Source organism: Demequina mangrovi (assembly GCF_000759715.1).
GTDB classification, from domain to species: domain Bacteria; phylum Actinomycetota; class Actinomycetes; order Actinomycetales; family Demequinaceae; genus Demequina; species Demequina mangrovi.
In genome coordinates, this window is sequence record NZ_BBLU01000010.1 from 1 (window position 1) to 56,551 (window position 56,551).

Genomic DNA, 56,551 nt, shown 5'->3' on the forward strand with positions numbered 1-56,551 from the left:
CCCGCGGGGACGCCGCGACGCGCGCCGCATCGGCGGCCCCGTCGCGCGCCGCCTGGGCGACCCAGCGCGCGCGGCGCTCCTCGGAGGCGAAGCGCGCCTCGGCGAGCCGGCGGACGCCGATGGTCCTCACGCCGACGTACCCCAGGGTCGCGTGGCGCATCGACGCGATCATCGCGTCGCGGTAGACGAGCGCGTTCCACCAGGTCGGCGAGTCCATCGTGGTGGTGAGGCGCGCGGTCTTGCCCGACCATAGCCGGGTGGGGGTGCGGTCCTCCTTGAGGTACGCGACCCCGCTGAGGAACGCGCGGTCGACGAAGGCCTTGAAGACGGCCGGGTACGTGCCCCACCACTGCGGGTAGAAGAACGCGAGATGGTCCGCGGCCTCGAGGTCGACGACCATCCCCGCGACCGCCTCGTCGAGGTGCCGCAGGTCGCCGCCCGGCGCGCGAAGATCGTCCGGGGCGGCGGGGTTCGGGTCGAAGTCGCGATCGGCGAGGTCGATGATGCGCACGTCCGCGTGGGCCGACGCGGCCTCGGCGTAGGCGCGGGCGAGGCGTGACGTGAGGGTGTCCGGAAGCGGGTGCCCGATGACGACGGCGATGGTGCTCATGGCTGCTCTCCTGGGGTGTCGGGGAGCCCGAGCACCCCGGCGAGGGTCTCGAGCTGGTGGCGCAGGGCTGATTCGTCGAGCTGCGGATGCAGCGTGAAGAGGTCGGAGAACTCCGCCTCGAGGCGCGCCCCTGCGGCCGCGATGAGCGCGTACGCCCGGGGCGTGGGGACGATGCGGAGCCGGCGCCCGTGGTGGGGGTCCGGCTCGGAGGTGAGGTAGCCGTCGCTCACGAGCGGCGGGATGCGCTTGCTGGCCGCGGCCTTCGACATCCCTGCGCCCCGGGCGAGCGACGTGACGTCCGCGCCCGGCATCGACGCCGCGACGGCGAGGAAGCCGAACGTCGCGAAGGTGACGCCGTGCTCGCGGCGCAGCAGCTCGTCGGCGTAGGTGTCCATCGCGACGATCACGCGGTGGAGGAGGAAGGAGGTCGGTTCGCTCACGCCCTCATGTCAACACGTTGACATTCCTGTGTCAACTGGTTGACAACCTTTGTGCGTCCGGGCCTGCGCGGCGCCGTGACAGACTTGTGCGCATGACCGACCTTGACCTCGGTGGCATGAGCCTCGAGGAGGCCGAGCGCGAGATCTACGCGCACATCGTCTCCCGCAACCCCGAGCACGACTTCGAGCCCACCCTCGACCGCGTCCGCGAGGCCTGCGACCTCCTGGGCAGCCCGCAGGACGCCTACAAGGTGATCCACCTCACGGGTACCAACGGCAAGACCTCGACCGCGCGCATGACCGAGTCGCTGGTGCGCGAGCACGGGCTGCGCACCGGGCTGTTCACGTCGCCGCACCTCACCACGGTGCGCGAGCGCATCCAGATCGACGGCGAGCCCATCGCGCTCGAGGACTTCGTGCGCCTGTGGCTGGAGGTCGCCCCGATCATCCACCTGGTCGATGCGCGCGCGACCGCGGCAGGCGGACCCCGCATGAGCTTCTTCGAGGTGCTCGTGGTGCTCGCGTTCGCCGCCTTCGCGGACGCGCCCGTCGACGTCGCCGTCATCGAGGTCGGCATGGGAGGCGTGTGGGACGCGACCAACGTCGCGACCGGCGAGGTCGCGGTCGTCACGCCCGTGGGCCTCGATCACCAGGAGTGGCTGGGCGACTCGCTCGCGGACATCGCGGCCGAGAAGTCCGGGATCATCAAGGACGGCGCCGCGGTCGTGATGGCCGCGCAGTCCGAGTCGGTCGAGCCGGTGCTCGACGCGGCGATCGAGGAGCGCGGCGCACGGGCCTACCGGGAGGGCGAGGCGCTCGAGGTGATGGAGCGGCAGCCGGGCGTCGGGGGACAGCTGGCGACCCTGCGCACCGCGGCCGCGACCTACACCGACATCTTCATCCCGCTCTACGGGCCCTACCAGGCGCACAACGCGCTGCTCGCGCTCGCGGCGACCGAGCTGCTGCTGGCCGCGGGGGGAGAGCCGGCATCGCTCGCGGGCGAGACCGTCGAGGCGGCCTTCGCCCAGGTGAGCTCGCCCGGGCGCCTCGAGGCGGTCCGCACGGCGCCGCTCATCCTCGTCGACGCCGCGCACAACCCCCACGGCATCGAGGCGTTGGTCTCCGCGCTCGACGAGTCCTTCGCGTTCGAGACGCTCGTCGGCGTGGTGGGGATCCTCAAGGACAAGGACGCCGACGGCATCCTCGCGGCGCTCGAGCCCGCGCTCGCGCACGTGGTCCTCACCGCATCGTCCTCGCCGCGGGCCGTGCCCGTGGAGGAGCTCGAGCCGCTCGCGAACGAGATCTTCGGCGAGGACCGCATCACCGTCGCCGAGTCCCTGCCCGACGCGATCGACGCCGCGGTGCAGCGCTCCGAGCGCGACAGCGACCTGGGCGCGGGGGTCCTCGTGGTCGGCTCGATCACGCTCGTCGCGGAGGCGCGCGTGCTCACCGGCGCGGACCGCCGCAAGGGCCAGGGGAAGGCTCGATGAGCGCGCGACCGCAGCGCTCCGCGCGGCTGATCTTCTGCCAGGCCGTGCTCGCGCTCGAGGCGTTCGCGGCGCTGTTCGCGACCCTCGTGCTGTGGGGCCTGAGCCGCGCCGACGAGATCGACGTGCCCGGCGCCGTCGTGTGGGGCGGCGGGCTCGGGCTCATGGTGCTGCTCGGCTACGCGGCGGGGCAGCAGCGCAAGCGGTGGGGCCTCGCGCTCGGCTGGGCGCTGCAGGTGCCGATGATCGTGGGCGGCCTCATCGAGCCGATGATCGCCATCATCGGCGTCGCCTTCCTCGCGACCTGGATCACGGGCGTCCGGCTGGGCGGACGCATCGATCGCGAACGCGCGGAGCGCGATGCCGCGGCTGCCGCGGCGGAGGCGGCGGGCGAGACGGCGTGAGCGGCTTCCTCTGGCGCATGAGCGGCGCGCTGGCCGCCGGCGTGCTCGGGCTCACCCTGATCTTCTGGCAGCTCGAGCATGCGCAGCTCCACGCCTTCGCGGGGCTCGGACGTCCGTCGCCCGCGGTCTACGCGCTGCTGTTCGCGGGGCTGCTGCTGCTCAACTTCTCGGTGTTCTACGCGCTCACCCGGTGGGCGCGCTTCGTGCGGGAGCACCCCGACACCCGCCAGCTGCCGCCGTGGTTCCTCATCGCGATCATCGTGATCTCCGGAGGAGTGCTGGTCACCGGCATCGCGGTGCACGCGGGGTACCTGCGCTCGCTCGACCCGCTGCCGATGACCATCAGCCAGGGCTTCGTGGCCTTCGAGGCGGCGTTCGCGTCGCTCGCTCTCGTGCCGCTGGTGCTGCTCGCGGTGCGGTGGTCCGGCGGATACCGCCGCTAGACCACCACCACCGACGTGACCTCGTAGCCCTCGAGCACGTCGCGGCCCGGCAGCTCGCCGATCTCGATGAGGAAGCTGAAGCGCACGGATGCGGCGCCGCCGCGCTCGAGCATCTCCGCGACCGCGCGGGCGGTGCCGCCGGTCGCGAGCACGTCGTCGATCACCAGCACGTGCTGTCCCTCGACCGAGCTCGCGCTCACCGCGAGATCGCGCGCGCCGTACTCGATCTCCGCGGTGGACTCGAGCAGATCGTCGCCGGGCATCTTGCCCTTCTTGCGCACCATCGCCATGCCGACGTCCAGCGTCTGCGCGACCACCGGGGCGAAGATGAACCCGCGCGCGTCCACGCCCGCGACCACGTCGACCTGCGCGCCGCTGGGCGGCATGAGCTGCACGCACGCCTCGCGGAAGCGCTCGGGGCTCGCGAGGATGGGCGCGATGTCGTAGAAGAGGATCCCCTCGATGGGGAAGTCGGGATACGTGTCGAAGTCGTCGATCGTGATCACGGGTCCATCCTGTCACGCTGGATCGGGCGGACCGTGTCGCTTTCCCGAGGCGTCCCGCTAGGCTCCCCACCATGACGGAACGCACCCTCATCCTGGTGAAGCCCGACGGCGTGAAGCGCGCCCTGTCCGGGGAGGTCCTCCGGCGGGTCGAGGCGAAGGGCTACACGCTCGTCGCGGTCGAGCTGCGCCAGGCCACCCCGGAGCTGCTCGCGGAGCATTACGCCGAGCACGTGGGCAAGCCGTTCTACGACCCGCTGGTGGAGTTCATGCTCTCGGGTCCCGTGCTCGCCGTCGTCGCCGAGGGCGAGCGCGTGATCGAGGGCTTCCGGTCGCTCGCGGGCGCCACGGACCCGACCACCGCGGCGCCGGGCACCATCCGCGGCGATCTCGCCCGCCAGTGGGACCTCCCGGTGATCCACAACATCGTCCACGGCTCGGACGCTCCGGAGTCCGCCGAGCGCGAGATCGGCATCTGGTTCCCCGGCCTCTGAGCCCGATCCCGGACCCCCGCTCGCGCCTCGGCTGAGCGGGGGAGACGTTCCCCTACACTCGCACCCATGCATCTCAAGACGCTGACGCTGCGCGGCTTCAAGAGCTTCGCGTCGGCGACCACCCTGGAGTTCGAGCCCGGCGTCACCTGCGTCGTCGGCCCGAACGGCTCGGGCAAGTCCAACGTGGTGGACGCGCTCGCCTGGGTGATGGGTGAGCAGGGCGCCAAGACCCTGCGCGGCGGGCAGATGGCGGACGTCATCTTCGCCGGCACGTCCGGCCGCGCACCGCTGGGCCGCGCCGAGGTGTCGCTCACCATCGACAACTCCGACGGCGCTCTGCCGATCGACTACACCGAGGTGACGATCAGCCGCACGCTGTTCCGCAGCGGCGGCTCCGAGTACGCGATCAACGGCTCCGCGTGCCGCCTGCTCGACATCCAGGACCTGCTGTCCGACTCGGGTCTCGGTCGAGAGATGCACGTGATCGTGGGCCAGGGCCAGCTCGACGCGGTGCTCCGCGCGACCCCCGAGGACCGCCGCCACTTCATCGAGGAGGCCGCCGGCATCCTCAAGCACCGCCGCCGCAAGGACAAGGCGCTGCGCAAGCTCGACTCGATGCAGGCCAACCTCACGCGCGTGCAGGACCTCACAGGTGAGATCCGCCGCCAGCTGGGCCCGCTGGGCAAGCAGGCCGAGGTCGCGCGGCAGGCGCAGCGCATCCAGATCGACGTCCGCGACGCGCGCTCGCGCCTGCTCGCGGACGACATCGCGACGCTCACCGAGTCGATGTCGAAGGACAAGGCGGACGAGACCGCGCTGCTCGAACGGCGCGCGACGGTCGAGAAGGCGCTCGCCGAGGCGCGCGACCAGCTCGCCGAGCTCGAGCGTCAGGCCGCCGAGGCCGCGCCGGCGCTGACCAAGGCCAACGACGTCTACTACCGCCTCGGCGCGATCCGGGAGCGGCTGCGCAACCTCCACACCCTCGCCGAGGAGCGCGTGCGCATGCTCGGCAGCACGCAGAGCGAGGCGCCGCCGACCGACCTCGTCGACCTCGACGAGCAGGTCGAGCGCGCCAAGGCCGCCCGCGCCGAGCTCGAGGCCGAGGTCGCCGCCGCGGACGAGGCGCTCGAGGCCGCGATCGAGGCGCGCAAGGACGCCGAGGACACCGCGTTCCAGTCGGACCGTCACCACGCGAACCTGCTGCGCTCGGTCGCCGACCGGCGCGAGGGCGTCGCCCGCCTCGCGGGCCAGGTGGCGGCCAAGCGTTCGCGCGTCGAGTCGGCGGAGGCCGAGATCGGCCGTCTGCAGGAGCAGCTCGCCTCCGCGGAGAAGCGCGCGCACGATGCGAACGCCGAGTTCCAGAGCGTCGAGACCTCGGTCGCGACCGTCGAGGGCGGCGAGGATGATCTCGACGCGCTTCACGAGGCCGCGACCGGCGCGTGGGAGCAGGCCAAGGCCGCCGTGGCGGAGCTCAAGGACGCCGTGCACCATGCGATGCGCGAGCGGGACACGTGGGCCGCGCGCGGCGAGGCGCTCGAGCTGTCGCTGGTCCGCAAGGACGGCGCCGGGGCGCTGCTCGCGAGCGGCACCCGTGCGGTGCAGGGCTCGGTCGCCTCGCTGATCGACGTGGCAGGCGACGCCGAGGACGCGATCGCCGCGGCGCTCGGCCCCCTCGCGGACGCGCTCGCCGTCGCGACCGTGGACGACGCGGTGGACGCGATCCGCTGGCTGCGCGACGAGGACGCCGGCCGCGCCCGCTTCCTCGTGGCGGACCCCGACGCGGTCGCCCAGAACCCCGCGGTCGAGCTGCCCGCAGGCGCCGCGTGGGCGACCGACCTGGTGTCGGGCCCGGCGGGCCTGGTCGAGACGGTCCGCGCGCTGGTCGCCGGAGTCGCCGTGGTCGACGACCTCGCCGCCGCCCGCGCGCTGGTCGCGACGCACGGGCATGTCACGGCCGTGACGCGACGCGGCGACGTGCTGGGCGGGCGCTCGGCCTCGGGAGGCGCGGGAGACGCGCCGAGCATCATCCACGTGCAGGCCGCCTACGACGACGCGCGCGACAAGCGCGACGCCGCGGCCGCCGAGGTGACGCGCGCCGAGGAGCGCCTGCGTGCCGCCGAGGAGACGGAGGCGGAGACGCGAGGTGCGCATGAGCGCACGCTCGCCCGCCTCAGCGAGGCCGACGCGAAGGCCGCCGCGGTCGCGGAGCAGCTGGGGCGCCTGGGCGCCGAGGCCCGCGCCGCGAAGGCCGAGGTCGAGCGGTACACCGAGCAGCTGACGCAGGGGCGCGACCGTCTGACCGCCGACGAGGACGAGCTCGCGAGCCTCACCGAGCGCCTGGCCGCGGCCCAGGCCGAGCCCGAGCAGTTCGAGGCGGACACGCGCGAGGCGCAGGAGCGTCGCGACGCGGACGAGCTGCGCGCCCGCGAGTCGCGTGCCCACGAGACGGAGGCGCGGCTCGCGCTGCGCACGTCGGAGGAGCGGGCGCGCGCGCTCGCCTCGCGTGCCGAGAGCCTCGAGCGCGCCGCGGTCGCCGAGCGCGAGGCTCGCGCCCGCGCGGAGGCCGCCGCCGCGCGGCGCGAGGTCCAGGCGCAGGCCGCACGCGAGGTGATCGCGGGTAGCCGCGACGCGCTCGCGCTCATCGACGTGTCGGTGCAGCGCGCGGACGACAACCGCGCCGCGGTGGAGGCTCAACGGGCCGAGCGCACCGGCACGCTCGCGCAGGTGCGCCGCTCGGTCGACGAGCTGTCGACCGAGCACGCGCGCCTCACGGACGACGCGCACCGCGACGAGGTCGCGCGCGCCGAGCAGAACGTGCGCCTCGAGCAGCTCCGCCAGCGCGCGGTCGACGAGCTCGGCGTGGACCCCGACCGCCTGGTCGAGGAGTTCGGCCCCCACCTGGGCGTGCCGGTCGTCGACACCGACGCGGATCCCGAGGCCGAGCCGGAGACGGTGCCGTACGTGCGGGAGCAGCAGGAGACTCGCCTGCGCAAGGCCGAGCGTGCGATGAACCAGCTGGGCCGCGTCAACCCGCTCGCGCTCGAGGAGTTCGCGGCGCTCGAGGAGCGCCACAAGTTCCTCACGGACCAGCTCGCGGACATCAAGCGCTCGCGCGAGGACCTCCTCACCATCGTCAAGGAGATCGACGAGCGCGTCGAGGTGATCTTCGCGGAGGCCTTCGCGGACACCGCGGCGCAGTTCGACCGCGTGTTCCCGCGCCTGTTCCCCGGCGGCGAGGGCAGGCTCGTGCTCACCGACCCGGCGAACATGCTCACCACCGGCATCGAGGTCGAGGCGCGCCCCGCGGGCAAGAAGGTCAAGCGCCTGTCGCTGCTGTCCGGTGGCGAGCGCTCGCTCACCGCGGTCGCGCTGCTCGTGTCGATCTTCAAGGCCCGCCCCAGCCCGTTCTACGTCATGGACGAGGTCGAGGCCGCGCTCGACGACGTCAACCTCGGGCGCCTGCTCGAGATCTTCCGGGAGCTGCAGGAGGACTCGCAGCTCATCGTCATCACGCACCAGAAGCGCACCATGGAGATCGCGGACGCGCTCTACGGCGTGACGATGCGCGGCGACGGCGTCACCACGGTCATCAGCCAGCGGCTCAAGGACGAGGCCGCCGTCTGACGCCCCTGCTATCCCGGCGTCGTGCGGCGCCCGGGACTTTTCGGCGCGCTCGTGCGTTATCCCTGCGGGTCGACGCGCTCCATTCGTGGGACTTGTCCGATCTGTGAGGATGGGGCACCATGCTGGGGCTGCAAGGTCCAGCGGAACGAGGAGCGAGATGTTCAGTCAGATGGTGGGGACCCTCGTGGTCGGCGCGATCATCGCGCTCGTCGTGTTCGTCGCGGCCTTCGCCGCCGAGGGCCGCGGGCGCCGGGTCGTGCGCCTCGTGCTCGGCGAGGAGGAGCGCCGCTCCGTCCGCGAGCACCTCTACGACGACCTCGACCGCCCCGCCTCCACGCTGGACGTGGTGGGCGAGCTGGGCCGCGAGACCGCGTCCATCCCCGTCGTGCAGCCGCGGGCCCGCCACCGCCACTGAGAGCCTCGCGCCCGCCGAAGCGGAGCGCCGCCCCGCGCCGCACCGGCGCCCGTGACGACCTGAGAGACTGTGCCCGTGGACGTTGCATGGATCCCTGGTGACAATGACCTGATCGTGGCCCTGGTCACGAGCCTCGTGGTGCTGGGCGGCGTGGGTGCCGCGCTCGCCGGCAAGGTGCGCAAGGCGCCCCCGCGTGAGGCGCCTCCCCGTGCGGACGATGCGCCGGTGGCCGCCCCGGAGGCGCCCGCCGCGCCCGTCGAGGAGCAGGCGCCCGCGGTCGAGTCGCCCGAGGCGGTCGACCATCGCTTCGGACGCCTGCGGCGGCGCGTCGGCACCGGCCTCGGGCAGTCGCTGCTCGCGATCTTCCGCCGCGGCAGCCTGTCCCAGGACGACTGGGACGAGCTCGAGGAGACGCTGCTCATGGCGGACGTCGGCGCGGCCGCGACCGACGAGCTGATGGCGGACCTCAAGGCCCGCGTCAAGGCGGATCCCGACGGCGACCCGCGCACGCTCCTGCGCGCGGCGCTGCTCGACGTGGTCGACCCGAGCCTCGACCGCGGCCTCGCCCTCGGCGAGGCGGGCGACGGCGCCCTGCACTCCGCGATCGTCGTGGGCGTCAACGGCGTCGGCAAGACGACCACCGTGGGCAAGCTCGCGCGCGTGCTGGTGGCGGAGGAGCGGAGCGTGGTGCTCGGCGCGGCCGACACGTTCCGCGCAGCGGCCGCCGACCAGCTCGAGACCTGGGGCTCCCGCGTGGGCGTGCCGGTGGTGCGCTCGCACGTCGACGGCGCGGATCCGGCCTCGGTCGCCTTCGAGGCCGCGGACCGCGCGCGCTCCGAGCAGGCCGAGGTGCTGCTCGTCGACACCGCCGGACGCCTCCAGAACAAGCAGGGCCTCATGGACGAGCTCGGCAAGATCGTGCGCGTGGTGTCGAAGGTGAGCCCGCCGTCCGAGGTGCTGCTCGTGCTCGACGCCACCACCGGGCAGAACGGGCTCACCCAGGCCCGCGTCTTCGGCCAGGTCGCGCCGCTCACCGGCATCGTGCTCACCAAGCTCGACGGCACCGCCAAGGGCGGCATCGTCCTCGCGGTCCAGCGCGAGCTGGGCGTGCCCGTGAAGTTCGTCGGGCTGGGCGAGGGCGCGGACGACCTCGCGCCGTTCGACGCCGCGGGCTTCGTGGACTCCCTGCTGGGGGAGTAGCGCGCTCCGGTGCCACGAGCGGCACCCGTGCGCCCGGCGCACGCCGCTCCAACGTGCCTGCCACCAGCGCTTTCCGATTCGCCCCACCTCGCAACGCACCTTTTACTTTCACCAAGCGGTTGTAACCATTCGGAAACACGCGGGTCGTTCAGGGGTAACAGATCTACGGAAGTCTCGTCCGTGACTAGCCGGAGGGTTAGCGAAAAGGAGAGACAACCAATGGAAGACGCAATGGCATATGCCGACGGAGTAGGGGCCCTGGGTTGGCTCCTCGTGTCGGCTTCGCTGGTGCTGCTGATGACGCCCGCACTGGCGTTCTTCTACGGCGGCATGTCGCGCAGCAAGTCCGTCCTGAACATGATGATGATGAGCTTCGGCGCCCTCGGCGTCGGCATGCTCGCGTGGGTCCTGTTCGGCTACTCGATCTCGGCCGGCCCCACCGTCAACAACCTGTTCGGTGAGCCGTTCTCGAACTTCGGCATGATCGACGTGCTGAACAACTACGCCGAGGACCCCACGTCGGTCATCTCGGCCGGCTTCGGCGCCACCTTCGCGATCATCACCGTCGCGCTGATCTCGGGCTCGGTCGCGGACCGCATGAAGTTCGGCTCCTGGCTGCTCTTCGCCTTCATCTGGGTCGTGCTCGTGTACGCGCCCGTCTCGCACTGGGTGTGGGGCACCGGCACCAACGGTGAGGGCTTCGACGCTCTCCTCGGCGGCGGCGGCCCGCTCTTCGCGGACCTCCCCGGCCCGTACGACTTCGCCGGCGGTACCGTCGTCCACATCAACGCCGGTGTCGCGGGCCTCGTGCTCGCCCTCCTGCTCGGCATCCGCAAGGGCTTCGGCAAGGAGCCCATGCGTCCGCACAACCTGCCGTTCGTCATGCTCGGCGCCGCGCTCCTGTGGTTCGGCTGGTTCGGCTTCAACGCCGGTTCGGCCTTCGCCGCCGACGGCTACGCCGCCCTCGCGTGGGTCAACACCACCACCGCCACCGCGGTCGCGATGCTCGGCTGGCTGCTCGCGGAGAAGATCCGCGACGGCAAGGCCACCTCGCTCGGTGCCGCCTCCGGTGTGGTCGCCGGTCTGGTCGCCATCACCCCGTCGTGCGCCTCCGTGGACACCTGGGGCGCGATCGTCATCGGCTTCGTCGCCGGTGTCCTCTCGGCTCTCGCGGTCGGCCTCAAGTACAAGCTCGGCTACGACGACTCGCTCGACGTCGTGGGCGTCCACCTGGTCTCCGGTCTCTGGGGCACCCTGGCCATCGGCCTGGTCGCCTCGGGCACCATCAACGGCGACGCGGGTCTGTTCTACGGCGGCGGCATCACGCTGCTCGGCGTCCAGGCTGCTGCCGCGGCGATCACCATCGTCTACTCGGCGATCGCTACGCTGATCATCGGACTGCTCATCAAGTACACGCTCGGTCTGCGTGTGAGCGAGGATGTCGAGGTGTCGGGTATCGACCTCGCCGTCCACGGTGAGACCGCCTACGAGGAGGCTAAGTAACCATGAAGCTGGTCACCGCAATCATCCAGCCCCACCGCGTCGACGAGGTCCGTGCGGCCCTCGAGGCCGCGGGCGTCAAGGGCGTCACGGTCTCCGAGGCCGCCGGGTACGGCCGCCAGAAGGGTCACACCGAGGTCTACCGCGGTGCTGAGTACACCGTCGACCTGGTGCCGAAGACGCGTCTCGAGGTCCTCGTGGACGACGCCGACGCCGCGACCGTGACCGAGGCCATCGTCTCGGCCGCGCAGACCGGCAAGATCGGTGACGGAAAGGTCTGGGTCGTCCCCGTCGACGACGTGGCCCGTGTCCGTACCGGCGAGCACGGCGCGGACGCCCTGTAAGGGGAACCGCATCACGCATGGGTAGCCACGACGGCTCCCGCGCTGAGGTCCCGCACCCCGCTGGGGTGCGGGACCTCAAGCGTCTGAGGAGAGAACGCGCGGAGATGCTGGCCGCGAGCGCGCTGAGCGGTCGCGAGCGCCGCCAGGCCATGAGCGACCTGGTGTTCGCGCATCTCAAGGAGCACTGGGACGAGCACAGCGGCGGTCTGCGCGACGGCGTCGCGTTCGGCGCCGTGGGATCGATCGGCCGCGGGGACGCGGGTCCGGCCTCGGACCTCGATCTGGTGATCCTGCACGACGGCTCGAGCCACGGGAAGGACGAGATCGCGGATCTCGCGCAGCGGCTCTGGTACCCGATCTGGGACGCCGGCCTCGAGCTCGACTACTCGACGCGCACCCTCACGGAGTGCCGTCAGGTCGCGTCGAAGGACCTCGCGGCCGCCGCAGGTCTGCTCGACCTGCACCTCATCGCGGGCGACGAGCAGCTGCTGGTCCAGGCCCGCACGCACATCTACCAGGACTGGCGCGCTGCCGCGCGGAAGCGCCTGCCTGACCTTCTCGCCGCCTCGCGCGCCCGCGCCGAGCGCCACGGCGAGCTCGCGTACCTCATCGAGCCGCACCTCAAGGAGGCCCGCGGGGGCCTGCGCGACTACGTCAGCCTCACCGCGCTGTCCGCGACCTGGCTCACCGACCGCCCGCACGGCGCTGTCGACGCGGCGGGCGACCTGCTGCTCGACGTGCGCGACGCGCTGCAGCTCGAGACGGGTCGCTCCGTCAACGTGCTCGGCAGGCACGTCGCGCCCGAGGTGGCCGACCGCCTCGGCTACGACGATCCCGACGATCTCCTCGCGGCCCTCGCGGAGGCGGGCCGCACCGTCGCGTACGCGCTCGACACCACCGAGCGCGGAGCGCGCCGGTCGCTCGAGCGCTCCGGCGTCGGGTCGCGCGCCTTCCTCGCGCGCCGCCGCGCCGCCGCGCCCCGCCACGTCAAGGTGGCCGAGGGCCTCATCGACGTCGACGGCGAGCTCGCGCTCGCGCCGGGGCATCGCGCCGAGGACGATGCGCTGCTGCCGCTCCGCGCGGCCGCCACCGCCGCCTCGACGGGCCTCACCTTCACCCCGACCCTGCTCGACGCGCTCCAGCGCTGCCCGGACCTGCCAGTGCCGTGGCCCGAGGAGGCCCGCGGTCACCTGCGCGACCTGCTCCGCTCGAGCGCGCACCTGCTGCAGGTGTGGGAGGCCATCGACCTGCACGGCCAGGCGGTGCGCTGGATCCCGCAGTGGGAGGGCGTGCGCAACCGCCCCCAACGGAGCCCCATCCACGTCTACACCGTCGACCGGCACATGCTCGAGGCGGTGACCATCGCCTCGAAGCACCGGCGCGGCGCCCCGCGCTCGGACCTGCTGCTGCTCGCGGCGCTGCTGCACGACATCGGCAAGCGCGCGGGCGCGACGGACCACTCGGTCGACGGCGCCGCGCTCATCCCCGCGATCGCGGCCCGCATGGGGCTGTCGGCGGAGACCGCGCACGATCTCGAGCTGCTGGTGCGCGAGCATCTCACCCTCGCCGGCCTCGCGACCACGCGCGACCCGGAGGACCCCGCGACGGTCGCGGCGCTGCTCGACGCGGTCGAGCATCGTGCCGATCTGCTCGAGATCCTCCGTCATCTCACCGAGGCCGATGCGCGCGCCGCGGGACCCAAGGTGTGGACGTCCTGGCGCGCCTCGCTCATCGACACGCTGACGGCGCGGGCGAGGGCCGCGCTGGCCTCCGGAGGGGCGCCCGCGGACCGGTAGAATCGGGCGCATTCTGCGAAGGGATATCCGTGTTCGCCAACCTCTCCGACCGCCTCACCGAGACGTTCCGCAACCTGCGGGGCAAGGGCCGCCTCACCGAGGCGGACATCGACGGCACCATCCGTGAGATCCGTCGGGCGCTGCTCGACGCCGACGTCGCGGTCCCCGTGGTCCGCACCTTCACCGGCAACATCCGGGAGCGCGCGCTCGGCGCGGAGGTCTCGGGTGCGCTGAACCCGGGCCAGCAGGTCGTGAAGATCGTCAACGAGGAGCTCGTGGCGATCCTGGGCGGCGAGGCCCGCCAGCTGCGCTTCGCCAAGAACGGCCCGACCGTCATCATGCTCGCGGGTCTCCAGGGTGCCGGTAAGACCACCCTCGCCGGCAAGCTCGCGCACCACCTCAAGCAGCAGGGCCACACGCCGCTGCTGGTCGCCGCGGACCTCCAGCGCCCCAACGCCGTCACGCAGCTCAAGGTGGTCGGCGAGCGCGCAGGCGTCCCGGTCTTCGCCCCCGAGGCGGGCGTCACGCGCGAGGACGAGCGTCCGCGCGGCAACCCGGTCAAGGTCGCGAAGAAGGGCCTCAAGGAGGCCGAGCAGCGTCAGCACAGCGTCGTCATCGTCGACACCGCGGGCCGTCTGGGCATCGACCAGGAGCTGATGAAGCAGGCCTCCGACATCCGCAAGGCGGTCGAGCCCGACGAGGTCCTCTTCGTCATCGACGCGATGATCGGTCAGGACGCCGTGGCGACGGCCACCGCGTTCCAGGAGGGCGTCGACTTCACCGGCGTGGTGCTCACCAAGCTCGACGGCGACGCGCGCGGCGGTGCCGCGCTGTCGGTGGCCGAGGTCACCGGACGTCCCATCATGTTCGCGTCCACGGGCGAGAAGCTCGACGACTTCGAGGTGTTCCACCCCGACCGCATGGCGTCGCGCATCCTCGACATGGGCGACATCCTCACGCTCATCGAGCAGGCCGAGCGCACGTTCGACCAGGCCGAGGCCGAGCGCATGGCCGAGAAGGTCACCAAGGGCGAGGACTTCACGCTCGCGGACTTCCTCAGCCAGATGCAGCAGCTCAAGAACATGGGCTCGATGAAGAAGATGCTGACGATGCTCCCGGGCATGGGTCAGATCCGCGACCAGATCGAGAACTTCGACGAGCGGGAGCTGGTGCGCACCGAGGCGATCATCCAGTCGATGACGCCCGCCGAGCGCGACAACCCCAAGATCCTCAACGGCTCGCGCCGCTCGCGCATCGCGGCCGGCTCGGGCATGCAGGTGTCCGACGTCAACTCGCTGGTCAAGCGGTTCGAGCAGGCGCAGCAGATGATGCGCGCGATGTCGCGCGGCGGCGGCATGCCCGGGATGCCGGGGATGCCCGGCGCGGGCGGCGCCCCCGGCGCGTTCGGCGGCCTGCCCGGCGGCAAGAAGTCCAAGGGCAAGCAGGCGCCGCAGCGCAAGGTCAAGGGCAAGTCCGGCAACCCCGCCAAGCGTGCGCAGCAGGAGGCCGAGGCCCGCAACCGGACCACGTCGGCACCGGCCGCGGCGCCGGGCTCGGCCTTCGGGCTCGGCCAGCCCGCGCCAGAGGAGGTCGACATCTCGTCGCTCGGCGGGGACCTCGGCAAGTACCTGGGGCGCTGAATGGCGCTCCACCTCACGGGCCCGGTGGTCGTCGGCGATGACGACGTCCGCGATGAGGCCTGGGTGGTGGAGGGTCGGATCACGTTCGAGCGGCCCTCGCAGGCGGTCAAGCATGAGCTCGACGGCGTCGCCGTGCCCGGGCTCGTCGACGTCCACTGCCACGTGGGCCTCGACAGCGGGGGAGCGGTCGACGCGGACCTCGCGCTCAAGCAGGCGCTCGTCGACCGCGACGCGGGCACGCTGCTCATCCGCGACGCGGGCTCGCCGTCGGACACACGCTTCCTCGACGAGCTGGCGACGGCGCCGCGCGTCATCCGTGCGGGACGCTTCATCGCGCGTCCGATGCGCTACCTGCGTCACTATGCGCGCGAGATCGAGGTCGCGGACCTCCCGCGCGTCATGGCGGAGGAGGCGCGCGCCGGCGACGGCTGGGTGAAGATCATCGCCGACTGGATCGACCGCGAGGCAGGCGACCTCACGCCGCTGTGGCCCGCGGACGTGCTGGCCGAGGGCATCGCCGCGGCGCACGAGGCCGGCGCGCGCGTCACCGCGCACACCTTCGCGACCGAGACGATCGACGCGCTGCTCGACGGCGGCATCGACTGCATCGAGCACGGCACGGGCATGACCGCGGACCACATGGCGGAGGCGGCCGCGCGCGGGATCCCCGTGGTGCCGACGCTGCTCCAGGTCGCGAACTTCGAGGGCTACGCCGCGCAGGGCGAGGCCCGCTTCCCGGCGTACGCCGCGCGCATGCGGCCGATGCACGAACGTCGCCTCGCGCACGCGCTCGCGCTCCACGAGGCCGGCGTCCCGCTGCTCGTGGGCACCGACGCGGGCGGCACCATCGGCCACGGCGCCCTCCCCGCGGAGGCCGCGCTGCTGGTCGCCGCGGGCATCCCCGCGAGCGAGGTCGTCGCGATGGCGTCCTGGCGCGCGCGACGCTTCCTCGGGGTCCCCGGGATCGAGGAGGGCGCCCCGGCGGACGTCGTGGTCTACGCGCAGGATCCGCGCGAGGACATCGCGGCGCTCGGCGCCCCGCGCCACGTGGTGCTGCGCGGCGCCGTCGTCTGACTCTCAGCGAACTCCGAGGATCGACCCCGGCGGCTCCCAGGTTCGAGGAGTCGTATGGGGAGCATGAAGCGCTCGTCAGGCATCATCGTCACCGGGATCTCCGCCACGCTCCTCTCCGCGGGCGCGGTCATGGGCACGGGCTTCCTCGAGCCCGACGCCTCGACCGCGGACACCGCCGCGGCCGCCGAGCCCGACACCGCGGCGTCGACCGGGTCGACCGGGTCGACCGCGAGCGAGACCGCCGCCCCGGACACGGCCGACTCGTCGACCGCGCTCGACACGCCCGCGGAGGAGCAGACCGACACGTCGACGGACTCCTCGACCGACGCGGCGGCCCCCTCCGAGACCGCCACCGCCGAGGCGACCGACACGGGCGTCTACGACGGCGAGGCGATCAGCTCGCGCTACGGCGTCTTCCAGGCCGAGATCACGGTCGAGGGCGGCACCATCACCGCGATCGACTGGCTCCAGTCGGGCGAGTCGGACCACCATTCGCAGCAGATCAACGACTACGCGATGCCGGTCCTCGAGGACGCGATCCTCGAGGCGCAGAGCGTCGACGTCGGCTACGTCTCGGGGGCGAGCTTCACGTCCGAGGCCGTCGAGGACGCGATCTACAGCGCGATGCAGGTCGCGGGGCTCGCATGACCGCCCTCGCGTCGCACCAGGCGGCACCGCGCAGGGTCGCCGCTCCCCGGGTCGCCGCGCGCGCGGACCGTGCCGCGAGGGACCACGGGCGGCGCGACGCGCTCGAGGCCTCGGCGTGGCTCGCCGGGGTGCTCGGGGTGTCGCTCATGCTCGCCTCCGGCTCGGTCGACGTCACCTCGATGCCGGGCCTGCTCGTGACCCTCGGCCGCGTCGCCGGGATCGCCGCCTCCACGATGATCATGACGCAGCTCATCCTCATCGCGCGCATCCCGCCGGTCGAGCGGGTCGTCGGCCACGACCGGGCCGCCCGCATCCACGGCCAGCTGGGCAGGCTCGGGTTCGTGGTGATCCTCGCGCACATCGTGCTCATCGTCGCCGGCTACGCGATGCCCACGCAGACGGGGATCCTCGCGCAGGCGTGGGACCTCGCGATCGGCTGGGGCGGGCCCATGTTCATGGCGTGGGCCGGCTTCCTCGTGCTCGTCGCCGTGGTGCTCACCTCGTACGCCATCGTGCGGCGGCGGTGGCGCTACGAGAGCTGGCACGCGGTCCATCTCTTCAGCTACCTCGCCATCGGGCTCACCATCCCGCACCAGCTCACGGACGGGGAGACCTTCGCGCCGATGGGCGCCGCGTGGTGGTACTGGGTGGTGCTGTGGTCGGTCGCGGTCGGAGGGCTGCTGATCTACCGCGTGGCGCGCCCGCTGCTCCGCTTCTGGCGTCACGACATCCGCGTCACCGCGGTCGGCACCCTCGAGGACGGCTCGACCGTCATCGCGATGCACGGCAGGCACCTCCGGCGCCTCGGGACGAAGGGCGGGCAGTTCATGCTGTTCCGCTTCCTCCAGGCCGACATGTGGGGCCAGGCCCACCCCTATTCACTGTCGCGCACCGTGCGCGACAGCTGGATGCGCATCACCGTCAAGCCGCTCGGCGACGGCTCCTCGGCGCTGCGGGATCTCCGGCCCGGCACGCGGGTCATGGTCGAGGGGCCTCTCGGCACGTTCACCGACGAGGCGCGTTCCGGGGACCACCTCGTGCTCGCCGGCGCGGGCGTCGGCATCACTCCGGTCCTCGCGCTGCTGGAGGACGCCGACATCGGTCCGGGGGAGTGCACGGTCATCGTGCGCGCCCGCACCGACGCCGACATCCCGCACCTGGACGAGCTCCTGTCGCTGTCGGCGGCGCGCGGCGCGCGGCTCTACGTCCTGACCGGCCGTCGCGGCGGCAGCTGGACGCCTGCGGACACCCCGGTCGACCTCGCGGACCTCGTGCCCGGGATCGCGACGGCCGACGTGTTCGCGTGCGGGCCCGAGGCCTGGGTCGCCGAGCTCATGGACGATGCGGCGCAGGCCGGGGTCCCGGAGGAGCGCAGGCATCTGGAGGAGTTCGCCTGGTAGCACGTGCCATGCGCAGGCGCGCCGCGGGCCGCCTCCCGAGGACTCGCGGGAGCATCTCGCCGCACTCGCGCGACGCCTCGGCGTGGCGAAGCGCTCAGCGGTCGTGTCGCGACCTTCAGGGAATCCTCAGGAATCGCGAAGCCGAGGCCGAGCCCCCAGCACGTACGATGCACATGCGCGACCCGGGACGCCTCCCGGGCCGCCCGCATCGCAGTCCCACCGTCCCCAGTCCCCGGAGGCCATGTGAGCACGCTCGAGGTGTACGCACGGCGCGCTCGGGCGCGCGGATGGTGGCGAGACGGGCTCGAGGCGTCGATCTACCTGGTCGCCGCGGTCGGGGTCGCGTTCTTCATCGCGTCGGGAGGGCTTCTCACCACGGCGCCCCGCGACTACGCCTACGGGATGGGACGCGTCGCCGGCATCGTCGCCGCGGTGCTGGTCCTCACGCAGATCACGCTGATCTCGCGCGCGCCCTTCGTCGAGCGCGCCTTCGGGCACGACCGCGCCGCCGCGGTGCACACCCGGATCGGCAAGGTGGCGTTCATCCTCATGCTGGTGCACGTCGCGCTCATCGTCGTGGTGTCCGCGCAGTACGACGGCCGCTCGGTCCTCGCGCAGACCGCCGCGTTCTGGGACCTCGGCTGGTTCATGGTCGCGGCGCAGGCCGGGCTCGGGCTCTTCACCATCGTCGTCGCGACGTCGCTGGTCGCGGTGCGGTCCCGGTGGCGGTACGAGCGCTGGCACCTGGTCCATCTGCTCGTGTACCTGGCGATCGCCGCCGTGGTGCCGCACCAGTTCCTCGAGGGCTCGACCTTCCGCGGCGCGGGCGCCGCCTGGTGGTTCTGGCTCGCGCTGTACACGGTGGCGATCGGCTCGTTCGTGATCTTCCGCCTGGTGCGTCCGCTCGTAATGATGGCGCGGCACGACCTCCGCGTCGCGGCCGTCGAGCCCGAGCCTGACGGCTCCACGAGCATCGTGATGACCGGGCGCGACCTCGACCGCCTGGGCGCGCGTCCAGGCCAGTTCATGCTGTGGCGCTTCCTCGACCGCGAGCGGTGGACGCAGGCCCACCCGTGGTCGCTCTCCCGCGCACCGCGCCCGGACTCGCTTCGGATCACCGTGAAGCCGTCGGGCGACGCGTCGACGCGGCTGGCCCACGTCGCCGTCGGCACCCGCGTGCTCGCGGAGGGGCCGCTCGGGATCTTCTCGGAGGTGTCGCGCACCGCTCCCGCCGCGGTGCTGCTCGCCTCGGGCATCGGGGTGACGCCCATCCGCGCGATGCTCGAGGAGGTCGACGGCCCGTGCACCGTGGTGCTGCGGGTGCGCTCGCGGGCCGAGGCGCCCCTGCTCGACGAGGTCGCGGCGCTCGCGCACGAGCGCGGGGCCGAGCTCGTGGTGGTCGAGGGACCGCGTGGGGCAGGATGGGGCACCGCCGCGGGCGAGACCCTCGCCTCGCTGGTGCCGGAGGTCGCCGAGCGCGACGTCTACGTGTGCGGCCCGCTCGCGTGGGCCGACGCGGTCGAGGCGGACGCGCGCGCGGCGGGCGTGCCGGGGCACGCGATCCATCGTGAGAGATTCGGTTGGTGAAGGAGAACGGATGAGGACGACGACGAGGACCGCGGGAACGCTCGCGTTCGCGGGCGCGGCGGGCACGCTGCTGGCCGGATGCGGCGGCGACGCGGAGGCCGAGGCCCCCGACGTCGCGATCGCGGCCAACTACGTCGACGGCACCTACGACGGCGCCCGCGTGGAGAACGAGAAGGGCGGCTTCCAGGCGCAGGTGACCATCGAGAACGGGGTCATCGCCTCCGTCGCGGCGATCGAGGCGGGGACCCAGGACGCGCAGTCGGTGCAGATCAACGCCACCGCGATCCCCGAGCTCGCGGAGCGTGTGGTCGAGGCCCAGAGCGCCGACGTCGACGCGGTCTCCGGCGCGTCGTTCACCTCGCCCGGCTTCCTCGCGTCGATCGAGGACGCGCTCGAGCAGGCGACGGCGTAGACGATGCGCACCTCCCGGGCAGCGATGGTCGCCGGCGGCTGCGCCGCGATCGTCGGCGCGGGCTGGGCGGCGTCCCCCAAGGAGCTGCCCTCGCTCGATCTGGTGGCGCCCAGCAGCCCCGAGTCGTCCGCCGGCGCGGAGGCGTCTCCGAGCGCGTCCGCGAGCGTCGGTTCGAGCCCGTCACCCAGCCCCTCCGCGACGGAGGCGCTCGACGACGACCACGACGACGACCACGAGGACGAGGTCGAGATCGAGGACGAGCACGAGGACGGCGACGATGACGACGGCGATGACGCTCCCGTCGTCGCCGCGCCGACCGAGACGGCGGCGGCCGAGCCCGACCCGGTGGTGACCAGCGCGCCCGCCGAGCCGGCGCAGCCCGCCTCGCAGTCCGTCGACGGTCCGGTGGTGACCAACGCCCGCGGCGAGTTCCAGGCCCGCATCACCGTCGAGGGCGGCACCGTCACCGACGTGCAGGCGATCCGCGCGGGCACGCAGGACGCGCAGTCGGTGCAGATCAACGCGCGCGCGATCCCGATCCTGCGCGAGGAGGTCCTCGCCGCGCAGTCGTGGGACGTCGCGGCCGTCAGCGGCGCGTCGTTCACGTCGCCCGGCTTCCTCGAGTCGGTGCGCGGCGCGTTCGCGAGCGCGGGCCTGTGACGACGGAGACGTTCCGCACCACCGTGCAGGCGATGGCGATGCCGTTCGTCGTCGAGCTCGACGAGCCGGACCCGGTCGAGGCCGAGCCCGCCGTCGCGGCCTTCCACGCCGACCTCGTCTGGGCGGACGAGGTGTTCTCGCTGTGGAAGGACGACTCCTACCTCAGCGCGTACCTGCGCGGCGAGATCACGCTCGACGAGGCGCCCCACGAGCTCCGCGAGGTGCTCGAGGCGTGCGAGTGGTACCGGGGCGTCACCGCCGGAGGGTTCGACGCGCGCCGCGCCGACGGCACGCTCGACCCGACCGGGATCGTCAAGGGCTGGGCCGTGGCGCGCGCGAGCGTCCGGCTGCGGGCGGCCCGCGCGAGCGGCTGGATGATCGGCGCGTCGGGCGACATCCTCGTCGGCGGCGACCGTACGCGACGCATCGGCATCGCCGACCCGCGCGTGACGGGGGACCCGGCCGGCACCCCCGTGATCGACGTGGTCGAGCTCGGCGGACAGTTCACCGCGCTCGCGACCTCCGGCGGCGCGCAGGTGGTCGACCACATCTGGGACCCCGTGACCGGCGAGGTCGCGCGGCACTACATGCAGGTCTCGGTGGCGGGCCGCGACCTGGTCGAGTGCGACGCGTTCGCGACCGCGATCGCCGGCGGCGGACCGCGCATCGTCCCCGCCGCATTCGAGCGGGGGCTCGAGGTGCTGCTCGTCACCGGCGGCCGCTACGACGGCGCGTACGATGCGAAGACGTCCCCCGGTTGGCCGAGCGTGCGGTGACGCGCGCGCGGCGATTGGCCGCGCATCGTCGGTTCTGGCACAATGGGTCGCTGGCGAGCGCGGCCCTCTACCCGTGCCCGTCGATTCGTCTTGCCAGCGAGCGAACCCGTGATTCCCCGGGGGCTGCCCGTCGGCTCACACCGAATTCAGAAGGAGACAGCCATGGCTGTGAAGATCCGCCTCAAGCGCTTCGGCAAGAAGCGCGCCCCGTTCTACCGCGTCGTCGTCATGGACTCGCGCACCAAGCGCGACGGCCGTGCGATCGAGGAGATCGGCAAGTACCACCCCACCGAGGAGCCCTCGGTCATCGAGATCGACTCGGAGCGCGCGCAGTACTGGCTCTCCGTGGGCGCGCAGCCCTCGGAGCAGGTCACCGCGCTGCTCAAGCTCACCGGCGACTGGGCCACCTTCAAGGGTGAGAAGGGCGTCAGCACCGTCAAGGGTGCCGCCGCCAAGGCCGACGCCGCTGACGCCATCAAGGCTCACGCGGACGCCGCGGAGAAGGCCAAGGCCGACGCCGCCGCCAAGAAGGAGGCCGCCAAGGCTGAGGAGGCCGCCGAGGCCCCCGCCGCCGACGAGGCCGCCGAGGCTCCCGCCGAGGAGAACTGACGATGGTCCTCGACGCTCTCGAGTTCCTGGTGCGCAGCATCGTCCGCAACCCGGACGACGTGCGCGTGACGGAGCGCTCCGGGCGTCGCGGCACCACCATCAACGTGGTGGTGCACCCCGACGACCTCCCGCGGGTCATCGGCCGACGCGGTCGTACCGCGACGGCGATCCGCACCGTCGTCGAGGCCATCTCGCGCGATGACGTCCGCGTCAACATCGTGGACGTCGCCTGATCTCAGGCTGAGCGCACGCAAGGGCGCCCCTTCCTACCGGAGGGGGCGCCCTTGTCGTCTCCGGACGATGCGGCGGCTCAGTCGCGCGCGGCGCGGAAGAACGCGGAGGCCCGGCGCGTGGTGAGCAGCCCGATCACCGCGACCGCGACGATCATCTCGACCACGGCGTGCCACGCCGCCGTGCCGACCACGTCCACGAGCACCAGCACGGCGCCCACGATCCGCAGCACCATCATCCCGACCACGACCGCGCGGGCGAAGCGCGAGCCCGCCATGAGGCCCGCCGCGACGGCCGCCGTGAGCACCCCGAGCACCATGAGCGCGATCCCGTACCACGCGAGGCGGTCGATCTCCGCGATCGCCCCCGCGTCCTCGGGGTGGTAGTACAGCCACAGCGTCCACGCCCCGACGGCGAGGTCGAGCAGGGCGGTGAGCCAGGCGATCACCGCGACCAGCGTCACGGAACCGGGGCGTTCGACGGTCATGGGGCCTCCTTCATCCGTGCGGGAGAGCCCGCTGACTCATGATCGCCGGAAGTAGGCGAACGCGCTCGGCGTGGACAGCGCGACGATGATGAGCACCGAGCCGAGGATCTGACCGACCACCTGCCAGCGGACCAGCTCCCCGAGCACGGAGGTCGCGTAGACCGCGCCGGCGATCCTGCCGACCATGAGGAGCATGACCAGCACCCGGGAGAGCTGAGAGCCGGCCGCGACTCCGAGCGCGAAGGCGGCGGCGAGCAGACCCGCCGCGAGCAGCGCGAAGCCGTAGCCGCGAAGCTCGGTATCGGTGAGCGCGAGGTCCACGCCCGACATGTGGAGGCTCAGCCAGACGAAGGCGCCGCCGGTGACCAGGTCCGTCACCGCGGCGACCCAGGTGAGGATCACCACGAACGTGACGCCCGCCGGACGTCGTTTGGTCTCCGTCATCGCGCCTCCTCCCTGGTCGACGGGACCACGCTAGCGTGCGGCGGGCGGGCCGCGGCGGTGAAAGTACCCTGGTGTCATGAGATTGACCGTCGCCCGCATCGGCCGCGCCCACGGGCTCAAGGGGGAGGTGTCCGTCGAGCTGCGCACGGACATCCCCGAGGACAGGCTCGTTCCCGGCGAGGTGTTCGACACCGAGCCCGCGTCGGCGGGCCCTCTCACCGTCGGGCGCGTGCGCGTCCAGGCGGGACGCTGGTACGTCCAGTTCGAGGAGCTCAGGAACCGGGACGCGGCCGAGGCCGCGCGCGGCGTGGAGCTCACCATCGACGGTGAGGAGTCCGACGAGGACGACGCCTGGTACGTCCACCAGCTGGTCGGGCTCGCCGTGGTCCGCCCCGACGGCTCCGCCGTCGGCGAGGTGGTCGACCTGGTGACCATGCCCGCGCAGGACCTGCTCGTGGTGAAGCAGCCCGGCGGCCACCGCGCGATGATCCCCTTCGTCGAGGAGTTCGTGCCCGAGGTCGACATCGACGCGGGGCGGGTCGTGGTGACCCCTCCGTACGGGCTGCTCGCGGGCGAGGAGCCCGAGGTCACGGGGGAGACGTCCGCATGAGGATGCGCATCGACGTCGTCACGATCTTCCCGGAGTTCTTCGGGGTGCTCGACGTGTCGCTGCTGGGCAAGGCCCGGCAGGCCGAGCTGGTCGAGACGCACGTCCACGACCTCCGCGACTACGCGGCCTTCAGGGCCGACGGCACCGCGGACGTGCACCGCACGGTGGACGATGCGCCCTTCGGCGGCGGCGCCGGCATGGTGATGAAGCCCGACGTGTGGGGCAAGGCCCTCGACGACGTCCTCAAGCCGACGGGAGTGCTGGTGGTCCCGTCGCCCGCCGGCGTGCCGTTCACGCAGGCACTCGCGCAGGAGCTCTCCGCCGCGCCGCAGCTGGTCTTCGCGTGCGGGCGCTACGAGGGCATCGACGCGCGCGTGGCGGAGCACTACGCGAACGACGGCTACCGCGTGGTCGAGGCGAGCCTCGGCGACTACGTGCTCAACGGGGGAGAGGTGGCCGCGGTCGCGATGATCGAGGCGATCACGCGGCTCATCCCGGGCTTCATGGGCAACGCCCAGTCGATCGTCGAGGAGTCGCACTCGGACGGCCTGCTCGAGTACCCGAGCTACACGCGCCCGGCCTCGTGGCGCGGCCTCGACGTGCCCGACGTGCTGCTGAGCGGCCACCACGCGAAGATCGCCGAGTGGCGCCACGAGCAGCAGCTGTCGCGCACGCGCGAGCGTCGGCCGGACCTGCTGCCGCCGGAGTGACGGCGCGCCTGGCCCCCACCGGGCACGGTGTGGCAGAATAGATCCTCGGTGCGCGCGGGGACACGACCTGCCACAGGGGGTCCGGCCCACGACGTGACGCATCGTCCACTATCGATCGCCGCAAGGCGGATACCGCGTGTGACCTGTGGCATGTGCGAGGAGAGACAGTCATGCAGAAGCTTGACAACGTGGTCGCGGATCAGCTCCGCGACGACGTCCCGGCGTTCCGCGCCGGTGACACCGTGAAGGTCCACGTCAAGGTCATCGAGGGCAACCGCTCGCGTATCCAGGTGTTCCAGGGCATCGTGATCGCGCGCCAGGGCCAGGGTGTCGGCGAGACCTTCACCGTCCGCAAGATCTCGTTCGGCGTCGGCGTCGAGCGCACCTTCCCCGTCCACGCCCCCACGATCGAGAAGATCGAGGTCGAGCGTCGTGGTGACGTGCGCCGCGCGAAGCTGTACTACCTGCGCGGCCTGCGCGGCAAGGCGGCTCGCATCCGCGAGAAGCGCGAGAACTAAGATCGCGACCAGCGCTGACGTGCCGGCGGAGGGCAAGCCCTCCGCCGGCCGTCGTGCATGGGGCTGGGCGAAGGAGCTGGTCCTCGTCATCGTCAGCGCGCTGCTGCTGTCGCTGGTGATCAAGACCTTCTTCTTCCAGTCCTTCTACATCCCCTCGGAGTCGATGGAGCCGACCCTCATCAAGGGCGACCGGATCCTCGTCACCAAGTGGCGGCCCGACCCGCTGGCGCTGCGCCGCGGCGACGTGGTCGTCTTCAAGGACCCCGCCAACTGGCTCGGACGCGCGACCGTCGACGAGTCGGGCCTGCACCGCGTGGCCAAGGACGTGCTCACGTGGACCGGGCTCCTGCCGGAGGACGCGGGCGAGCACCTGGTCAAGCGCGTCGTCGGGCTGCCCGGCGACGTGGTCGAGTGCACCGACCCCGACGGCCAGGTGACCGTCAACGGCGAGGCGCTCGACGAGGAGTACATCGCCGAGGGCTCCCGCGCGTGCGGCACCGAGTTCCGCGTCGAGGTCCCCGAGGACTACATCTGGGTCATGGGCGACAACCGCGACGACAGCGCCGACTCGCGCGCGCACATGGGTGATCCGGGCGGCGGCACCGTGCCCATGGACAACATCGTCGGCACCACCTTCGCGGTCGTGTGGCCGTTCGACCGATTCGGCGGCGTCGGGAACCCGTGGGGCGACGACGCCCCCTCGACCGACGACTGACATGACGGTCTCCCTCACCCACGAGGCCGCGCTCTGGGACGCCGGCTTCGCCGCGGTCGCCGGCATCGACGAGGTCGGGCGCGGCGCGCTCGCCGGTCCCGTCTCCGTGGGCGTCGCGGTCGTGACCCGCTGCGACACCTGGCCCGACGGGCTCACCGACTCGAAGCTGCTGAGCGCCGCCCGGCGCGAGGCCCTCATCGGCCCGCTCCGCGAGTTCGGCATCGGCCGCGCCGTGGGCCACGCGACGGCACCGGAGATCGACGAGGTCGGCATCGTCGCCGCGCTGCGCCTCGCCGCGCGCCGCGCGCTCGACTCCCTTCCCGTGGCCGTCGACGCCGTGCTGCTCGACGGCACGCACGACTGGCTCACCCCGCCGCCGCCGGACCTCTTCGCGGATCACGCCGAGGACTGGGCCGCACCCCCGGTGACGATGGTGGTGAAGGGCGACCGCGCCTGCGCCTCGATCGCGGCGGCCTCGGTGCTCGCGAAGGTCGAGCGCGACGCGCTGATGGCGGCCGCGCACCAGGAGCACCCCGAGTACGGGTGGGAGGGCAACAAGGGCTACGGCGCCGCCGCGCATCTCGACGCGCTGCGCGAGCACGGACCGTCGCCGCTCCACCGCGTCTCGTGGAAGCTTCCGTTCCGCGCCTGACGCCCCGAGCCGCGCCGATCCGGCGGGGGAGTCGCGCATCGGCGCCCGTTCGCGCCATCATTGACGGGTGAGCCACGAAGACCTCGAGAACTATGAGACCGAAGCCGAGCTCGCCCTCTACCGCGAGTACCGGGACGTCGTCGGACTGTTCCAGTACGTCGTGGAGACGGAGCGCCGCTTCTACCTGTGCAACAAGGTCGATCTCCAGGTCAAAGCCTCCGGCGGTGACATCTACTTCGAGGTCACCATGGCCGACGCGTGGGTGTGGGACGTCTACCGCAGCGCGCGCCTGGTGAAGAACGTGCGCGTCGTGACGTTCAAGGACGTCAACATCGAGGAGCTCGCGCGCGACGACGACCTCCCGGACATCCGTCAGCTCCGCGGCCGCTGAGGCCGGGCAGACGTGGCGCCCCCGTGGCGTGACGGGGCGGCTTGCTCTCTGCAAATCTGCACTTGACGCAAAAGTGCAGTGACTGCAATAATCGTGCCGTGACCACCTCGACCCCTGACGCCCCGGCCCCCGGTCTGCGCGAGCGCAACCGTGTCCGCCGGACGCGCCGCGTCGAGCGTGCCGCGCTCTCGCTCGCGCTCGAGCATGGCGTCGAGAACGTGACCGTGGACATGATCTGCGAGGCGAGCGACATCTCGCCGCGCACGTACTTCAACTACTTCGGCACCAAGGAGGGCGCGCTGCTCGGCCAGCCCGCCCCGTCGCCGGACGAGTCGCTCGTCGGCGGCTTCCTCGAGGGGGACGGCCCCATCGCCGAGGACCTCATGGTCCTCATGGCGCGCACCTTCCTCGCCTCGTCGCCGGACCGCGAGGTCTTCGCGATGCGCCGCCGCCTGTTCGCGAGGGAGCCTGAGCTCCACGCGCTGCAGGTCACCCGCATGGCGCACAAGCGTCAGGCGACCGCGGAGCTCGTGATGCGGCGCCTCGCCGAGCGATGCCCCGATCTCGACGCCGACGCCGCGCGCGACCACGCGCAGCTGGTGATGAGCGTCGCGATGGGCGCGTTCCCCGTCGTCAGCCTCCAGTGGGCCGAGGCCTCGGGCGCCGACTCCGACATCGAGACCTACATCCACGCCGCGATCGCCCAGATCCGGCGCATCGTCACCCCCTGACGCGCGATCCGCGTCACCGGGTCCTGTGCGAAAGAAGGACCATGACCTCCACCACGCCTGCGCGCGCCCGAACGGCGCCCGCCACCGACCGCAGGGGCATCCTGCTGGTCTTCGTCGGACTCATGACGGCCATGCTGCTGTCCGCGCTCGACCAGACCATCTTCTCCACCGCGCTCCCGACCATCGTGGGCGACCTCGACGGCGTCGACCACATGCTGTGGGTCACCACCGCGTACATCCTGGCGGCCACGATCACGATGCCCGTCTACGGCAAGGTGGGCGACCTCATCGGGCGCAAGCCGCTGTTCATGATCGCGATCGGCCTGTTCATGCTCGGCTCCGTGGTGGGCGCGATGTCCACCGGGATGACCGAGCTCATCGTCGGCCGCGCGATCCAGGGCCTCGGCGGCGGCGGGCTGATGATCCTCTCGCAGGCCGTGATCGCCGACATCGTGCCGGCGCGTGAGCGCGGCAAGTACATGGGCCTCATGGGCGGCGTGTTCGCGCTCGCCTCGGTGATCGGGCCGCTGCTCGGCGGCTGGTTCACGGAGTCGATCGGCTGGCAGTGGTGCATGTGGATCAACATCCCGCTCGGGCTTGTCGCCATGGCGTCCGTCGCGATCTTCCTCCAGCCCACGCCGCGCGACCGCGCCAAGCCGCGCCTCGACATCGCGGGCATGGTCCTCATCGCGATCGCCTCCGCCTCGCTCGTGCTGCTCACCTCGTGGGGCGGCGGCACCTACGAGTGGACCTCGCCGATGATCCTCGGCCTCATCGCGCTCACGGTCGTCGCGGGTGCCGCGTTCGTCGCGGTAGAGCTGCGCGCCGCCGAGCCGATCATGCCGATGACGCTGTTCAAGGAGCGCAACTTCACGCTCACCACCGCGGCCGGCCTGCTCACCGGCATCGCGATGTTCGGCACGCTCGCCTACATGCCCACCTACCTCCAGATGGTGGCGCAGGTGGATGCGACCACGGCCGGCCTGCTCATGATCCCGATGATGGGCGCGATGCTGCCCACGTCGATCATCGTGGGCCGCGCGGTGTCGCGCACCGGCCGCTACAAGGTCTACCCGCTCGTGGGCGCGGCGGTGATCGCCGTCGGCATGTTCCTGCTGTCGACCATGTCGTACACCCAGCCGGTGTGGGTGACCTGCGTCTACCTCGCGGTCTTCGGCATGGGCCTGGGCTTCGCGATGCAGACGCTCGTGCTCATCGTGCAGAACACCTTCCCGCTGACGATGGTCGGCACCGCGACCGCGGCCAACAACTACTTCCGCCAGATCGGCGCCTCGCTCGGGGCCGCGGTGGTGGGCTCGATCTTCACGAACAACCTCATCGCGCTCCTCACCGAGCGCGCCCCCGGCGGCGCGTCCGGTCTGGGCGGGGCGAACAGCCTCACCCCGGAGGCCGTGCAGCAGCTCCCGCAGCAGGCGCAGGACGTCATCGTGAGCTCGTACAACGACGCGCTCACGCCGGTGTTCCTCTACATCGTGCCGCTCGCGCTCCTCGCGCTCGTGCTTCTCGCGTTCGTCAAGGAGGTGCCGCTGCGCACCACGCTCGAGCGTGACGCCGCGGAGCCGGGCCTCGATGCCGATGGCGCCATGCCTCTCGTGGCCGACGCCGTCGGGCGCGATGCGGCGGGCGCCGAGGACCGCGACCGCCGGGAGCCCTCGCTGGTCTGAGGGCGCTCGTCACGGGTGACGCCGCGGGGGCGGGGAGGGGAGACCCTCCCCGCCCCCGCGCATTTCCGCGCGTACCGGGACGAAGGGTCGTCATGCCTGGTTGATCGGTGCACTTGACGCAAACTTGCAGAGACTGCAATGATGCGTCTCGTGCACGATGCGCCGCCGCGCCGTGCCGAGTCCCCACCGACGCGCCGCGCGCGTCCCAGCCCTCGAGGAGGACCCTCTCGATGACGACCACGCTCGACGCCGGTACGGAGGCACCCGCCTCGTCGCGCAGCGGGGTGATCCCCGTCTTCATCGGCCTCATGACGGCCATGCTGCTGGCCTCGCTGAGCCAGACCATCTTCGCGACCGCGCTGCCCACCATCGTGGGGGAGCTCGACGGTGTCGATCACATGCTGTGGGTCACCACGGCGTACATCCTCGCGTCGACCATCATGATCCCCGTCTACGGCAAGCTGGGCGACCTCATCGGCCGCAAGGGCCTGTTCATCTCCGCCATCGCGATCTTCATCGCCGGCTCCATCGTCGGCGGCCTCGCCGGGACCATGCCGATGCTCATCGCCGCACGCGCGATCCAGGGCCTCGGCGGCGGCGGGCTCATGATCCTCGCGCAGGCGATCATCGCCGACATCGTGCCGGCGCGCGAGCGCGGCAAGTACATGGGGATCATGGGCGCGGCCTTCGCCGTCTCGTCGGTGGCCGGGCCGCTGCTGGGCGGCTGGTTCACCGAAGGAATCGGCTGGCGCTGGGGCCTGTGGATCAACATCCCGCTCGGCGCGCTCGCGATCGTCATGGCGGCGGCGTTCCTCCACCCGGCGCCGCAGGAGCGCGCGAAGCCGCGGCTCGACATCGCCGGGATGGCGCTGCTCGCGATCGCGTCGACCGCGATCGTGCTGGTGACGTCGTTCGGTGGACGCACCTACGACTGGGGCTCGGTGCAGATCATCGGGCTCGTCGTGATCGCGGTGGCCGCCGCGGTCGCGTTCGTGCTCGTCGAGCGGCGTGCGGCCGAGCCCGTCATGCCGCTGCACCTCTTCGGCTCGCGCACCTTCAACCTCACGACGGTCGCGGGCATGCTCACGGGCGTCGGGCTGTTCGGCGTCATCGGCTACATGCCGACGTACCTCCAGATGGTCGCGTCGGTCGATGCGACCGAGGCGGGCCTGCTCACCGCGCCGATGATGCTGACGATGCTCGTGACCTCCACCGTGACCGGCTTCATCGTCTCCCGCACGGGGCGCTACAAGTGGTACCCGGTGATCGGCTCCGTCATCATCGCGGGCGCGCTCTACCTGCTGTCGAGCCTCGAGTTCGACACGGCGCTGTGGGTGACCGTCTCGTACCTCGCGCTGCTCGGCCTCGGCCTGGGCCTGTCGATGCAGACCATCGTGCTCATGGTGCAGAACGCGTTCCCGCTGCGCATCGTCGGCACCGCGACCGCGGCGAACAACTACTTCCGCCAGGTGGGCGCCTCGCTCGGCACCGCCGTGGTGGGGTCGATGTTCACCACGCGGCTGCTCGATCTGCTCGAGGAGCGGCTCCCCGCCGGTGCGCTCGCATCGGGCGGCGGCACCAACGCGCTGACCCCGGCGTCCGTCGCCGAGCTTCCGGACCAGGTCCACGACGTCATCGTCGGCGCGTACAACGACGCGCTCACGCCGGCCTTCCTCGTGATGATGCCGCTCGCGATCGTCGGCGCCGTGCTGCTGCTTTTCGTCAAGGAGATCCCGCTGCGCACCACGCTCGCGAAGGACGCGGTCGCCGAGTCCGCCGAGATCGACGGCGAGACCGCGGTCTACCTCGAGCCGCACGCGGACGATGCGGCGGAGGCCCAGGCGCCGACCGGCGCGCCCGTGCGCGGCTAGCGGCGGATTGGCTGGGGGCGGGGAGGAGCTAACCTTCCCGCCCTTCGTCGTGTCCGGGCCATGCTCACCGGGGCCGATCCGGTGACCCCGGCCCGTTGCCGACCCGGTGCCGTCCACAGGCGGGCGTGCCTGCGCGCTCGCGGCTTCCTTCGTCGACCACCGTGATCCGCGGAGGTGGCGCATGGCGGTCAAGGACGCGGTGGGCAGGTACGGCGAGGATCTGGTGGCGCGAACCCTCGCCGAGGACGGTTGGGAGGTGCTCGCACGCAACTGGCGATGCGGGCTCGGCGAGGTGGACATCGTCGCGCGCGACGGCGCGGAGGTCGTCTTCGTCGAGGTGAAGACGCGTCGCTCGGAGGCCTTCGGCGGAGCGCTGGCGGCGGTGACGCGCGGCAAGCTGGCGAGGCTGAGGCTGCTCGCCGGCGAGTGGGTCGCCACGCATGACGAGCCGCGACGGGGGATCCGGATCGACGTGGTGGGGGTCACGCTCCCGCGCGCCGGCCGGGCCGCGATCGAGCACCTCAGGGGCGTGGGGTGATCGGGCGCTGCCGGTCCGTGGTGCTCACCGGGCTCACGGGGCACGTGGTCGACGTCGAGGCGCATGTGGCGAGCGGGCTGCCCGCGTTCAGCATCGTGGGGCTTCCCGATGCCTCGCTCGCCGAGGCCAAGGATCGCGTGCGGGCGGCCGTCGCCTCCTCCGGCGTCGACTGGCCCCGTCACCGCATCACCGTCAACCTCTCACCGGCCTCGCTGCCCAAGTCCGGCCCGGCCACGGATCTCGCGATCGCCGTCGCGGTGCTCGCGGCGGCCGGCACGGTCGACGCCGCGCGGGCGCGCGACCTCGTCCTGCTCGGGGAGCTCGGGCTCGACGGACGGGTGCGGCCGGTGCGGGGCGTGCTGCCCGCGGTCGCCGCGGCGGTGGGTGCGGGGGCCGCCCGCATCGTCGTGCCGGCGGGCAACCATGCCGAGGCGGCCCTGGTCGCGGGCGCGCGCGTCGACGGGGCGGTCGCGCTCGCGACCGTCCTCGCCGCTCTCGGGGCGGATGCGGTGCCCGAGTCGATGGTGCCCGTGCCGGCTCCCGTGATCCGCGCCGCTGCCGCCGATCCTCCCGACCTGTCCGACGTGCGGGGCCAGCCCGGCGCCCGTCGCGCGCTCGAGGTCGCGGCCGCGGGCGGGCACCACGTGCTCATGATCGGCCCGCCGGGGGCGGGGAAGACGATGCTCGCCGAGCGGCTGCCGGGGATCCTGCCCGACCTCGCGGACGACGAGGCGGTCCGCGTCACCGCGGTCCACTCGCTCGTGGGGGCCTTCGACCCCGCCGCGGGGCTCATGCGTCGCCCGCCCTTCGAGGCGCCTCACCACACCGCCTCGTCCGCGGCGATCGTCGGCGGAGGCTCGGGCCTCGCGCGACCGGGTGCGGTCTCCCTCGCGCACGGGGGCGTGCTCTTCCTCGACGAGGCGCCGGAGTTCTCGACCCGGGTGCTCGACACGCTGCGTCAGCCGCTCGAGCGCGGGGAGATCGTGCTGCATCGCGCCCACGGCGCGACCCGCTACCCCGCGCGCTTCCAGCTGGTGCTCGCGGCGAACCCGTGCCCGTGCGGCATGTTCGCGGGGACGGGGGAGGGCTGCACCTGCGCGTCGATGGTGCGGCGGCGCTACCTCGGACGGCTGTCGGGGCCGTTGCTCGACCGGGTCGACATCCGGGCGGAGGTCGGCGCGGCCGCCCGGTCCGATGCGCCGGGGGAGTCGACCGCGGCGGTCGCCGCGCGGGTCGCGACGGCGCGCGAGTCCGCACGGGAGCGGCTGCGTCCCCACGGCTGGAGCGTGGGCGCGGAGGCGTCGGGGCCGTGGCTGCGGCGCGTCACGTCGCGCGCGGCATGCGACGGGCTGTGGCGCGCGGTCGAGAGGGGAGCCCTCACGGCCCGCGGCTTCGACCGCGCTCTGCGCCTCGCGTGGACCCTGAGCGATCTCGACGGGGCGACCTCGCCCGGCGTCACGCACGTCGCCGAAGCGCTCGCGCTCCGCGCCGGAGCCGGCGCATGACCGGGGAGGCCGACGCGGCCGTCGCCTGGAGCGCGATCGCCGAGCCCGGAGACGTGCAGGCCGCGTGGCTCGTCGCGATGCTCGGCCACGCCGGGGCTCTCGCGTGGGTGACGCACGCACGCGACGACCGAGGTGCCGCGCTGGCGGCGCTCACCGCGGAGCCGTGGCGGATCGAGAAGGTCATGGCCGCGCACGGACGATGGGCGCCGCGCCTCGTCGGATCGCGGCCCGAGGCGCTGCGAGAGCGGGCGGCACGGGTCGGCGCCAGGGTGCTCGCCCGCGGCGAGCCCGGCTGGCCCTCGGCGCTCGCGGGTGTCCCGCTCGGCGAGCCGCATGCCCTGTGGATCCGTGGGGACGTCGACCTCGACGCAGCCTGGGGCGGATCGATCGCGATCGTCGGTGCGCGTGCCGCCACCGCCTACGGCGAGCACATCGCGGCGGAGATCGCCGCGATCGCGGCCGACCGCGGCTTCGCGGTGATCAGCGGGGGAGCCTTCGGCATCGATGCGGCCGCTCACCGAGGAGCGCTCGCGGCGGGCGGTGAGACCCTCGCGGTGCTCGCGGGCGGGGTCGATCACCTCTACCCGGCGGGCAACTCCATGCTGCTCGCCCGGGTGATCGACGCCGGCGCCGTGGTGAGCGAGGTCCCGCCGGGCTTCGCCCCGCATCGCAGCCGCTTCCTCACCCGCAACCGCCTCATCGCCGCCGCGCGTGCGACGGTGGTGGTCGAGGCGGGGGTGCGCTCCGGGGCGCTCAGCACCGCGCGGCATGCCGGGGAGATGGCGCGTCCGGTCGGCGCCGTGCCGGGGCCGCTCACCTCGGCGTCGTCGGCCGGCTGTCATCGGCTGGTGCGGGACGGTGAGGCGACGCTTCTCGCGCGCCCGGCGGACGCGCTCGAGCTCGCCCTCCCGATCGGCCAGGAGGCGGAGCCCGAGGTCGCGCCCGGCGGACCCGACTTCGGGTCGGCGCACGAACGGCAGGCCTACGGCGCGATCCCGCCGCGCGGCGCCCCCGCGGACGCCGTCGGGCTGGCCGCCGGGCTCGCGCCGAAGGAGCTCGCGGCGGCGCTCAGGGGCCTGCGAGGGAGGGGGCTCGCGCGTGTCTCGCGCGGCATCTGGACCCGGGTGGCGGAGGGCGATCGGCCTGATAAAAAGGACAATCTCCTACAAACACGGAGTGAATCCTGAGGTTGGTGTGACAAATGTTACTGGAGGTATTGATTTGACAGATGTGGCGGTGCCATGGTGGCCGCATGGTCACCACCGACACCACCGCGAGCAACCTGCTCGCCGCCTTCCAGGGGCACCTGCGCGACGAGCGCGGCCTCTCGGGCAACACGGTGCGCGCATACGTCGGTGACCTCGCCCACCTGGGCACGCATCTCGGGGCCTCCGCGGGTGAGCTCGACGACGCCCTGCGCGGCGTCTCGCTCGCCGATCTGCGCACGTGGCTCGCCACGATGGCGGCGGAGGGCCTGAGCCGCACGACGCTCGCGCGTCGGGGGGCCGCGGTGCGCGCCTTCTACGGCTGGGCCGCGGACACGGGCCGGATCGAGCCGAACCCCGCGATCCGGCTCGCCTCGGCGCGGCCGGCCTCGACGCTTCCGACCGTGCTCTCCGCCACGGACATCACGAGCCTGCTCGACGTCGCCCGCACCCGGGCCGACGACGGCGACCCGATCCACCTGCGCGACTGGGCGGCCGTGGAGCTGCTCTACGCGACGGGCATGCGCGTCGGCGAGCTCGCGGGCGTGGACCTCGGCGACCTCGACCTCGACGAGCGCCTCGTGCGCGTGGTCGGCAAGGGCGACAAGGAGCGCATGGTCCCCTTCGGCGTACCGGCCGCGACCGCCGCGACGGAGTGGCTCGAGCGCGGCCGCCCCGGTCTGGTGAGCGGGGAGACCGGCGCGGCGCTGCTGCTCGGCCGCCGCGGCCAGCGCGTCGACCAGCGCCAGATCCGTGAGGCCGTCCACGAGCTCTGCCGGCTCGCGGGCGTCGAGGAGATCGCTCCTCACGCGCTGCGCCACACCGCCGCGACCCACCTGCTCACCGGGGGATCCGACCTGCGCAGCGTGCAGGAGGTCCTCGGCCACGCGAGCCTCGCGACCACCCAGCGGTACACCCATGTTTCAGCCGAGCGGCTCCGCGCCGCCTATCACCTCGCACATCCGCGCGCCTAGAGGGGGACGCCGACATGACCGAGCTCAACACCGTGCTGTCAGAGACCGAGCCTGAGGTGCCCGTGGCGATGCCCGCGGCCACCGCCGAGTGGTGGGACATGCTCGCGGCGGGAGGCGAGGACCGCGCCGTGGCGCGCGACGCGCTCATCACGCACCACGCCCCGCTGGTCACCCATGTGGCGACGCGCATGATCGGCAAGCTGCCCGACACCGTCGAGCTCGCCGACCTCGTCTCGTACGGGATGTTCGGACTCATCGACGCGGTCGAGCGCTTCGAGCCCGCGCGCGGCTTCAAGTTCGAGACCTACGCCTCGACCCGCATCCGCGGGGCGATCATCGACGAGCTGCGCGCCGCCGACTGGGTGCCGCGCTCGGTGCGGACCAAGGCGCGCACGGTCGAGCACGCGGTGCGCTCGCTCGAGCAGGAGCTGCTCCGCCCGGTGACCGACGAGGACGTCGCGACCCACCTCGGCTGGGCGACCGCGGAGGTCCGCACGGTCCGCGCGCAGGTCGCGCTGTCGCACTTCGCGGCGCTCGACGGCATGCCGTCCGAGCCCGACACGCAGCCCATCCCGACCCTCGGCTCCGCCGCGATGGAGCACGCGTCCTCCCGGATGGAGGCACGGGAGGCGCAGACGCTCCTCGCCGCGGCGGTCCAGGGCGTCCGCGATCGCGAGCAGGAGGTGCTGCGCCTCTACTACTACGAGAACCTCACGCTCGCGCAGATCGGCGAGATCCTCGGAGTCACCGAGTCCCGCGTCTCCCAGATCCACTCCGCCGCCGTGAAGAAGCTGCGCGAGTCCCTGGTGCGGACGGGCGCCTTCTCCTAAGGCGCCGGGAGCAGCACCACGGGGCCGAACCCTTCGAGAAGGTCGAGGGGATCGGCGTAGCGTCCGTCGACCCGCACGCCCCAGTGCAGGCAGACCTGCGGCGCACAGTGCCCCGCGACGGACGCGACCGTGCCGACGGGATCGCCCCGCGACACGGCGGTGCCGACCGCCGGCGGATCGGCCACCGGCTCGAACGAGGACACCGTGCCGTCGCCGTGGTCCACCGTCACCACCACGCGGTCGACCACCGGACCTGCGAACATCACGACGCCGCCGGCCGGCGCGCGGACCGGGTCGCCGACAGCCGCGCGGAGGTCGATCCCGCGATGCCCGGCGGCCCATGGCTGCGCGGGCGCCGCGAACAGGCGCACCGCGCGCATCGGCTCGAGCGGCGCGATCATCGCGCCGGGGGAGCCCTCCGCCGTGAGCCCACCGAGCAGCGTCCACGCCATGACCAGCGTCGCGATCGCGGCTCGGCTCCCCATGGGACAATGCTGGGGTCATCGCGCCCGCGCAGAGGAGCCCCGCGCGCACGCCTCGGGACCTCCCTGGCAGGCGGCGCGCCCGTGGACATCGCGCGGTCGCCGGTCCCGGCCCCGATCCGGTACTCTTGAACCCGCATCCGGCATGCCCGGATGACGTCGCGCGTCATTCGCCTCCCGTCGGAGGCGCCGGAAGGGCGAGGTCCGAGCAATCGGTGCCCGACCGCGTTGGCGCCAGGGATGTGAGCCGCCCGGCCCGCATCGTCAACCGCAACAGGCGCCCGCGAGGGCGCCGCAGAACAGAAGCACGCGCCGCGCGCGTGCGAAAGGAAGTGCCATGGCCGTCGTGACCATGCGCCAGCTGCTCGACTCGGGTGTCCACTTCGGTCACCAGACCAGCCGCTGGAACCCCAAGATGAAGCGCTTCATCTTCACCGAGCGCAACGGGATCTACATCATCGATCTGCAGCAGTCGCTCGCGAAGATCGACGCCGCCTACTCGTTCGTGCGCGACACCGTGCAGCACGGTGGCACCGTGCTCTTCGTCGGCACCAAGCGCCAGGCGCAGGAGCAGATCGCCGAGCAGGCCAAGCGCGTGGGCATGCCCTACGTCAACGAGCGCTGGCTGGGCGGCATGCTCACCAACTTCCAGACGGTGAGCAAGCGCGTCGCGCGCCTCAAGGAGCTCGAGGAGATCGACTTCGACGACGTCGCCGGCTCGGGCCGCACCAAGAAGGAGCTGCTCAACCTCCGTCGCGAGAAGGACAAGCTCGACAAGACCCTCGGCGGCATCCGCGACATGGGCAAGGTCCCCTCGGTCGTGTGGATCGTCGACACCAACAAGGAGCACCTCGCGGTCGACGAGGCGAAGAAGCTCGGCGTCCCCGTCGTCGGCATCCTCGACTCGAACTGCGACCCCGACGAGGTCTCGTACGGCATCCCCGGCAACGACGACGCGATCCGTTCCGTCGGCCTGCTCACCCGCGTGATCGCTGACGCGGTCGCCGAGGGCATCCGCCTGCGTCACTCGGGCGGCACGACCGGTGCCGAGGACGAGGCGAAGGCCGAGGAGCCCCTCGCCGAGTGGGAGCAGGAGCTGCTCGACGGCGCGAAGGACGAGGCCAAGGACGAGGCGAAGGCCGAGGAGCCCACCGCTGAGACCACCCCCGCCGCCGAGGCCGCCGAGGCCCCGGCCGCGGACAAGTAAGCGACTAGTCAAAGGACGCAACACCATGGCGAACTACACCGTTGCTGACATCCAGGCGCTCCGTGAGCGCACGGGTGCCGGCATGCTCGACGTCAAGAAGGCGCTCGACGAGGCGGACGGCGACCTCGACAAGGCCGTCGACATCCTCCGCGTCAAGGGCCTCAAGGGTGTGACCAAGCGTGAGGGCCGCGCGGCCTCCGAGGGTCTCGTCCTCGCGTCGATCCAGGACGTGGACGGCGGCCAGGCGGGCACGCTGCTCGAGCTCAACTCCGAGACCGACTTCGTGGCGAAGAACGAGAAGTTCATCGCCCTCGCGGCGAAGGTCCTCGAGGCGGTCGTCGCGGCCGGCGCGTCGAACGCCGACGAGGCGCTCGCCGCCGAGCTCGACGGCAAGACCGTCAAGGAGATCGTCGACGAGAACGCCGGCGTGCTGGGCGAGAAGATCGTCCTGCGTCGCGTGGCGCGCGTCGAGGCCCCGGTCGTGACCGAGTACCTCCACCGCACCAACAAGGACCTCCCGGCTCAGGTCGGCGTCCTCGTGGGCACCGACGAGAAGGCCGCCTCGGTGGCCAAGGACGTCGCGATGCACACCGCCGCGTACTCGCCCGCGTACCTCACCCGTGAGGACGCCCCCGAGGAGACCGTCGCCAACGAGCGTCGCGTCGCCGAGGAGGTCTCGCGTGCGGAGGGTAAGCCCGAGGCTGCGCTCCCGAAGATCATCGAGGGCCGCCTCAACGGCTGGTTCAAGGAGAACGTGCTGGTCGACCAGGCGTTCGCCAAGGACCCCAAGACGACCGTCGGCAAGGTCGTCGCGGAGACGGGCGGCGCTCTGGTCGCCTTCGCCCGCTTCCGTGTGGGAGCCTAAGGCTTAGCCTTTCCCCACCACCCATATATGAGCAAGGCGCGGCGCGCCGTCAGGAGGAATCCGTGTCCGAGACCAGCGATCTGATCCCGGGCACGGAGGCCCCGGCGGCGCGCCGCGTGCTTCTCAAGCTCTCCGGCGAGATGTTCGGCGGAGGCCAGCTGGGCCTCGACCCCGACGTCGTCAGCCGCGTCGCGCGCGAGATCGGCGACGCCGTCCGTCAGGGCGTGCAGGTCGCGATCGTCGTGGGCGGCGGCAACTTCTTCCGCGGCGCCGAGCTCTCGGAGCGCGGCATGGAGCGTTCGCGCGCCGACTACATGGGCATGCTCGGCACCGTGATGAACGCCCTCGCGCTCCAGGACTTCCTCGAGCAGGCCGGCGTCACCACGCGTGTGCAGACCGCCATCACCATGGGCCAGGTCGCCGAGTCGTACCTGCCGCTGCGCGCGATCCGTCACATGGAGAAGGGCCGCGTCGTGATCTTCGGCGCGGGTGCGGGCATGCCGTACTTCTCCACGGACACCGTCTCGCTCCAGCGCGCGCTCGAGACGCGCTGCTCCGAGGTGCTCATGGGCAAGAACGGCGTCGACGCGGTCTACTCCGCGGACCCGCGCAAGGACCCCGACGCCGAGCGGCTCGAGCACGTCACCTACGCGGAGGCGCTGCAGAAGCGCCTCGCGGTGATGGACGCCGCGGCGTTCTCCCTCGCGATGGACAACCGTATGCCCATGCAGGTCTTCGGGCTCGACACCCCTGGAAATGTGACTCGCGCCCTCCTGGGTGAGAGAATCGGAACCCTGGTGACGGCCTGACGCCGCACCGTTAGGAGACAAGCGTGACTGAGATGATCCTCCTCGAGGCCGAGGAGAACATGGACCAGGCCGTGGCCGTCGCGAAGGACAACTTCGCGAAGATCCGCACCGGCCAGGCGAGCTCCGCGATGTTCGCGAACATCGCCGTCGACTACTACGGTGCACCCACGCCGCTGCAGCAGCTCGCGTCGATCAACGTGTCCGAGGCCCGCACCGTCGTGATCTCGCCCTACGACGCGAGCGCCAAGAAGGAGATCGAGACCGCGCTGCGCAACTCGGACCTCGGCGTCAACCCCTCGGACGACGGCCAGGTGCTGCGCGTCGTGCTCCCGCAGCTGACCGAGGAGCGCCGTCGCGACTACGTCAAGCTCGCCAAGACCAAGGCCGAGGAGTCCCGCGTCACGGTGCGCAACATGCGCCGCAAGGCCAAGGACCAGATCGACGCCGCCGTCAAGGACGGCGAGGTCGGCGAGGACGAGGGCCAGCGTGCGGAGAAGGAGCTCGACGCGCTCACCAAGAAGCACGTCGACGCGATCGACGCCCTCCTTTCGCACAAGGAGAGCGAGCTCCTGGCGGTCTGATGCCTGACGCGACCGTGCGACAGGGCGTCTCATGAGGTGGGGGCGCCGCCGCGAGGCGGAACCCGACACCTCGGTGCCGAGCGCCCTGCCCGAGCACACCTTCGAGTCACGCGTCTTCGCCCCCGTCCATGCGGCGGTGCCGGACGAGCCGCCTGCCGAGGTCGCGGATGCCGTCGCGCCCGCCGAGGCCCCGGCCGTGCCGCGCGCGGCGGAGGAGGACGATGCGGCGGACCCCGTCGACGTGACGGTCCCGCTCGAGGACGCCGTGCCCGCGCCTCGCCGCAAGGCGGGCCGCAACCTCGGTCTCGCGACCGTGGTCGGCGTGGTGCTCGGCGTCGGCGCGCTCGCCGCCGCCTGGTGGCACCCGCTGCTGTTCGCTGTCGCCATCTACGGCTTCGCGATCGCGGCCATCGTCGAGTGGAGGGCGGCGCTCGCCCGCCACGGCATGCACGTCGCGCTCACCCCGGTGATCCTCGCGACGCTCGGGATGGGCGTCGCCACGTGGTTCGGCGGGGGAGAGGGCCTCGTCGTCGCGCTGCTCGTGGCGTGCGCCGGCACGGTCGCGTGGCGCATCGTCGACGACCGCGTCGAGAACACGATGGCCGACTCGCTCGTGTCCATCCTCACGCTCACCTGGATCCCGTTCCTGGCCTCGTTCATGCTCCTCATGGAGCTCGCGGACGACGGCTGGAAGCGGATCGTCATCGTCATCGCCGCGGTGGTGGCCAACGACACCTTCGCCCTGTTCACGGGGATGCTGCTCGGACGTCGCAAGCTCGCGCCGCGCGTGAGCCCCAACAAGACGTGGGAGGGCGCGATCGGCGGCGCGGTGTTCGGCATCGTCGCGGCGTCCGTCGTCGCGGCGGTGCTGCTCGACGGTCGGTGGTGGATCGGCTCGGCCGTCGGCGTCGCCTCCGTCATCGCGGCCGTCCTGGGCGACCTCGCCGAGTCCGTCCTCAAGCGCGATCTGGCGGTCAAGGACATGTCCAGCGCGATCCCGGGTCACGGCGGCGTCCTCGACCGTCTCGACTCCCTGCTCCCGGCGGCCGCGGCCGCCTACGTCGTCTTCGCACTCTTCCTGGGGACCTCATGACCTCGCTTCCGACCCTGCCCATGCTCGCGCCCCGTCGGGGGAAGCCGCCGCGGCACTTCGCCGACCTCGACCAGGTCGAGCGGGTGGACGCGCTCAAGCAGCTCGGCCAGCCCGGCTTCCGCGCCAAGCAGCTCGCGACGCACTACTACGACCACCTCACGGTCGACCCCGCCGACATGACGGACCTGCCGGCGGCCGCGCGCGACACGCTGGTGGGCGAGCTGTTCCCGCCGCTCCTCACGCACGTCACGCAGCTCACCGCGGACGACGGCGCGACGGTGAAGACGCTGTGGAACCTCATCGACAACGCCAAGGTCGAGTCGGTGCTGATGAAGTACCCCGACCGCGCGACGCTGTGCGTCACCAGCCAGGCGGGCTGCGGTATGGCCTGCCCGTTCTGCGCGACCGGCCAGATGGGCCTCACCCGCAACCTGTCCGCGGGGGAGATCGTCGAGCAGGTGCGTCTCGCGGCGAAGCAGGCGCGCGACGGCGAGCTGGGCGGCGACCCGGTGCGCCTGTCGAACGTGGTCTTCATGGGCATGGGCGAGCCGCTGGCGAACTACGCCGCGGTCATCACCGCGGTCCGCGCGCTCACCAGCCCCGCCCCCGAGGGCTTCGGGATGTCGGCGCGTCACGTCACCGTCTCGACGGTGGGCCTGGTGACCGGCATCGACCGCCTCGCCTCCGAGGGCATCCCCGTCACGCTCGCGCTCAGCCTCCACGCCCCCGACGACGAGCTCCGCGACACGCTGGTGCCCATCAACGCGCGCTGGAAGGTGGACGAGGCGCTGGACGCCGCGCGCCGCTACTTCGACGCGACCGGGCGCCGCGTGAGCATCGAGTACGCGCTCATCCGGGACATCAACGACCACGCTCATCGTGCGGAGCTTCTCGCCAAGAAGCTCAACGCGCGCGGCGACGGCTGGGTGCACGTCAACCCCATCCCGCTCAACCCCACGCCGGGGTCCAAGTGGACCGCCTCGGACCCCAAGGTGGAGCAGGAGTTCGTTCGTATCCTTCGAATGCACGGGATTCCGACGACCATCCGCGATACTCGAGGTAGCGATATCGACGGCGCCTGCGGCCAGCTGGCCATCAAGGAGAGGTGATGACGGTCCTGTTCCCCAAGGTGGGCTCACTGAAGCTCGGCTACCACCCGACCCAGGTCGAGGAGTTCTTCGACAAGGCGCGCTCGGCGTACGAGCGCACCGGCACCGAGCAGACCTCGCTCGAGCCGCTCGAGGTCCGCCGCACGGCCTTCGACCTCAAGCACGGCGGCTACGAGACGGGTGCCGTCGATGCGGCGCTCGACCGGCTCGAGACGGCCTTCGTGGGCCGGCAGCGCGAGACCTACGTGCGCGCCAACGGTCAGGACGCGTGGATGCAGGAGCTCGCGACGCGCGCTCAGACGCTCTACCCGCGCCTGCGCCGTCCCGCCGGGGAGCGCTTCTCGCACCCGTCGATCATGGCCACGGGCTACCGCGCGTCCGACGTGGACGAGCTGCTCGCCCGCGTCACCGCCTTCTTCGACCGCGGCGCGCCGCTCACCGCCGACGACGTCCGCGGCGCGACGTTCCGCACCTCCCGCGGCTCGCGCGCGTACGACGAGGCGACCGTCGACGCCTTCCTCGCGCGGATGGTCGACATCCTCCTCGGCGTCACCGAGGGATGAGCCGGACCGTCTCCCTGCTGGGGTCGACCGGCTCGATCGGCACCCAGGCGCTCGACGTCGTCGCGCGTCACAGCGACCGGCTCGACGTGGTCGCGCTCGCCGCGGGAGGCGCCGATCCGGACGCGATCATCGCCCAGGCGCGCGCGCATCGTCCCCGCTACGTGGCCGTCGCGCGCGAGGAGGTCGCGCCCCGCATCGCCGAGGCGCTGCCCGGCGTCGAGGTCCGCGGAGGGGCCGATGCGGTGGTCGAGGCCGCGCGCATCGGCGCCGATGTGGTGCTCAACGGCATGACCGGCTCGGTGGGCCTGCGGCCCACGCTCGCGGCGCTCGAGGCGGGCTCGACGCTCGCGCTCGCCAACAAGGAGTCTCTGGTCGCGGGCGGCGCGCTCGTGCTCGCGGCGAAGCAGCGCGAGGATCAGATCGTCCCCGTCGACTCGGAGCACTCCGCGCTCGCGCAGTCGCTGCGCTCGGGCACGCACGGCGAGGTGCGCCGGCTCGTGGTGACCGCGTCGGGAGGCGCGTTCCGCGGCCGTTCGCGGGCGTCGCTCGCGGACGTGACGCCGGCGGACGCGCTCGCGCACCCGAACTGGGACATGGGCCCGGTGGTGACCATCAACTCCGCCTCGATGGTGAACAAGGCCCTCGAGGTCGCCGAGGCGCACCTGCTCTTCGACATCCCGATGGACCGCATCGACGTGGTGGTGCACCCGCAGTCGATCGTCCACTCGATGGTCGAGTTCGTCGACGGCGCCACGATCGCGCAGGCGTCGCCGCCCGACATGCGGCTCCCGATCGCGCTGGGCCTCAGCTGGCCCGAGCGCCTCGCGGACGTGTCCCCGCGCCTCGACTGGACCGAGGCCACGGCATGGACCTTCGAGCCGCTCGACGAGGACGCGTTCCCCGCGATCCGCCTCATGCGCGACGCCGTCGCCGCCTCGGCGCTGCACCCCGCGGTCTACAACGCCGCGAACGAGGAGTGCGTGCAGGCCTTCGTCGACGGCGCGCTGCCGTTCCTCGGGATCGTCGACACGGTCCGGCGCGTTGTGGAGGAGTACGAGGCCCCGACGAGCGTGACGCTCGACGCGGTCGACGAGGCCGAGGGCTGGGCCCGTGACCGCGCACGCGCGGTCATCGCAGGGATGGGAGAGTAGGACGCATGGCTGAGGTCGTGGGCTGGCTGGTGCTCATCGTGGGGCTCCTGGTGTCGGTGGCGCTGCACGAGCTGGGGCACATGATCCCCGCGAAGCGCTTCGGCGTCCGCGTGAGCGAGTACTTCGTGGGCTTCGGCCCCAAGATCTGGTCCCGGAAGGGCAAGGAGACGGAGTACGGCCTCAAGGCCATCCCGCTCGGCGGCTACGTCCGGCTCATCGGCATGATCCCGCCGGCGGACCGCGTGAAGCCGGTCCGCGGCACGGGGCGCGTCGCCCGGCTCATCGCCGACACCCGGGAGGCCTCGGTCGAGGAGATCCCCGAGGGGCAGGACCACCGCGCCTTCTACCACCTCACGTGGTGGCGCAAGGCGATCGTGATGTTCGGTGGCCCGGTGGTGAACCTCATCATCGGAGTGCTGCTGTTCACCGGCGTGCTCTTCGCGATGGGCACCGCGGGCGACCCGACCCTCACCGTGCGCAGCGTCTCCGAGTGCGTGACCGCGGTCGACCAGGTGGAGTGCACCGCCGACGACCCGGTGGCCCCGGCGGCCGCCGCGGGTCTCGAGGCTGGCGACACCATCACCGCCGTCGACGGGACGGCGGTGAGCACCTGGGAGGACTTCACGTCGTACGTCGCGGCGCGACCCGACCAGGAGATCATCCTCACGGTCGAGCGTGCCGGCGACGAGCTCGAGCTCGCGATCACGCCCGCGCTGCGCGAGCGCTACGTCTTCGAGGACGACTACACCGTCGCGACCGACGCCGCGGGTGATCCCGTGACCGAGGAGGTCGGCTTCGTGGGTCTCTCGCCGGTGACGCCGACCGAGCACAGCCTCGGCGCGGGCCTCGAGTACACCGGCTACGTGTTCACCGCGACGGTCGACGCCGTCGCGCACCTGCCGTCGAAGGTCTACGACGTCGCGCTCGCCGCGACCGGCGCGGAGGAGCGCGGCACGGACTCGCTCATGAGCGTGGTCGGCGTGGGCCGCGTCGCCGGCGAGATCAGCGCCGCGGACGTCGACGGCTACGGCATCGGCGGCAAGGTCGCCGATATGCTCATGCTTCTCGGCAGCCTCAACATCGCGCTCTTCGCCTTCAACATGATCCCTCTGGTGCCGCTCGACGGCGGCCACATCGCCTCGGCGTTCTGGCAGGGGATCAAGAACGGGTGGGCGCGGCTGCGCGGCCTGCCCCGCCCCGCGCCCGTCGACGTGGCGCGCATGATGCCCGTCGCGTACGGCGTCTTCGCGCTGCTGCTCGCCATGGGGGCGATCCTCATCTATGCGGACATCGTCGCGCCCGTCAGCGTGGTGTGACGACCGACCGCTCTTGACCTTGGGAGATACTGGAGAAGTGACCGCCATCGGACTCGGCATGCCCGCCATGCCCGCACCTGTGCTCAACCCCCGCCGCAAGACGCGCAAGATCAAGGTCGGCGACGTGTACGTGGGCGGCGACGCACCCGTGAGCGTGCAGTCGATGACCACCACCAAGACGCACGACGTCAACGCGACGCTCCAGCAGATCGCGGAGCTCACCGCAGCGGGATGCGACATCGTGCGCGTCGCGTGCCCGACGCAGGACGATGCCGACGCGCTTCCCGCGATCGCCAGGAAGTCGAACATCCCGGTGATCGCCGACATCCACTTCCAGCCCAAGTACGTGTTCGCCGCGATCGAGGCCGGCTGCGCCGCCGTCCGCGTGAACCCCGGCAACATCAAGCGCTTCGACGACCAGGTCAAGGAGATCGCGCAGGCGGCGAAGGACCACGGCACGTCGCTGCGCATCGGCGTCAACGCCGGCTCGCTCGACAAGCGACTGCTCGAGAAGTACGGCAAGCCCACGCCCGAGGCGCTCGTCGAGTCCGCAGTGTGGGAGGCGAGCCTGTTCGAGGAGCACGACTTCCACGACTTCAAGATCTCCGTCAAGCACAACGACCCGGTCGTCATGGTGCGGGCCTACGAGATGCTGAGCGAGCGCGGTGACTGGCCGCTGCACCTCGGCGTGACCGAGGCGGGCCCGGCGTTCCAGGGCACCATCAAGTCCGCGACCGCCTTCGGCGCCCTGCTGAGCCAGGGCATCGGCGACACCATCCGCGTGTCCCTCTCCGCCCCGCCGGTCGAGGAGGTCAAGGTCGGCATCCAGATCCTCCAGGCGCTCAACCTGCGCCCGCGCAAGCTCGAGATCGTCTCGTGCCCCTCGTGCGGCCGCGCCCAGGTGGACGTCTACGAGCTCGCGGAGAAGGTGACCGCCGGTCTCGAGGGTATGGAGGTCCCGCTCCGCGTCGCCGTCATGGGCTGCGTGGTCAACGGACCGGGCGAGGCGCGCGAGGCGGACCTCGGCGTCGCGTCGGGCAACGGCAAGGGCCAGATCTTCGTCAAGGGCGAGGTCATCAAGACGGTCCCCGAGAAGGACATCGTCGAGACGCTGATCGAGGAGGCGATGAAGATCGCCGAGACGATGGAGCCCGTCGAGGGAGCCTCCCCGGAGGTGATCGCCGCGTCATGACGGACTCGTTGCTCAGGCGCGCCCAGCACACGCTGGCGCCCCTGCAGCGACGGGACCTCGACGCGGCCATCGAGATCGCGCGGCTCGACCCGGTCTCCCATGTGGTGCCGCTCATGCATCTCGAGGCGGCCCGCGCCTCCGGGATGATGCCCGCCTCGCTGTGGGGCGTGCGACGGCGCTCGGGCCTGCACTCGACGCTGGTGGGGGCGCTGTGGAACGGCGCGAACCTCTGCGCCGTGCTGCCCGAGGACGACGACGATGACGCGCTGCTAGCCGAGGTCGCAGCGGCCGCCGTCACGCGGCTCACGCGCCCCGCGGCGCTCGTGGGGCCCGCGCAGGTCACGCTCGACCTGTGGGGCCGCGTCGAGCCGTGGTGGGGTCCCGCGCGCGAGGTCCGCCCGCGCCAGGTGTCGATGGCGATCGCCGCGGATCCGGCGCCGGTGACCGGGATCGCGGCGGGCGACCTCGCGCTCGGTCCGGTGAGGCTGTCGACGCTCGACGACTACGACCTGCTGCTGCCCGCATGCGTGCACATGTTCATCGGGGAGGTCGGCTACGACCCCCTGCGTCACGGTCGCGCCGGCTACGAGGAGCGCCTGCGGTACCTGGTGCGCGCGGGCCGGTCGTTCGTGCAGATGGGCACCGTGGCCGGGGAGCGCCAGGTGGTGTTCAAGGCCGAGGTCGGCGCACTCGGCGGGGGAGTGGCGCAGCTCCAGGGCGTCTGGGTGCACCCCGACGTGCGCGGCCGGGGGCTCGCACGGGCAGGGATGGCCGCGGTGGTGTCGCAGGTGCGCGCACGGCTCGCGCCGACCGTCAGCCTCTACGTCAACGACTTCAACCCGGTGGCGATCCGCGCGTACGACGCGGTCGGGTTCGGCGAGGTCGGGACGTTCGCGACCGTGATGTTCTAGGTGCCTCGGGCCCTCCGGCCGCCCGTGAGTGGGCCCGCAACATGGTAGAGTTTTCGCGCCGTGTGCCAGAATCTTGGTACGCACGGACGGACGTGCCGCACGAGCGTGGCGCCTCATCCAGAGCCGGACATGCCGGTAGCGGTGTCTGAGGGGCCTGTCGGCGCGTCCAAGCGCTGGGAGGGGAATTTTGACAGGCAGCAATCGACGCGCGCTCTTCCTGGCGCTGCTCACGGTCACGAACATCGTGGTCGTCGCGGGATCGCTGGCGATCCTGGCGGTGACAGGGGAACGCTACCTTGCGGCGCTCATCGCCGTGGTGCTCGGCGTCGCGGGCGCCGTCTCGGTGCCGCCGCCCGTCATCTATTGGGAGCGCTTCATGGCCCACCGCGCCCAACGCGTGCGGATGCGCCACCTGCAGGCTGGCATCTCGCTGGTCTTCGCCTTGATCGGCGTCACCGGCGCGTGGATCATCGATGGTCCTTTCGCGGCCCTGGCGATCTTCATCGCTGCCGTGGGTGCGAGCGCGAGCGTCGCAATCTCGTGGCGCGCGCGGCGCCACATCGTCGCGATTCCTTTCGTCCGCCAGTTCGCCGTGCGCGTGACCCTACCGCGCGAGCGGCAGCCCGGCACCGGCGCCAGCAAAGGCGTCCTGCGCTCCCCCGCGAACGTCACACCGCATGCGTCGCACATCACGGCGCGGGTGCTGACGGTCAGTGCCAAGCCCGGCGCAGCTTCCGCCCCCGAACTCCAGAGCGAACGGGGCCGCGGCACGGGAACCCGGGCGCTCCCGATTGGATCAGACAAGCGCCGTCGAGTTGCTCCCGCATCTTCGGAGTTCAGGAAGCGCATCGCGCATCTTGAGCACGCCGCGCGCCGGGGATACGAGACTGCTGCGCTCGACGCGCTCGAGTCCTACGCCTCGACTCCCGGGCTGGACTCACGGTTCCGGGCCGAGGCTCGCTTGGCCCGCGTCTACGTCCTAGACCACGTCGGCCGGCAGGCCGACGGCGACAAGGAGCTCCTGCGGGCTGCGGTCACCGATCCGGCAGTGCTCGCCGGCAAGCGGGCCGCCGCTCGTTGGGTTCACGGGCGAGCCCGTTCCGGCGCGGTGGACGAGGCGCTGTCGTTCATCGCTTCCCGTCAGGTGGAACACGGCTTTGAGCCTGAAGTGCACATCGCGCTTCTGAGCGCCGATACTGAGGCGCTGCCAGACGACGCACGTCTCGACGCGCTTTCGCGCTGCTATCTCGATCGCGGCTTCTGCGGTATAGCGCGGATCGACCCGGGCAGGCCAGCGACGCTCGGCAACATCCGCGGCGCCGTTTCACCGGGTGCCTCGTATGAGGACGGCCCGTTGGTATCGGTGCTGATCCCGGCCTTCAACTGTGAGGACACGATCGGCTACGCCATCGACTCGGTGCTCGCACAGACGCACCGCAGCCTCGAGGTCATCGTGGTGGACGATGCAAGCACTGATGGCACGCGTGCGGTTGTCGAAGACCGCATTGGTCGCGACTCGCGCCTCAGCCTGGTCCGGCTGACTGCCAATGGCGGTGCGTACGCGGCGCGGAATATCGCGCTTGCCGGCGCCGCTGGCGACCTTGTGACTGTGCACGACGCAGACGACTGGGCACATCCTCAGCAGATTGCCACGCAGGTCGCACGTCATGCCGAGGCACAGGGGGTGATCGCAACCGTTGTCGAGCGCGTTCGGGTCGATGATGCGCTGCAGCTTCGTAGCGGGTTTGCCCGGAGCTCGCCGACGTTCATGGTCGCCCGCGCGGTGTTCGACGAACTCGGAGTATGGCAAGAGTTGCGGATCAACGCCGATACGGAGTTCACCGACAGGTTCGCACGTATGTACGGACGCGACGCTATCGTCACCGTCTCTGGCCGCGTTCCGTTCACCCTTGCTCGCATCTCGGGCCGGAACCTCACTGCCGATGGGCCGCGAGGTCTGCGGTATATCGCGCATGCGTCCGGCGCCCGTGCTCAGCATCTAGAGGCATCCAGGGCTTGGCAGAATAGCGCCGCGTTCTCCACCGGCGCGCCCACCCTCGATCCTGATTGCGACCGCCCGTTCCCGATACCACGTCTCATGGATCCGGCACTACAGTCTCAGGCGACGACTCGCCATCTCGACGTTGTCCTGATGTCCGACTTCGTCCTGCCGGGTGGCACGACTTCCGCGAACATCCGGGAGATCCGGGCCTGGCGTGAGGCAGGCATGACCGTGGGCCTCATCAATCACCCGCGCTTTCCTGACCGCGTCCGTGGCCCCATCAACGCCAAGTACTGGGACGTCATCGACGGTGACCAGGTGCGCTTGCTCAGCGTCGGGGAGTCGATCACCACTGACCTGCTGGTATTCGTGCATCCCCCCATGGCGGTCCATCTCGCTGACGAGCTTCCGTGCGTCGAGGCGGACAGAGCCGTGCTGGTTGTGAACCAGGCACCCCGGCGCCTCTACGACGATTCGCCGGACGACGTCCACTACTACGACCTCGACAAGGTGGTCGCGTCTCTTGAGCGACGCTTCGGCGTGGAGGTGCTCGTCGCTCCGCTGTCGCCATCGATTCGAGGCGTACTGCGAGAGAAGCACGCAGACGAGCTCTCGGGCGTGACCATGTCGGAGGAAGACTGGCTCGTGTGCCTCGACCCAGAGGACTGGGCACGTCCCGCCCCGCGGCGGCGCGACGGCGCGATCGTCGTCGGTCGGCACTCCAGGGATGGTGTCGAGAAGTGGCCGCTCTCCGCGGAGGACCTTCTCGGCGCATACCCCGAGGCAACTCCGTTCGAGGTCCGAGTCCTTGGAGGGGCTCGGGTCCCGGCCACGCGGATCGGTCACCTCCCCGCGAATTGGACCGTCACGGAGTTCGACTCGGTGCACCCCCGCGACTTCCTCGCGGAGCTCGATGTCTATGTGTACTTCACGCATCCCACGATGATCGAGGCATTCGGTCTGGCGCCGCTCGAGGCGCTGGCTGTCGGAGTGCCGTTGGTCACCAGCCGGTCCTTCGAGCCGATCTTCGGTGACGCAGCGCTGTATTGCACGCCGAGCGAAGTCGCGACTGTTGTGACGGCTCTGATGGCTGATCCGGCGCGATACGAGGACATGGTGGAGCGGGGGCGGCGACTCGTACGCAACCATTACTCCTTCGCCCGACATGTGGCGCGTGTGTCGCGGTTCTCCGGCGCATTGGACGTGCCTGCGGGCGAAGTGCTTCCCGTGCCAACCCACTAGCGTCGTGGCGCGAATCCTTGCGGTGGTTCACGAGCACCGCATGTGTCGGCGAGGGTCACGCAGCCTCGAAACCCGACGCGGCCCGGTCGGCCGTGTGCACCGGGCTAGAATAGTTCGGCACTCGGTGTCAGCTGCCATGGGGCCATGCGTCGCGATACAGCGCAGATGTCGATGATTTTCACAGCTACACCTGAACGCCCGCACTGCGCGGGCCCGACACCACGGAGGAAACACCCATGCGACCACGTCTAGTCATCGGGGCCTCGGCAGTTGCGACGGTCGCCGCAACCCTTGGACTCGTCGGTTTCGTTGACGCAGCGTGGGGGATTGCCGTGGGCATCGCGCTCCTCGCGGTTCACTCGTCGCTGCTCGCGCACTTCGTGATCCGGCAGCTGCAACGGTCGAGCAGGAACGCTGAGCGGTTCCATCGGGAGTCTTCGCGCCGCGTGAAGCGCCTGTCCGACGCGAACGAGCGGATGGAGCGGAAGGTTGGCGACAACGCGGAGGCGCTGCGCACGGTGAAGCGCAGCCTCAACCTTACGGCGCAGGCTGTCGATGCCCAGCGTGCGGTGAGCACCGAGATCTTCGTCCGGACCCACGGACTTGCGCAGCCGGCGCCGGGTCGGGCGACCGCTGAGGCCGATGTATGAGTGACCGTTTTGACGTCGCATCTGTGCAAATTCCGTTCGCGGATCGGGAGCTGACGCTCTCGGGGTACGTCGGCGAATACGTCTTCGAGACCGTTCGTAGCTACCGTCGGTTCTACGAGGGCGACCTTCTCGAGTTCGTCGCAAGCCTCCCGCTTGCGCCTGGCGCCATCATCGATGTCGGCGCGAATCTCGGCAACCACACGGTGTACCTCGCGGAGGCGTTCAGCGAGGCGAAGGTCTTCGCTGTCGAGCCGCATGGGCCGAACATCGAGCTGCTGCGCCGCAATGTCGCGGAAAACGGACTCGATCAGCGCGTCGAGGTGGTGGCGGCCCTTGCCTCGGACGGCCACCACTCCTACGAGCTGACCCAGAACCTCGACGGCAACCTCGGCACCATGGCCGCGACCCGAGCTGCAGGGGGCGACATCCAAAGCGTCATCCTCGACGAGCTTGTCGGTGAGCAGCAGGTGTCGCTCGTCAAGGTCGACGTCGAGGGTATGGAGCCTGATGTCCTTCGCGGGCTGGAGCGGACCATCGGGCGCTGTCGTCCCGTGATCGTCACCGAGGCTCACGACCCCTCGCACACCCGGGCGATCGCCGGCTTCCTGAACGCATTCGGCTACCGCGAGGTGGCCATTCGTGGCCGTTCCCGCAACGTGATCTGGGCCGCACCGGGAGCGACCCTCGACGCTCACGCTGTGGATACTGTGATCGGCCAGGGCTCGGCGGACAGCCTCTTCACCCTGGGCCGGGAGGTGCGCAGCGGTCGCGATATGACGGGCCGCGTCGGTGCCCAGTTGAAGGACGCGATCGAGCGCAACGTCGCGGCGACCGAGCAGATCGCAGCGCTGCTCGGCGACGTCAAGCGGGTGCGGGAGGAGAAGGACACCGAGGTCGAGACCTGGAAGGCTGCGTTCACCAGCCTTTCGCGCGTCATGTCGGTCGCGGTACCTCATGCATGGGATCACGAGAGCGCCGTCCGGGGTGCCGGGCTCCCCAGCGAGGTCGCCGGACGCCCGGGTCCACTGGAGACCACTGGCGCGGGCTCCGCTCGCGAGGTGACCCGGAGTGCCAACCGCGACGGCGTGCGTGTCGGCATGGCCACCATGCCCGGCAGGGAGAAGAGCCTGGCGGCTGCCTTGGCGAGCCTCGCACCGCAGGCGGATGAGGTGTTCGTCTGGCTCAACGACATGGCTCAGCCGCCCGCGTCGATCCCGCTCTACGATAACGTGCGCTATTTCACGGGAGAGGACCTCGGCGATCGTGGCAAGTTCATGTTCCTCGAGGGATTCACCGGGTACTACCTGACCTGCGACGACGACATCCACTATCCGCGCCACTACGTCGACTCGATCGTCGACGGCATCGAGCGGTACGGCCGCGCACGCGTGGTCGGGTGGCATGGCTCGGTCTTCAAGGAGCCGTTCGAGAACTACTACGATTCCGGCTCCCGCCGTGTCTTCGCGTTCTACTCTCATCGTCCGCACGACACCGCCGTTCATCTGCTTGGCACCGGTGCGACGGGGTTCCACACGTCGACCATCGACTTCGCGATGTCCGACATGCCGGTCGCGAACATGGCCGATGTGTGGTTCGCGATCAACGCACGTGAGCAGGGCGTGGGCCTGGTGGTGCTCAAGCACGAGAAGAAGCTCGCATATCCGCTCGACACGGAGGCGCCCTCGATCTCGACGGCGTCCATGGGGCGCGACGAGGGAACCGCTGCTCGTCGACTCGACATGCGCCAGATCGTGACGCAGGAGATCGCCGCGCGGGCGCCATGGCCCGATCTCTCCGCGTTCCGGCCGGTGAAGCGCGACACGATGAATGTCGCGATCGTCGGTCGCACGGATCGCAAGCGATGGAAGAAGGGCGGCATCCTCAAGTCGTGCCACCTCATGGCAGACGTGCTTCGCAAGTTCGGTGCGGAGGTGACGCTCGCGGACATCGAGACCGGTGATCCGATCGGCCTCGGCGGCGTCGATGCGGACGCGGTGATCGTCTATGTCGGCGATCCGCAACGGCCCGATTTCGCCCGCGTGATCGAGACGGTGCGCACCCACGCCGCGCGTGGTCGGGTGGTCCTCGTCAACCTGTCTCTGCTGGCTTCGGATCACCGTGCCAACTTCATCGTGGAGCAGATGCAGGAATGGATCGCCGAGTACGGTGACCTGGTTCAGGTGCTCGTCTTCGCGAACTCCGCACGAGATACGCCCGAGCTCGCACCGATCCGCGACAACATCGTCACTCTGCCCAAGACGATCCAGCCGCTAGAAGGGGCGACCGCGACCTTCGCCGGCACGCGGGGCGTGTTCGTCGGCGACATCGCGAAGCTCTCCGACGAGCGGATCATTGAGGGCGACGCCCGGGAGTGGATCGGCGCGATCCGCGAGGCCCTCCCCGGCGTTCCGCTGATCGGGCTGCGGCAGTACAATCCGCGTTTCGATCACGATTTCGGGCTGGACGAGATCTGGCCCTATTCGCACCACGGGCTGGCGGACCGCCTCGTGAAGATGAGGGCGATGGTCTCGCTCGCTCGGCAGCTGACCTTCGAGATGGTGCCGGTCGAGGCCGCATCGCTCGGCGTGCCTGTCTTCTATCGGCACATGCCCCACTCGCTGTCCGAGACCTTGAGTCTCGGCGGCGTGCAGGTGGAATCGCCGGACGAGCTTGCCGCGGCGATCTCCACCGTCTACCACGACCCGATCGTCTGGCGTTCGTTCTCCGCGGCAGGCCAGCGCACTGCGTCGGCGGTAGACGTTGACGCGATGGCGGGGCAGTTCTACCTGCGGATCAAGATGCTGGTCGACGGGGCGCGACGCGCCCAGTGATCGGTCAGCAACGCAACCAGGCCCACGAGTGTGAGGGGCAGGCCACGGGCCTGCCCCTCACACTCGTGCGTCGCGCCGCGTCCGTCCCACGTGGCGCAACTGGGTGCGTTGGTGTTGGCCCGAACGGCGTGTCTGCGGCATCCAGTTGTCGGCTGATCCGAGCTGGACGAGCTCCGCGGATCAGCGGGCGTCCTGCGTGAGTCAGGCCCGCGCCCCAGCTGACGAGATCACTTCGCCGGAGGCGGCGTGAATCGGCGGTACTTCGCCTCGGCTCGGGGCAGATCGGCCTGCTCGAGCCGATCGAGGGAGGCGTTCACATCGCCGTCGACGAGTTCACGCAGGACTGCGGGCTCGAGTTCCCACCAACGGCTCGCGAGCAGGCGATCTGTGATCTCCTTGTCGAACCGTTCGCGTATCAATCGCGCGGGGACTCCGCCCACGATCGCGTAGTCCGGCACGTCCTTGGTGACCACGGCGCCAGCAGCAATCACGGCCCCGTGCCCGATCCTGACTCCGGAGGCGATCTTCACGTCGTCCCCGATCCACACGTCGTTTCCCACGACGACGCGGCGTTTGGGGTCCTCGGAGGCCAAATGAGATTGGGACATCGGTTCGGAAATCTTGAAGAACGGGGAGGTGGAGAGGTGATGCAGAGCATGGACGCCCATGCCTATGGTCACGCCCCGACCGATCGAGCAGTATCGGCCGATCTCCACATACGACCGAATGAGCCCGCCACGGTTGACGTACGTGCCGAAACCGACCCAGATGGTTCCGAGGACCTCTGTGCCGTTGAGCACGACCTCATTCTCTAGGAAGCACGCCCACGGGCCTGGCGCGATCCCGCGCATCTTGGGCGCTGCCCAGCCAACTGTGTTCACTGAGCAGACACTAGCGCAGTACGGTGGCGAGCTCGAACTGCTCGCTCCCGTGGACAACGGCGTCGCATATCGGTGCAAACACGCCAGCGTCCCCCGCCGGTCCCGGTATCTCCTCCAAGGGCGGATCCGACGGCGGCTCTGCCCATAGAATTGCCCCCATGCTTCGCATGTCCACGCTCTTCCTGCGCACGCTGCGCGAGAATCCCGCCGACGCCGAGGTCGCGTCGCACCAGCTGCTCGTCCGCGCCGGCTACATCCGCCGCGCCGCCCCCGGCATCTACACTTGGCTGCCGCTGGGCCTCAAGGTCCTCGCCAAGGTCGAGGCCGTGGTGCGCGAGGAGATGGACGCCGCCGGCGGCCAGGAGGTCCACTTCCCGGCGCTGCTGCCGCGCGAGCCCTACGAGGCGACGGGCCGCTGGACCGAGTACGGGCCCAACCTCTTCCGCCTCCAGGACCGCAAGGGCGGCGACTACCTGCTCGCGCCCACGCACGAGGAGATGTTCACGTTGCTGGTGAAGGACCTGTACTCCTCGTACAAGGACCTGCCGCTGACGATCTACCAGATCCAGACCAAGTACCGCGACGAGGCGCGTCCTCGCGCAGGCCTGCTGCGCGGTCGCGAGTTCGTCATGAAGGACTCCTACTCGTTCGACATCTCGGACGAGGGCCTCGATGCGTCGTACGCGGCGCAGCGCGCGGCCTACATCCGCATCTTCGAGCGGCTCGGCCTCGAGTACGTGATCGTGCAGGCGCAGGCCGGCGCGATGGGCGGCTCCAAGTCGGAGGAGTTCCTCTCGCCCACCGAGGTCGGCGAGGACACCTTCGTGCGCTCGCCCGGCGGCTATGCGGCCAACGTCGAGGCCGTCACCACGCCCTCACCCGCCGCGATCGACTGGACCGATGCGCCCGCGGCGCACGTGGAGGACACCCCCGACACGCCCACCATCGAGACCCTGGTGGCCTCCGCGAACGCCAACCACCCGCGCGAGGACCGGCCGTGGACCGCCGCGGACACCCTCAAGAACGTGGTGATCGCCACGACCAACCCCGCGGGCGAGCGCGGATTGCTCGTGGTCGGCGTGCCAGGCGACCGCGAAGTCGACATGACCCGCCTCGAGGCGGCCCTGTCGCCCGCGACCGTCGAGGCCGCGAACGAGGACGATCTCAAGGCCCACCCCGAGCTGGTCAAGGGCTACATCGGCCCCGGCGTGCTCGGCCCGCAGGCCCGACCCGAGGGCGTCGCGTTCCTCTCCGAGGACGACGCGACCATCCCGTACATGCTCGACCCGCGCATCGTCCCCGGCACCCGCTGGATCACCGGCGCCAACGCGCACGGCAAGCACGTGTTCGACCTGGTCATGGGTCGCGACTTCATCGGCGACGGCACCCTCGAGGCGGCCGACGTCCGCGACGGCGACGAGGCTCCCGACGGCTCCGGCCCGCTCGAGCTCGCGCGGGGCGTGGAGATCGGCCACATCTTCCAGCTGGGCCGCAAGTACGCCG

Annotated in this window: 56 protein-coding genes (1 of these 56 cut by a window edge); 49 read left to right on the top strand and 7 right to left on the bottom strand. The window is 71.4% G+C overall.

Annotation, left to right across the window (positions count from 1 at the left end; genetic code table 11):
- A partial coding sequence (locus TR42_RS09705; protein WP_042215342.1) for an NAD(P)H-dependent oxidoreductase occupies positions 1 to 610 on the bottom strand: 610 nt, incomplete at its 3' end.
- Entirely contained in the window at positions 607 to 1,050 is a 444-nt protein-coding gene (locus tag TR42_RS09710; protein WP_052405915.1) for a MarR family winged helix-turn-helix transcriptional regulator, read from the bottom strand. The genes TR42_RS09705 and TR42_RS09710, both read right to left, overlap by 4 nt.
- A gap of 92 nt (positions 1,051 to 1,142) precedes the next feature.
- Here TR42_RS09710 and TR42_RS09715 point away from each other — a divergent pair, with 92 nt between their 5' ends.
- From TR42_RS09715 to TR42_RS09725, 3 genes are read left to right on the top strand one after another with little or no spacing between them, the layout of a single operon-like run.
- Positions 1,143 to 2,540 (top strand): bifunctional folylpolyglutamate synthase/dihydrofolate synthase, encoded by a 1,398-nt coding sequence (locus TR42_RS09715; RefSeq protein WP_042215343.1) that lies wholly within the window; start codon positions 1,143 to 1,145, stop codon positions 2,538 to 2,540.
- Positions 2,537 to 2,941, top strand: coding sequence for a DUF4233 domain-containing protein (locus TR42_RS09720; protein ID WP_042215345.1), 405 nt, complete (start codon positions 2,537 to 2,539; stop codon positions 2,939 to 2,941). The genes TR42_RS09715 and TR42_RS09720 overlap by 4 nt, the downstream gene beginning before the upstream one ends.
- A complete protein-coding gene (locus tag TR42_RS09725; RefSeq protein WP_042215346.1) occupies positions 2,938 to 3,384 on the top strand; it encodes a hypothetical protein in 447 nt (148 codons plus the stop codon). The genes TR42_RS09720 and TR42_RS09725 overlap by 4 nt, the downstream gene beginning before the upstream one ends.
- On the opposite strand, the gene TR42_RS09730 is transcribed toward TR42_RS09725, so the two are convergent.
- Complete coding sequence (locus TR42_RS09730) at positions 3,381 to 3,890, bottom strand: adenine phosphoribosyltransferase (protein WP_052405917.1); 510 nt, start codon at positions 3,888 to 3,890, stop codon at positions 3,381 to 3,383. The genes TR42_RS09725 and TR42_RS09730 overlap by 4 nt on opposite strands.
- Before the next feature lie 71 nt (positions 3,891 to 3,961).
- Between TR42_RS09730 and ndk the strand changes: the two genes are divergently transcribed.
- The 17 genes from ndk (at position 3,962) to TR42_RS09815 (ending at position 22,299) form a co-directional block, all read left to right on the top strand.
- Positions 3,962 to 4,381, top strand: a complete 420-nt coding sequence (ndk, locus tag TR42_RS09735; protein ID WP_042215348.1) for a nucleoside-diphosphate kinase — start codon at positions 3,962 to 3,964, stop codon at positions 4,379 to 4,381.
- A gap of 66 nt (positions 4,382 to 4,447) precedes the next feature.
- Entirely contained in the window at positions 4,448 to 8,005 is a 3,558-nt protein-coding gene (gene smc / locus TR42_RS09740; protein WP_042215349.1) for a chromosome segregation protein SMC, read from the top strand.
- A gap of 157 nt (positions 8,006 to 8,162) precedes the next feature.
- Entirely contained in the window at positions 8,163 to 8,420 is a 258-nt protein-coding gene (locus TR42_RS09745; RefSeq protein WP_143058977.1) for a hypothetical protein, read from the top strand.
- Positions 8,421 to 8,495: 75 nt separating this feature from the next.
- Positions 8,496 to 9,620, top strand: coding sequence for a signal recognition particle-docking protein FtsY (ftsY, locus tag TR42_RS09750; protein ID WP_236623420.1), 1,125 nt, complete (start codon positions 8,496 to 8,498; stop codon positions 9,618 to 9,620).
- 231 nt (positions 9,621 to 9,851) lie between these two features.
- Positions 9,852 to 11,123, top strand: a complete 1,272-nt coding sequence (locus tag TR42_RS09755) for an ammonium transporter (protein WP_042215353.1) — start codon at positions 9,852 to 9,854, stop codon at positions 11,121 to 11,123.
- 2 nt (positions 11,124 to 11,125) lie between these two features.
- Complete coding sequence (locus TR42_RS09760; protein WP_042215355.1) at positions 11,126 to 11,464, top strand: P-II family nitrogen regulator; 339 nt, start codon at positions 11,126 to 11,128, stop codon at positions 11,462 to 11,464.
- 17 nt (positions 11,465 to 11,481) lie between these two features.
- Complete coding sequence (locus TR42_RS09765) at positions 11,482 to 13,260, top strand: [protein-PII] uridylyltransferase family protein (protein WP_042215356.1); 1,779 nt, start codon at positions 11,482 to 11,484, stop codon at positions 13,258 to 13,260.
- Between the two features lie 29 nt (positions 13,261 to 13,289).
- Complete coding sequence (gene ffh / locus TR42_RS09770; RefSeq protein ID WP_042215358.1) at positions 13,290 to 14,900, top strand: signal recognition particle protein; 1,611 nt, start codon at positions 13,290 to 13,292, stop codon at positions 14,898 to 14,900.
- The gene (locus TR42_RS09775; protein WP_042215359.1) at positions 14,901 to 15,974 is read left to right on the top strand and encodes an amidohydrolase family protein; all 1,074 of its coding nucleotides are present in this window, start codon (positions 14,901 to 14,903) and stop codon (positions 15,972 to 15,974) included. It begins immediately after the preceding gene.
- Positions 15,975 to 16,028: 54 nt separating this feature from the next.
- A complete protein-coding gene (locus TR42_RS09780) occupies positions 16,029 to 16,622 on the top strand; it encodes an FMN-binding protein (protein WP_042215361.1) in 594 nt (197 codons plus the stop codon).
- A complete protein-coding gene (locus TR42_RS09785) occupies positions 16,619 to 18,022 on the top strand; it encodes a ferredoxin reductase family protein (RefSeq protein WP_042215363.1) in 1,404 nt (467 codons plus the stop codon). Before TR42_RS09780 ends, TR42_RS09785 begins: the two co-directional genes overlap by 4 nt.
- Positions 18,023 to 18,265: 243 nt before the next feature.
- Positions 18,266 to 19,609, top strand: coding sequence for a ferredoxin reductase family protein (locus TR42_RS09790; protein ID WP_042215364.1), 1,344 nt, complete (start codon positions 18,266 to 18,268; stop codon positions 19,607 to 19,609).
- Between the two features lie 10 nt (positions 19,610 to 19,619).
- Positions 19,620 to 20,021 (top strand): FMN-binding protein, encoded by a 402-nt coding sequence (locus TR42_RS09795; RefSeq protein WP_052405919.1) that lies wholly within the window; start codon positions 19,620 to 19,622, stop codon positions 20,019 to 20,021.
- Positions 20,022 to 20,024: 3 nt separating this feature from the next.
- Positions 20,025 to 20,681, top strand: coding sequence for an FMN-binding protein (locus tag TR42_RS14355; RefSeq protein ID WP_143058976.1), 657 nt, complete (start codon positions 20,025 to 20,027; stop codon positions 20,679 to 20,681).
- Positions 20,678 to 21,457 carry an FAD:protein FMN transferase gene (locus TR42_RS09805; protein ID WP_052405923.1) on the top strand — a complete coding sequence of 260 codons (780 nt, stop codon included), beginning with the start codon at positions 20,678 to 20,680 and terminating at the stop codon, positions 21,455 to 21,457. The genes TR42_RS14355 and TR42_RS09805 overlap by 4 nt, the downstream gene beginning before the upstream one ends.
- A 162-nt stretch (positions 21,458 to 21,619) precedes the next feature.
- Positions 21,620 to 22,066, top strand: coding sequence for a 30S ribosomal protein S16 (rpsP, locus tag TR42_RS09810; protein ID WP_042215365.1), 447 nt, complete (start codon positions 21,620 to 21,622; stop codon positions 22,064 to 22,066).
- A gap of 2 nt (positions 22,067 to 22,068) precedes the next feature.
- Complete coding sequence (locus TR42_RS09815; protein WP_042215368.1) at positions 22,069 to 22,299, top strand: KH domain-containing protein; 231 nt, start codon at positions 22,069 to 22,071, stop codon at positions 22,297 to 22,299.
- Positions 22,300 to 22,376: 77 nt separating this feature from the next.
- Here the strand turns inward: TR42_RS09815 and TR42_RS09820 are convergent, their stop codons facing one another.
- Positions 22,377 to 22,784 carry a hypothetical protein gene (locus TR42_RS09820; protein WP_042215369.1) on the bottom strand — a complete coding sequence of 136 codons (408 nt, stop codon included), beginning with the start codon at positions 22,782 to 22,784 and terminating at the stop codon, positions 22,377 to 22,379.
- A 36-nt stretch (positions 22,785 to 22,820) separates the two neighbouring features.
- Positions 22,821 to 23,228: a hypothetical protein gene (locus TR42_RS09825; RefSeq protein WP_042215371.1), complete on the bottom strand. Its 408-nt coding sequence runs from the start codon at positions 23,226 to 23,228 to the stop codon at positions 22,821 to 22,823.
- A 76-nt stretch (positions 23,229 to 23,304) separates the two neighbouring features.
- Here TR42_RS09825 and rimM point away from each other — a divergent pair, with 76 nt between their 5' ends.
- From rimM to TR42_RS09895, 14 genes are all read left to right on the top strand, one after another.
- Entirely contained in the window at positions 23,305 to 23,838 is a 534-nt protein-coding gene (gene rimM, locus TR42_RS09830; RefSeq protein ID WP_042215372.1) for a ribosome maturation factor RimM, read from the top strand.
- A gap of 2 nt (positions 23,839 to 23,840) precedes the next feature.
- The gene (trmD, locus tag TR42_RS09835; protein ID WP_042215373.1) at positions 23,841 to 24,548 is read left to right on the top strand and encodes a tRNA (guanosine(37)-N1)-methyltransferase TrmD; all 708 of its coding nucleotides are present in this window, start codon (positions 23,841 to 23,843) and stop codon (positions 24,546 to 24,548) included.
- A gap of 170 nt (positions 24,549 to 24,718) precedes the next feature.
- Positions 24,719 to 25,066 (top strand): 50S ribosomal protein L19, encoded by a 348-nt coding sequence (gene rplS / locus TR42_RS09840; RefSeq protein WP_042215375.1) that lies wholly within the window; start codon positions 24,719 to 24,721, stop codon positions 25,064 to 25,066.
- Positions 25,067 to 25,085: 19 nt separating this feature from the next.
- Positions 25,086 to 25,781, top strand: coding sequence for a signal peptidase I (lepB, locus tag TR42_RS09845; protein ID WP_042215377.1), 696 nt, complete (start codon positions 25,086 to 25,088; stop codon positions 25,779 to 25,781).
- 1 nt (position 25,782) lies between these two features.
- Entirely contained in the window at positions 25,783 to 26,433 is a 651-nt protein-coding gene (gene rnhB, locus TR42_RS09850; protein ID WP_042215378.1) for a ribonuclease HII, read from the top strand.
- A 67-nt stretch (positions 26,434 to 26,500) separates the two neighbouring features.
- Positions 26,501 to 26,824, top strand: a complete 324-nt coding sequence (locus tag TR42_RS09855) for a DUF2469 domain-containing protein (protein WP_042215380.1) — start codon at positions 26,501 to 26,503, stop codon at positions 26,822 to 26,824.
- Positions 26,825 to 26,922: 98 nt separating this feature from the next.
- Positions 26,923 to 27,555 carry a TetR/AcrR family transcriptional regulator gene (locus tag TR42_RS14360; RefSeq protein WP_052405926.1) on the top strand — a complete coding sequence of 211 codons (633 nt, stop codon included), beginning with the start codon at positions 26,923 to 26,925 and terminating at the stop codon, positions 27,553 to 27,555.
- Positions 27,556 to 27,596: 41 nt separating this feature from the next.
- Positions 27,597 to 29,240, top strand: coding sequence for an MDR family MFS transporter (locus tag TR42_RS09865; protein ID WP_042215382.1), 1,644 nt, complete (start codon positions 27,597 to 27,599; stop codon positions 29,238 to 29,240).
- Positions 29,241 to 29,470: 230 nt separating this feature from the next.
- On the top strand, positions 29,471 to 31,111 hold the full coding sequence (locus tag TR42_RS09870) for an MDR family MFS transporter (RefSeq protein ID WP_042215383.1): 1,641 nt from the start codon (positions 29,471 to 29,473) through the stop codon (positions 31,109 to 31,111).
- Positions 31,112 to 31,292: 181 nt separating this feature from the next.
- Positions 31,293 to 31,649 (top strand): YraN family protein, encoded by a 357-nt coding sequence (locus TR42_RS09875; protein ID WP_042215385.1) that lies wholly within the window; start codon positions 31,293 to 31,295, stop codon positions 31,647 to 31,649.
- A complete protein-coding gene (locus TR42_RS09880) occupies positions 31,646 to 33,154 on the top strand; it encodes a YifB family Mg chelatase-like AAA ATPase (protein ID WP_042215387.1) in 1,509 nt (502 codons plus the stop codon). The genes TR42_RS09875 and TR42_RS09880 overlap by 4 nt, the downstream gene beginning before the upstream one ends.
- Entirely contained in the window at positions 33,151 to 34,341 is a 1,191-nt protein-coding gene (gene dprA, locus TR42_RS09885; protein ID WP_042215388.1) for a DNA-processing protein DprA, read from the top strand. Before TR42_RS09880 ends, dprA begins: the two co-directional genes overlap by 4 nt.
- A 65-nt stretch (positions 34,342 to 34,406) precedes the next feature.
- Positions 34,407 to 35,333 (top strand): tyrosine recombinase XerC, encoded by a 927-nt coding sequence (locus tag TR42_RS09890; RefSeq protein ID WP_042215390.1) that lies wholly within the window; start codon positions 34,407 to 34,409, stop codon positions 35,331 to 35,333.
- A gap of 14 nt (positions 35,334 to 35,347) precedes the next feature.
- The gene (locus TR42_RS09895) at positions 35,348 to 36,163 is read left to right on the top strand and encodes a sigma-70 family RNA polymerase sigma factor (protein WP_081953303.1); all 816 of its coding nucleotides are present in this window, start codon (positions 35,348 to 35,350) and stop codon (positions 36,161 to 36,163) included.
- On the opposite strand, the gene TR42_RS09900 is transcribed toward TR42_RS09895, so the two are convergent.
- Positions 36,160 to 36,648, bottom strand: coding sequence for a M23 family metallopeptidase (locus tag TR42_RS09900; RefSeq protein WP_236623422.1), 489 nt, complete (start codon positions 36,646 to 36,648; stop codon positions 36,160 to 36,162). The two genes, TR42_RS09895 and TR42_RS09900, sit on opposite strands and share 4 nt — an antisense overlap.
- Before the next feature lie 334 nt (positions 36,649 to 36,982).
- Here TR42_RS09900 and rpsB point away from each other — a divergent pair, with 334 nt between their 5' ends.
- The 14 genes from rpsB (at position 36,983) to TR42_RS09970 (ending at position 54,167) form a co-directional block, all read left to right on the top strand.
- Positions 36,983 to 37,852, top strand: coding sequence for a 30S ribosomal protein S2 (rpsB, locus tag TR42_RS09905; RefSeq protein ID WP_042215391.1), 870 nt, complete (start codon positions 36,983 to 36,985; stop codon positions 37,850 to 37,852).
- 25 nt (positions 37,853 to 37,877) lie between these two features.
- Entirely contained in the window at positions 37,878 to 38,717 is an 840-nt protein-coding gene (tsf, locus tag TR42_RS09910) for a translation elongation factor Ts (protein WP_042215393.1), read from the top strand.
- 62 nt (positions 38,718 to 38,779) lie between these two features.
- Positions 38,780 to 39,526 carry a UMP kinase gene (pyrH, locus tag TR42_RS09915; protein WP_042215394.1) on the top strand — a complete coding sequence of 249 codons (747 nt, stop codon included), beginning with the start codon at positions 38,780 to 38,782 and terminating at the stop codon, positions 39,524 to 39,526.
- Between the two features lie 32 nt (positions 39,527 to 39,558).
- Positions 39,559 to 40,107 (top strand): ribosome recycling factor, encoded by a 549-nt coding sequence (frr, locus tag TR42_RS09920; protein WP_425305733.1) that lies wholly within the window; start codon positions 39,559 to 39,561, stop codon positions 40,105 to 40,107.
- Between the two features lie 31 nt (positions 40,108 to 40,138).
- Positions 40,139 to 41,200, top strand: a complete 1,062-nt coding sequence (locus TR42_RS09925; RefSeq protein ID WP_052405928.1) for a phosphatidate cytidylyltransferase — start codon at positions 40,139 to 40,141, stop codon at positions 41,198 to 41,200.
- Complete coding sequence (rlmN, locus tag TR42_RS09930; protein WP_042215398.1) at positions 41,197 to 42,309, top strand: dual-specificity RNA methyltransferase RlmN; 1,113 nt, start codon at positions 41,197 to 41,199, stop codon at positions 42,307 to 42,309. Before TR42_RS09925 ends, rlmN begins: the two co-directional genes overlap by 4 nt.
- Positions 42,309 to 42,872, top strand: coding sequence for a DivIVA domain-containing protein (locus TR42_RS09935; protein WP_042215400.1), 564 nt, complete (start codon positions 42,309 to 42,311; stop codon positions 42,870 to 42,872). Before rlmN ends, TR42_RS09935 begins: the two co-directional genes overlap by 1 nt.
- A complete protein-coding gene (dxr, locus tag TR42_RS09940) occupies positions 42,869 to 44,023 on the top strand; it encodes a 1-deoxy-D-xylulose-5-phosphate reductoisomerase (protein WP_042215401.1) in 1,155 nt (384 codons plus the stop codon). The genes TR42_RS09935 and dxr overlap by 4 nt, the downstream gene beginning before the upstream one ends.
- Before the next feature lie 5 nt (positions 44,024 to 44,028).
- Complete coding sequence (locus TR42_RS09945; protein ID WP_042215403.1) at positions 44,029 to 45,339, top strand: M50 family metallopeptidase; 1,311 nt, start codon at positions 44,029 to 44,031, stop codon at positions 45,337 to 45,339.
- 58 nt (positions 45,340 to 45,397) lie between these two features.
- A complete protein-coding gene (ispG, locus tag TR42_RS09950; protein WP_042215440.1) occupies positions 45,398 to 46,531 on the top strand; it encodes a flavodoxin-dependent (E)-4-hydroxy-3-methylbut-2-enyl-diphosphate synthase in 1,134 nt (377 codons plus the stop codon).
- Complete coding sequence (locus tag TR42_RS09955; protein WP_042215404.1) at positions 46,528 to 47,442, top strand: GNAT family N-acetyltransferase; 915 nt, start codon at positions 46,528 to 46,530, stop codon at positions 47,440 to 47,442. The genes ispG and TR42_RS09955 overlap by 4 nt, the downstream gene beginning before the upstream one ends.
- A 187-nt stretch (positions 47,443 to 47,629) precedes the next feature.
- Positions 47,630 to 50,686, top strand: coding sequence for a glycosyltransferase (locus tag TR42_RS09960; protein ID WP_042215406.1), 3,057 nt, complete (start codon positions 47,630 to 47,632; stop codon positions 50,684 to 50,686).
- Between the two features lie 332 nt (positions 50,687 to 51,018).
- Positions 51,019 to 51,336: a hypothetical protein gene (locus TR42_RS09965; protein ID WP_143058973.1), complete on the top strand. Its 318-nt coding sequence runs from the start codon at positions 51,019 to 51,021 to the stop codon at positions 51,334 to 51,336.
- Positions 51,333 to 54,167, top strand: a complete 2,835-nt coding sequence (locus TR42_RS09970; RefSeq protein ID WP_081953306.1) for an FkbM family methyltransferase — start codon at positions 51,333 to 51,335, stop codon at positions 54,165 to 54,167. The genes TR42_RS09965 and TR42_RS09970 overlap by 4 nt, the downstream gene beginning before the upstream one ends.
- Before the next feature lie 227 nt (positions 54,168 to 54,394).
- Here the strand turns inward: TR42_RS09970 and TR42_RS15410 are convergent, their stop codons facing one another.
- Positions 54,395 to 54,967 carry a CatB-related O-acetyltransferase gene (locus TR42_RS15410; protein ID WP_042215411.1) on the bottom strand — a complete coding sequence of 191 codons (573 nt, stop codon included), beginning with the start codon at positions 54,965 to 54,967 and terminating at the stop codon, positions 54,395 to 54,397.
- Between the two features lie 248 nt (positions 54,968 to 55,215).
- Here TR42_RS15410 and TR42_RS09980 point away from each other — a divergent pair, with 248 nt between their 5' ends.
- Positions 55,216 to 56,551, top strand: the 5' portion of a protein-coding gene (locus tag TR42_RS09980) for a proline--tRNA ligase (protein ID WP_081953309.1). 458 nt of this gene lie beyond the right edge of the window; the window shows 1,336 of its 1,794 coding nt (coding positions 1-1,336); the start codon lies at positions 55,216 to 55,218; the stop codon falls past the right edge of the window.

What these genes read in the sequence shown, in the direction of transcription:
- TR42_RS09815 (WP_042215368.1), top strand. Translation starts at nt 22,069, where the DNA reads ATGGTCCTCGACGCTCTCGAGTTCCTGGTGCGCAGCATCGTCCGCAAC.
- rpsP (WP_042215365.1), top strand. Translation starts at nt 21,620, where the DNA reads ATGGCTGTGAAGATCCGCCTCAAGCGCTTCGGCAAGAAGCGCGCCCCG.
- TR42_RS09715 (WP_042215343.1), top strand. Translation starts at nt 1,143, where the DNA reads ATGACCGACCTTGACCTCGGTGGCATGAGCCTCGAGGAGGCCGAGCGC.
- rimM (WP_042215372.1), top strand. Translation starts at nt 23,305, where the DNA reads ATGAGATTGACCGTCGCCCGCATCGGCCGCGCCCACGGGCTCAAGGGG.
- TR42_RS09795 (WP_052405919.1), top strand. Translation starts at nt 19,620, where the DNA reads ATGAGGACGACGACGAGGACCGCGGGAACGCTCGCGTTCGCGGGCGCG.
- dprA (WP_042215388.1), top strand. Translation starts at nt 33,151, where the DNA reads ATGACCGGGGAGGCCGACGCGGCCGTCGCCTGGAGCGCGATCGCCGAG.
- TR42_RS09785 (WP_042215363.1), top strand. Translation starts at nt 16,619, where the DNA reads ATGACCGCCCTCGCGTCGCACCAGGCGGCACCGCGCAGGGTCGCCGCT.
- TR42_RS14355 (WP_143058976.1), top strand. Translation starts at nt 20,025, where the DNA reads ATGCGCACCTCCCGGGCAGCGATGGTCGCCGGCGGCTGCGCCGCGATC.
- dxr (WP_042215401.1), top strand. Translation starts at nt 42,869, where the DNA reads ATGAGCCGGACCGTCTCCCTGCTGGGGTCGACCGGCTCGATCGGCACC.
- TR42_RS09865 (WP_042215382.1), top strand. Translation starts at nt 27,597, where the DNA reads ATGACCTCCACCACGCCTGCGCGCGCCCGAACGGCGCCCGCCACCGAC.
- rplS (WP_042215375.1), top strand. Translation starts at nt 24,719, where the DNA reads ATGCAGAAGCTTGACAACGTGGTCGCGGATCAGCTCCGCGACGACGTC.
- TR42_RS09925 (WP_052405928.1), top strand. Translation starts at nt 40,139, where the DNA reads ATGAGGTGGGGGCGCCGCCGCGAGGCGGAACCCGACACCTCGGTGCCG.
- TR42_RS09765 (WP_042215356.1), top strand. Translation starts at nt 11,482, where the DNA reads ATGGGTAGCCACGACGGCTCCCGCGCTGAGGTCCCGCACCCCGCTGGG.
- TR42_RS09955 (WP_042215404.1), top strand. Translation starts at nt 46,528, where the DNA reads ATGACGGACTCGTTGCTCAGGCGCGCCCAGCACACGCTGGCGCCCCTG.
- TR42_RS09945 (WP_042215403.1), top strand. Translation starts at nt 44,029, where the DNA reads ATGGCTGAGGTCGTGGGCTGGCTGGTGCTCATCGTGGGGCTCCTGGTG.
- TR42_RS09870 (WP_042215383.1), top strand. Translation starts at nt 29,471, where the DNA reads ATGACGACCACGCTCGACGCCGGTACGGAGGCACCCGCCTCGTCGCGC.
- TR42_RS09745 (WP_143058977.1), top strand. Translation starts at nt 8,163, where the DNA reads ATGTTCAGTCAGATGGTGGGGACCCTCGTGGTCGGCGCGATCATCGCG.
- TR42_RS09970 (WP_081953306.1), top strand. Translation starts at nt 51,333, where the DNA reads ATGAGTGACCGTTTTGACGTCGCATCTGTGCAAATTCCGTTCGCGGAT.
- TR42_RS09895 (WP_081953303.1), top strand. Translation starts at nt 35,348, where the DNA reads ATGACCGAGCTCAACACCGTGCTGTCAGAGACCGAGCCTGAGGTGCCC.
- rlmN (WP_042215398.1), top strand. Translation starts at nt 41,197, where the DNA reads ATGACCTCGCTTCCGACCCTGCCCATGCTCGCGCCCCGTCGGGGGAAG.
- TR42_RS09720 (WP_042215345.1), top strand. Translation starts at nt 2,537, where the DNA reads ATGAGCGCGCGACCGCAGCGCTCCGCGCGGCTGATCTTCTGCCAGGCC.
- frr (WP_425305733.1), top strand. Translation starts at nt 39,559, where the DNA reads ATGATCCTCCTCGAGGCCGAGGAGAACATGGACCAGGCCGTGGCCGTC.
- TR42_RS09900 (WP_236623422.1), bottom strand. Translation starts at nt 36,648, where the DNA reads ATGGGGAGCCGAGCCGCGATCGCGACGCTGGTCATGGCGTGGACGCTG.
- TR42_RS09760 (WP_042215355.1), top strand. Translation starts at nt 11,126, where the DNA reads ATGAAGCTGGTCACCGCAATCATCCAGCCCCACCGCGTCGACGAGGTC.
- TR42_RS09875 (WP_042215385.1), top strand. Translation starts at nt 31,293, where the DNA reads ATGGCGGTCAAGGACGCGGTGGGCAGGTACGGCGAGGATCTGGTGGCG.
- rnhB (WP_042215378.1), top strand. Translation starts at nt 25,783, where the DNA reads ATGACGGTCTCCCTCACCCACGAGGCCGCGCTCTGGGACGCCGGCTTC.
- rpsB (WP_042215391.1), top strand. Translation starts at nt 36,983, where the DNA reads ATGGCCGTCGTGACCATGCGCCAGCTGCTCGACTCGGGTGTCCACTTC.
- ispG (WP_042215440.1), top strand. Translation starts at nt 45,398, where the DNA reads ATGCCCGCCATGCCCGCACCTGTGCTCAACCCCCGCCGCAAGACGCGC.
- ndk (WP_042215348.1), top strand. Translation starts at nt 3,962, where the DNA reads ATGACGGAACGCACCCTCATCCTGGTGAAGCCCGACGGCGTGAAGCGC.
- TR42_RS09780 (WP_042215361.1), top strand. Translation starts at nt 16,029, where the DNA reads ATGGGGAGCATGAAGCGCTCGTCAGGCATCATCGTCACCGGGATCTCC.
- TR42_RS09890 (WP_042215390.1), top strand. Translation starts at nt 34,407, where the DNA reads ATGGTCACCACCGACACCACCGCGAGCAACCTGCTCGCCGCCTTCCAG.
- TR42_RS09935 (WP_042215400.1), top strand. Translation starts at nt 42,309, where the DNA reads ATGACGGTCCTGTTCCCCAAGGTGGGCTCACTGAAGCTCGGCTACCAC.
- TR42_RS09755 (WP_042215353.1), top strand. Translation starts at nt 9,852, where the DNA reads ATGGCATATGCCGACGGAGTAGGGGCCCTGGGTTGGCTCCTCGTGTCG.
- TR42_RS09825 (WP_042215371.1), bottom strand. Translation starts at nt 23,228, where the DNA reads ATGACGGAGACCAAACGACGTCCGGCGGGCGTCACGTTCGTGGTGATC.
- TR42_RS09820 (WP_042215369.1), bottom strand. Translation starts at nt 22,784, where the DNA reads ATGACCGTCGAACGCCCCGGTTCCGTGACGCTGGTCGCGGTGATCGCC.
- smc (WP_042215349.1), top strand. Translation starts at nt 4,448, where the DNA reads ATGCATCTCAAGACGCTGACGCTGCGCGGCTTCAAGAGCTTCGCGTCG.
- tsf (WP_042215393.1), top strand. Translation starts at nt 37,878, where the DNA reads ATGGCGAACTACACCGTTGCTGACATCCAGGCGCTCCGTGAGCGCACG.
- trmD (WP_042215373.1), top strand. Translation starts at nt 23,841, where the DNA reads ATGCGCATCGACGTCGTCACGATCTTCCCGGAGTTCTTCGGGGTGCTC.
- TR42_RS09775 (WP_042215359.1), top strand. Translation starts at nt 14,901, where the DNA reads ATGGCGCTCCACCTCACGGGCCCGGTGGTCGTCGGCGATGACGACGTC.